The 55,670-nt window shown below is 58.3% G+C and carries 58 protein-coding genes (2 of these 58 cut by a window edge); 36 read left to right on the top strand and 22 right to left on the bottom strand.

All coding sequences use genetic code 11. The features are described from left to right. The 10 genes from cyoE to DK510_RS19055 form a co-directional block, all read left to right on the top strand. A protein-coding gene (gene cyoE / locus DK510_RS19095; protein ID WP_109313443.1) for a heme o synthase crosses the window boundary here: on the top strand, window positions 1–503 show its 3' portion. 454 nt of this gene lie to the left of the window's left edge; 503 of the gene's 957 nt are visible here — the last part of the coding sequence; the start codon falls outside the window, past its left edge; its stop codon occupies window positions 501–503. Continuing rightward, on the top strand, window positions 500–661 hold the full coding sequence (locus DK510_RS23030; RefSeq protein WP_170561014.1) for a hypothetical protein: 162 nt from the start codon (window positions 500–502) through the stop codon (window positions 659–661). Before cyoE ends, DK510_RS23030 begins: the two co-directional genes overlap by 4 nt. Beyond that, entirely contained in the window at window positions 661–1,236 is a 576-nt protein-coding gene (locus DK510_RS19090) for a cytochrome c oxidase assembly protein (RefSeq protein ID WP_109313442.1), read from the top strand. The genes DK510_RS23030 and DK510_RS19090 overlap by 1 nt, the downstream gene beginning before the upstream one ends. Window positions 1,237–1,258: 22 nt before the next feature. Further along, window positions 1,259–2,074 carry a cytochrome c oxidase subunit 3 gene (locus tag DK510_RS19085; RefSeq protein WP_058272267.1) on the top strand — a complete coding sequence of 272 codons (816 nt, stop codon included), beginning with the start codon at window positions 1,259–1,261 and terminating at the stop codon, window positions 2,072–2,074. A 170-nt stretch (window positions 2,075–2,244) separates the two neighbouring features. Continuing rightward, window positions 2,245–2,922 carry an SURF1 family protein gene (locus DK510_RS19080; RefSeq protein WP_109313441.1) on the top strand — a complete coding sequence of 226 codons (678 nt, stop codon included), beginning with the start codon at window positions 2,245–2,247 and terminating at the stop codon, window positions 2,920–2,922. After that, entirely contained in the window at window positions 2,919–4,307 is a 1,389-nt protein-coding gene (gene thrC, locus DK510_RS19075) for a threonine synthase (RefSeq protein WP_109313440.1), read from the top strand. Before DK510_RS19080 ends, thrC begins: the two co-directional genes overlap by 4 nt. Continuing rightward, window positions 4,304–5,566 (top strand): pitrilysin family protein, encoded by a 1,263-nt coding sequence (locus tag DK510_RS19070; protein WP_109313439.1) that lies wholly within the window; start codon window positions 4,304–4,306, stop codon window positions 5,564–5,566. Before thrC ends, DK510_RS19070 begins: the two co-directional genes overlap by 4 nt. Continuing rightward, entirely contained in the window at window positions 5,566–6,150 is a 585-nt protein-coding gene (locus DK510_RS19065; protein ID WP_109313438.1) for a GNAT family N-acetyltransferase, read from the top strand. Before DK510_RS19070 ends, DK510_RS19065 begins: the two co-directional genes overlap by 1 nt. 122 nt (window positions 6,151–6,272) lie before the next feature. Beyond that, entirely contained in the window at window positions 6,273–7,091 is an 819-nt protein-coding gene (locus DK510_RS19060; protein WP_200833261.1) for an MBL fold metallo-hydrolase, read from the top strand. Between the two features lie 38 nt (window positions 7,092–7,129). Continuing rightward, complete coding sequence (locus DK510_RS19055; protein ID WP_109313437.1) at window positions 7,130–8,545, top strand: FAD-binding oxidoreductase; 1,416 nt, start codon at window positions 7,130–7,132, stop codon at window positions 8,543–8,545. A 34-nt stretch (window positions 8,546–8,579) separates the two neighbouring features. On the opposite strand, the gene DK510_RS19050 is transcribed toward DK510_RS19055, so the two are convergent. Together DK510_RS19050 and DK510_RS19045 are read right to left on the bottom strand one after the other, a co-directional pair. After that, complete coding sequence (locus DK510_RS19050) at window positions 8,580–9,062, bottom strand: fasciclin domain-containing protein (protein ID WP_109313436.1); 483 nt, start codon at window positions 9,060–9,062, stop codon at window positions 8,580–8,582. Window positions 9,063–9,232: 170 nt separating this feature from the next. Continuing rightward, window positions 9,233–9,772, bottom strand: a complete 540-nt coding sequence (locus DK510_RS19045) for an adenine phosphoribosyltransferase (RefSeq protein WP_109313474.1) — start codon at window positions 9,770–9,772, stop codon at window positions 9,233–9,235. Window positions 9,773–10,071: 299 nt separating this feature from the next. Here DK510_RS19045 and DK510_RS19040 point away from each other — a divergent pair, with 299 nt between their 5' ends. Beyond that, window positions 10,072–10,254, top strand: coding sequence for a hypothetical protein (locus DK510_RS19040; RefSeq protein WP_058272259.1), 183 nt, complete (start codon window positions 10,072–10,074; stop codon window positions 10,252–10,254). A 4-nt stretch (window positions 10,255–10,258) separates the two neighbouring features. Here DK510_RS19040 and DK510_RS19035 read toward each other — a convergent pair whose 3' ends face one another. Both DK510_RS19035 and DK510_RS19030 read right to left on the bottom strand, forming a co-directional pair. After that, window positions 10,259–10,888, bottom strand: a complete 630-nt coding sequence (locus DK510_RS19035; RefSeq protein ID WP_109313435.1) for a LysE family translocator — start codon at window positions 10,886–10,888, stop codon at window positions 10,259–10,261. Between the two features lie 52 nt (window positions 10,889–10,940). Further along, window positions 10,941–11,957 carry a DUF418 domain-containing protein gene (locus DK510_RS19030; protein ID WP_109313473.1) on the bottom strand — a complete coding sequence of 339 codons (1,017 nt, stop codon included), beginning with the start codon at window positions 11,955–11,957 and terminating at the stop codon, window positions 10,941–10,943. A gap of 212 nt (window positions 11,958–12,169) precedes the next feature. Here DK510_RS19030 and DK510_RS19025 point away from each other — a divergent pair, with 212 nt between their 5' ends. Beyond that, window positions 12,170–13,036: an alpha/beta hydrolase gene (locus tag DK510_RS19025; protein WP_109313434.1), complete on the top strand. Its 867-nt coding sequence runs from the start codon at window positions 12,170–12,172 to the stop codon at window positions 13,034–13,036. Between the two features lie 9 nt (window positions 13,037–13,045). On the opposite strand, the gene DK510_RS19020 is transcribed toward DK510_RS19025, so the two are convergent. Then, the gene (locus DK510_RS19020; RefSeq protein WP_109313433.1) at window positions 13,046–13,918 is read right to left on the bottom strand and encodes an S-methyl-5'-thioadenosine phosphorylase; all 873 of its coding nucleotides are present in this window, start codon (window positions 13,916–13,918) and stop codon (window positions 13,046–13,048) included. 200 nt (window positions 13,919–14,118) lie between these two features. On the opposite strand from DK510_RS19020, the gene DK510_RS19015 reads away from it, so the two are divergent. After that, on the top strand, window positions 14,119–15,753 hold the full coding sequence (locus DK510_RS19015; protein WP_109313432.1) for a SulP family inorganic anion transporter: 1,635 nt from the start codon (window positions 14,119–14,121) through the stop codon (window positions 15,751–15,753). A gap of 29 nt (window positions 15,754–15,782) precedes the next feature. Here the strand turns inward: DK510_RS19015 and DK510_RS19010 are convergent, their stop codons facing one another. Together DK510_RS19010 and DK510_RS19005 are read right to left on the bottom strand one after the other, a co-directional pair. After that, window positions 15,783–16,424: a CatB-related O-acetyltransferase gene (locus tag DK510_RS19010; protein WP_109313431.1), complete on the bottom strand. Its 642-nt coding sequence runs from the start codon at window positions 16,422–16,424 to the stop codon at window positions 15,783–15,785. Then, complete coding sequence (locus DK510_RS19005; protein ID WP_058272253.1) at window positions 16,424–17,029, bottom strand: flavin reductase family protein; 606 nt, start codon at window positions 17,027–17,029, stop codon at window positions 16,424–16,426. Before DK510_RS19005 ends, DK510_RS19010 begins: the two co-directional genes overlap by 1 nt. A gap of 71 nt (window positions 17,030–17,100) precedes the next feature. Here DK510_RS19005 and DK510_RS19000 point away from each other — a divergent pair, with 71 nt between their 5' ends. From DK510_RS19000 to DK510_RS18980, 5 genes are all read left to right on the top strand, one after another. Next, complete coding sequence (locus DK510_RS19000; protein ID WP_109313430.1) at window positions 17,101–17,595, top strand: GNAT family N-acetyltransferase; 495 nt, start codon at window positions 17,101–17,103, stop codon at window positions 17,593–17,595. A 52-nt stretch (window positions 17,596–17,647) separates the two neighbouring features. Beyond that, window positions 17,648–18,391, top strand: a complete 744-nt coding sequence (locus DK510_RS18995) for an EcsC family protein (RefSeq protein ID WP_109313429.1) — start codon at window positions 17,648–17,650, stop codon at window positions 18,389–18,391. A 124-nt stretch (window positions 18,392–18,515) separates the two neighbouring features. Further along, complete coding sequence (locus DK510_RS18990; RefSeq protein ID WP_109313428.1) at window positions 18,516–18,980, top strand: NUDIX hydrolase; 465 nt, start codon at window positions 18,516–18,518, stop codon at window positions 18,978–18,980. 71 nt (window positions 18,981–19,051) lie between these two features. Continuing rightward, window positions 19,052–19,495: a DUF1178 family protein gene (locus DK510_RS18985; protein WP_109313427.1), complete on the top strand. Its 444-nt coding sequence runs from the start codon at window positions 19,052–19,054 to the stop codon at window positions 19,493–19,495. A gap of 3 nt (window positions 19,496–19,498) precedes the next feature. Continuing rightward, entirely contained in the window at window positions 19,499–20,137 is a 639-nt protein-coding gene (locus DK510_RS18980; RefSeq protein ID WP_109313426.1) for an SDR family NAD(P)-dependent oxidoreductase, read from the top strand. Here DK510_RS18980 and DK510_RS18975 read toward each other — a convergent pair. Beyond that, window positions 20,131–20,484: a hypothetical protein gene (locus tag DK510_RS18975; RefSeq protein WP_109313425.1), complete on the bottom strand. Its 354-nt coding sequence runs from the start codon at window positions 20,482–20,484 to the stop codon at window positions 20,131–20,133. The genes DK510_RS18980 and DK510_RS18975 overlap by 7 nt on opposite strands. A 165-nt stretch (window positions 20,485–20,649) precedes the next feature. Here DK510_RS18975 and DK510_RS18970 point away from each other — a divergent pair, with 165 nt between their 5' ends. The 6 genes from DK510_RS18970 to DK510_RS18945 all read left to right on the top strand — a co-directional run bounded on the left by DK510_RS18970 (window position 20,650) and on the right by DK510_RS18945 (window position 29,433). Then, window positions 20,650–21,888 carry an aspartate kinase gene (locus tag DK510_RS18970; RefSeq protein WP_058272246.1) on the top strand — a complete coding sequence of 413 codons (1,239 nt, stop codon included), beginning with the start codon at window positions 20,650–20,652 and terminating at the stop codon, window positions 21,886–21,888. A gap of 46 nt (window positions 21,889–21,934) precedes the next feature. Continuing rightward, window positions 21,935–24,178, top strand: a complete 2,244-nt coding sequence (ptsP, locus tag DK510_RS18965) for a phosphoenolpyruvate--protein phosphotransferase (RefSeq protein WP_109313424.1) — start codon at window positions 21,935–21,937, stop codon at window positions 24,176–24,178. A gap of 117 nt (window positions 24,179–24,295) precedes the next feature. Then, complete coding sequence (gene zwf / locus DK510_RS18960; protein WP_109313423.1) at window positions 24,296–25,741, top strand: glucose-6-phosphate dehydrogenase; 1,446 nt, start codon at window positions 24,296–24,298, stop codon at window positions 25,739–25,741. Between the two features lie 2 nt (window positions 25,742–25,743). Continuing rightward, on the top strand, window positions 25,744–27,549 hold the full coding sequence (gene edd, locus DK510_RS18955; RefSeq protein WP_234999152.1) for a phosphogluconate dehydratase: 1,806 nt from the start codon (window positions 25,744–25,746) through the stop codon (window positions 27,547–27,549). Between the two features lie 3 nt (window positions 27,550–27,552). After that, window positions 27,553–28,185: a bifunctional 4-hydroxy-2-oxoglutarate aldolase/2-dehydro-3-deoxy-phosphogluconate aldolase gene (gene eda, locus DK510_RS18950; RefSeq protein ID WP_109313421.1), complete on the top strand. Its 633-nt coding sequence runs from the start codon at window positions 27,553–27,555 to the stop codon at window positions 28,183–28,185. A 51-nt stretch (window positions 28,186–28,236) separates the two neighbouring features. After that, entirely contained in the window at window positions 28,237–29,433 is a 1,197-nt protein-coding gene (locus tag DK510_RS18945; protein ID WP_109313420.1) for an alanine--glyoxylate aminotransferase family protein, read from the top strand. Here the strand turns inward: DK510_RS18945 and DK510_RS18940 are convergent. After that, window positions 29,430–30,530: a pyridoxal phosphate-dependent aminotransferase gene (locus DK510_RS18940; protein ID WP_109313472.1), complete on the bottom strand. Its 1,101-nt coding sequence runs from the start codon at window positions 30,528–30,530 to the stop codon at window positions 29,430–29,432. The genes DK510_RS18945 and DK510_RS18940 overlap by 4 nt on opposite strands. Window positions 30,531–30,625: 95 nt before the next feature. Here DK510_RS18940 and DK510_RS18935 point away from each other — a divergent pair, with 95 nt between their 5' ends. The 3 genes from DK510_RS18935 to DK510_RS18925 all read left to right on the top strand — a co-directional run bounded on the left by DK510_RS18935 (window position 30,626) and on the right by DK510_RS18925 (window position 32,912). Next, complete coding sequence (locus DK510_RS18935) at window positions 30,626–31,696, top strand: SMP-30/gluconolactonase/LRE family protein (protein ID WP_109313419.1); 1,071 nt, start codon at window positions 30,626–30,628, stop codon at window positions 31,694–31,696. A gap of 65 nt (window positions 31,697–31,761) precedes the next feature. Then, window positions 31,762–32,544 carry a crotonase/enoyl-CoA hydratase family protein gene (locus DK510_RS18930; RefSeq protein WP_109313418.1) on the top strand — a complete coding sequence of 261 codons (783 nt, stop codon included), beginning with the start codon at window positions 31,762–31,764 and terminating at the stop codon, window positions 32,542–32,544. Beyond that, window positions 32,541–32,912 (top strand): VOC family protein, encoded by a 372-nt coding sequence (locus DK510_RS18925; protein WP_109313417.1) that lies wholly within the window; start codon window positions 32,541–32,543, stop codon window positions 32,910–32,912. The genes DK510_RS18930 and DK510_RS18925 overlap by 4 nt, the downstream gene beginning before the upstream one ends. Here DK510_RS18925 and DK510_RS18920 read toward each other — a convergent pair. The 4 genes from DK510_RS18920 to DK510_RS18905 form a co-directional block, all read right to left on the bottom strand. Continuing rightward, the gene (locus DK510_RS18920; protein WP_109313416.1) at window positions 32,909–33,241 is read right to left on the bottom strand and encodes a DUF1992 domain-containing protein; all 333 of its coding nucleotides are present in this window, start codon (window positions 33,239–33,241) and stop codon (window positions 32,909–32,911) included. The genes DK510_RS18925 and DK510_RS18920 overlap by 4 nt on opposite strands. 39 nt (window positions 33,242–33,280) lie before the next feature. Further along, window positions 33,281–34,444 (bottom strand): benzoate/H(+) symporter BenE family transporter, encoded by a 1,164-nt coding sequence (locus DK510_RS18915; protein WP_109313471.1) that lies wholly within the window; start codon window positions 34,442–34,444, stop codon window positions 33,281–33,283. Between the two features lie 137 nt (window positions 34,445–34,581). Further along, a complete protein-coding gene (locus DK510_RS18910) occupies window positions 34,582–37,737 on the bottom strand; it encodes a valine--tRNA ligase (protein ID WP_109313415.1) in 3,156 nt (1,051 codons plus the stop codon). After that, window positions 37,700–38,131: a hypothetical protein gene (locus tag DK510_RS18905; protein ID WP_109313414.1), complete on the bottom strand. Its 432-nt coding sequence runs from the start codon at window positions 38,129–38,131 to the stop codon at window positions 37,700–37,702. Before DK510_RS18905 ends, DK510_RS18910 begins: the two co-directional genes overlap by 38 nt. A gap of 108 nt (window positions 38,132–38,239) precedes the next feature. On the opposite strand from DK510_RS18905, the gene DK510_RS18900 reads away from it, so the two are divergent. Both DK510_RS18900 and DK510_RS18895 read left to right on the top strand, forming a co-directional pair. Beyond that, complete coding sequence (locus DK510_RS18900; RefSeq protein ID WP_109313413.1) at window positions 38,240–40,531, top strand: xanthine dehydrogenase family protein molybdopterin-binding subunit; 2,292 nt, start codon at window positions 38,240–38,242, stop codon at window positions 40,529–40,531. Next, complete coding sequence (locus tag DK510_RS18895; RefSeq protein WP_109313412.1) at window positions 40,509–41,585, top strand: DUF2235 domain-containing protein; 1,077 nt, start codon at window positions 40,509–40,511, stop codon at window positions 41,583–41,585. The genes DK510_RS18900 and DK510_RS18895 overlap by 23 nt, the downstream gene beginning before the upstream one ends. 3 nt (window positions 41,586–41,588) lie before the next feature. Here the strand turns inward: DK510_RS18895 and DK510_RS18890 are convergent, their stop codons facing one another. Next, complete coding sequence (locus tag DK510_RS18890) at window positions 41,589–42,299, bottom strand: hypothetical protein (protein WP_109313411.1); 711 nt, start codon at window positions 42,297–42,299, stop codon at window positions 41,589–41,591. 158 nt (window positions 42,300–42,457) lie between these two features. Further along, window positions 42,458–43,033 (bottom strand): GcrA family cell cycle regulator, encoded by a 576-nt coding sequence (locus tag DK510_RS18885; protein WP_058272305.1) that lies wholly within the window; start codon window positions 43,031–43,033, stop codon window positions 42,458–42,460. A 126-nt stretch (window positions 43,034–43,159) separates the two neighbouring features. Here DK510_RS18885 and DK510_RS18880 point away from each other — a divergent pair, with 126 nt between their 5' ends. Then, on the top strand, window positions 43,160–43,963 hold the full coding sequence (locus DK510_RS18880; protein ID WP_109313410.1) for an ABC transporter permease: 804 nt from the start codon (window positions 43,160–43,162) through the stop codon (window positions 43,961–43,963). On the opposite strand, the gene DK510_RS18875 is transcribed toward DK510_RS18880, so the two are convergent. Beyond that, window positions 43,960–45,195, bottom strand: a complete 1,236-nt coding sequence (locus DK510_RS18875; RefSeq protein ID WP_109313409.1) for an MFS transporter — start codon at window positions 45,193–45,195, stop codon at window positions 43,960–43,962. The two genes, DK510_RS18880 and DK510_RS18875, sit on opposite strands and share 4 nt — an antisense overlap. Before the next feature lie 112 nt (window positions 45,196–45,307). Continuing rightward, a complete protein-coding gene (locus DK510_RS18870) occupies window positions 45,308–46,192 on the bottom strand; it encodes a DMT family transporter (RefSeq protein ID WP_109313408.1) in 885 nt (294 codons plus the stop codon). A gap of 292 nt (window positions 46,193–46,484) precedes the next feature. Here DK510_RS18870 and DK510_RS18860 point away from each other — a divergent pair, with 292 nt between their 5' ends. The 3 genes from DK510_RS18860 to DK510_RS18850 are packed head-to-tail and all read left to right on the top strand — an operon-like array spanning window position 46,485 to window position 48,987. Then, window positions 46,485–47,687, top strand: coding sequence for an aspartate aminotransferase family protein (locus DK510_RS18860; protein ID WP_109313406.1), 1,203 nt, complete (start codon window positions 46,485–46,487; stop codon window positions 47,685–47,687). Window positions 47,688–47,700: 13 nt separating this feature from the next. Further along, complete coding sequence (argF, locus tag DK510_RS18855) at window positions 47,701–48,627, top strand: ornithine carbamoyltransferase (protein ID WP_058272227.1); 927 nt, start codon at window positions 47,701–47,703, stop codon at window positions 48,625–48,627. Between the two features lie 12 nt (window positions 48,628–48,639). Next, window positions 48,640–48,987: a 5-carboxymethyl-2-hydroxymuconate Delta-isomerase gene (locus DK510_RS18850; RefSeq protein WP_109313405.1), complete on the top strand. Its 348-nt coding sequence runs from the start codon at window positions 48,640–48,642 to the stop codon at window positions 48,985–48,987. A 32-nt stretch (window positions 48,988–49,019) separates the two neighbouring features. Here DK510_RS18850 and DK510_RS18845 read toward each other — a convergent pair whose 3' ends face one another. Together DK510_RS18845 and DK510_RS18840 are read right to left on the bottom strand one after the other, a co-directional pair. Then, complete coding sequence (locus DK510_RS18845) at window positions 49,020–49,577, bottom strand: ferric reductase-like transmembrane domain-containing protein (protein ID WP_109313404.1); 558 nt, start codon at window positions 49,575–49,577, stop codon at window positions 49,020–49,022. A gap of 47 nt (window positions 49,578–49,624) precedes the next feature. After that, complete coding sequence (locus DK510_RS18840) at window positions 49,625–50,113, bottom strand: twin-arginine translocation pathway signal (protein ID WP_109313403.1); 489 nt, start codon at window positions 50,111–50,113, stop codon at window positions 49,625–49,627. A 186-nt stretch (window positions 50,114–50,299) separates the two neighbouring features. Here DK510_RS18840 and DK510_RS18835 point away from each other — a divergent pair, with 186 nt between their 5' ends. From DK510_RS18835 to DK510_RS18825, 3 genes are all read left to right on the top strand, one after another. Then, entirely contained in the window at window positions 50,300–51,139 is an 840-nt protein-coding gene (locus tag DK510_RS18835) for a phytanoyl-CoA dioxygenase family protein (protein WP_109313402.1), read from the top strand. Between the two features lie 111 nt (window positions 51,140–51,250). Next, window positions 51,251–52,201 (top strand): pirin family protein, encoded by a 951-nt coding sequence (locus tag DK510_RS18830; protein ID WP_109313401.1) that lies wholly within the window; start codon window positions 51,251–51,253, stop codon window positions 52,199–52,201. Between the two features lie 67 nt (window positions 52,202–52,268). Further along, entirely contained in the window at window positions 52,269–53,243 is a 975-nt protein-coding gene (locus DK510_RS18825; protein ID WP_109313400.1) for a 2-dehydropantoate 2-reductase, read from the top strand. 10 nt (window positions 53,244–53,253) lie between these two features. On the opposite strand, the gene DK510_RS18820 is transcribed toward DK510_RS18825, so the two are convergent. The 3 genes from DK510_RS18820 to hrpB all read right to left on the bottom strand — a co-directional run. Further along, window positions 53,254–54,732 carry an inorganic phosphate transporter gene (locus tag DK510_RS18820; protein WP_109313399.1) on the bottom strand — a complete coding sequence of 493 codons (1,479 nt, stop codon included), beginning with the start codon at window positions 54,730–54,732 and terminating at the stop codon, window positions 53,254–53,256. 92 nt (window positions 54,733–54,824) lie between these two features. Further along, window positions 54,825–55,283, bottom strand: coding sequence for an NUDIX hydrolase (locus tag DK510_RS18815; protein WP_108861772.1), 459 nt, complete (start codon window positions 55,281–55,283; stop codon window positions 54,825–54,827). A 110-nt stretch (window positions 55,284–55,393) separates the two neighbouring features. Continuing rightward, window positions 55,394–55,670, bottom strand: partial view of an ATP-dependent helicase HrpB gene (hrpB, locus tag DK510_RS18810; protein WP_109313470.1) — the 3' portion only. The gene runs 2,159 nt beyond the window's last position; 277 of the gene's 2,436 nt are visible here — the last part of the coding sequence; its start codon lies beyond the right edge, outside the window; it ends in the stop codon at window positions 55,394–55,396.

The following is a 55,670-nucleotide window of genomic DNA, read 5'->3' as shown; positions in this document are numbered from 1 at the left end:
AAAACATTGTGATCGGTGGCGCGGCAGGGGCATTCCCGCCGGTCATCGGCTGGGTTGCCGCAACGGGGTCTATGTCCATTGAGCCGTGGTTGATGTTTGCCCTGACCTTCATGTGGACCCCACCGCATTTCTGGGCGCTGGCGCTGTTCATGCGCTCGGACTACGACGATGCGGGTGTTCCGATGCTGACCGTCACACATGGTCGCCGCGCCACGCGCTGGCACATTCTGGTCTATACCGGGCTGCTGGCCATGCTGGCTGTTGGAACCGCATTCTCGGGTATTGGCGGTCCGATCTACCTGACCGTCGCTGTGATCTTGAACGCGCTGTTCCTGCGCGGAGCGTGGCAGATTTCGCGCCGGAACGAGGATGACTCCGAGGCCGACAATTTCAAGGTCGAACGCGCGTTCTTCAAGCTGTCGCTGCTGTATCTGTTCCTGCATTTCGGTGCTATCTTGGTCGAAGCACTGCTGAAACCCTATGGGTTAGGAGGTTGGTCATGAGTCTGCGCAAGAGCCACGAACTGCACCAACGCCGGTTCAGTCGTAACCTAGGGGTCGGTCTGACGCTGGCTGCCTTCATCGTGATCATCTTCGGCCTGACAGTCGTAAAGGTTTCAGGGACAGATTTCAGCTTGGCGACGCAAGAGGTACAGAACTGATGGCGCTGACAGGTCCTCAGAAAACTGTTGCGCAGACAGTCGGCGTGGTTGTCCTGATGGGCAGCTTGGCGTGGGCATCAGTCCCGTTTTACGATTGGTTCTGCCGCGTCACCGGTTTTGGTGGCACCACCGGGGTTGCTGCGACTGCGCCCGAGGATATTCTGGATCGCAAGGTTACCGTCCGCTTTGACGCCTCGAAGGCAAAAGGCATGGCATGGGAATTCAAGCCGGTCGCTCGCGAGATGGAAGTGCGTATCGGTGAAACCGGACTGGCCTTCTATGAAGCTTACAACCCGACCGACCGCCCCATCGCGGGACAGGCGTCTTATAACGTGACTCCGTATTCAGCCGGCGGGTATTTCCAGAAAATTGCCTGTTTCTGCTTTGAAGAGCAGGTGCTGCAACCCGGTGAACGTGTTGAGATGCCGGTCACCTTTTTCGTCGACCCTGAAATGGTCGAAGATCTTGAAGCTAAGTATGTTCATACGATCACACTGTCGTATACATTCTACGAAATTGACCTGCCCGAGGGCGTTGCCGCCCTTGAGACGCAGGCTGATATAACAACGAACTAACGCCTGTAGGTGAGGGACGCTGATGGCACACGCAAAAAACCATGATTATCACATTCTGGCCCCGTCGATCTGGCCTCTGATCGGCGCGATCGGCGGCTTTGTGATGCTGTTCGGAGCCGTCCTGTGGATGCACGGGGTTACCTCGTGGATGTTCTGGGCCGGTCTGGTGGCCGTTCTTTACACCATGTTCGCATGGTGGTCCGAGGTTGTGGTCGAAAGCCGCCAGGGCGATCACACACCAGTTGTCCGCATTGGCCTGCGCTATGGCTTCATCCTGTTCGTTATGTCCGAGGTGATGTTCTTCTTTGCCTGGTTCTGGTCGTTCTTCAAACATCGCATGTACCCGATGTACGACTATGCCGGCACCGAATACATCCAACCTGACATTCATGCTGTTGACCCGTTCCACCTGCCGCTGATCAACACACTGGTCCTGCTGCTGTCGGGCTGTGCAATCACCTGGGCGCACCACGCGCTGGTGCACGGCAATGATCGCAAGGCGCTGGTGCAAGGGCTGGCCATCGGTATCGCTCTGGGCGTCGCATTCACCGGTCTGCAGGCATTTGAATACTATGAGCTGCTGGCGCATGAAGGCTGGAAATTCGGCGGTGATCAGTTCTATTCGAACTTCTTCATGGCAACCGGCTTTCACGGTTTCCACGTTCTTATCGGTACCATCTTCCTGTCAGTGTGCTTAATCCGGGCGCTCAAGGGTGACTTCACGCCTGAGAAACACGTCGGGTTTGAGGCGGCTGCCTGGTACTGGCACTTCGTCGACGTTGTCTGGCTGTTCCTGTTCTTCGCAGTATACATCTGGGGTCAAGCGCCGCTGATGTAACGCCAGACGGGCGAACAAATTGCAAAAGCCGCCCTTTCGGGGCGGCTTTTTCTCTATTCTGGGCGCAAGATTGCGCCCCATACAATTGCAAGGTTGCCTTTCTGCGGCTGCAGCCCTTAACAAGACGCCGGCTCTTGTAGAGCCTTCGAACAACACAACCTGGTCCTGACATGCGCCGCATTCTTTTTCTGATGATCTTTGGCATTGCCGGTCTGGCTTTCCTTGTGTCGCTGGGTGTCTGGCAAATGCAGCGGTTGGCGTGGAAACAAGGCGTTTTAGCCGAAATCGAAAATCGGATTTCAGCCGATCCGGTTGATTTGCCTGACACCTTGTCGCCGGATGCTGATAAGTATCTACCGGTTACGATTACAGGCGAGATCGAGCCGGGCGAGATCCACGTTCTTGTCTCGGTCAAACAGGTTGGGGCGGGCTACCGCATTATCCAGGCTTTCAGCACCGACGACCGGACCATTCTGGTGGACCGGGGCTTTGTTCCTGTGACCGCGAAGAAGGATCAAAGGTTGAACGGCCCGATGGAGGTCACTGGAAATCTGCACTGGCCGGACGAAATTGACAGCTACACGCCTGAGCCGGATATTGACGACAATATATGGTTTGCCCGCGATGTACCGATCCTGGCCGCTGCACTTGGGACTGAGCCAGTTCTGCTAATCGCGCGGTCGCAAACCGACCCCGACATAACACCCTTGCCCGTTTCGGCGACGGGTATCCCGAATGATCACTTGCAATATGCAATAACATGGTTTGGCCTGGCCCTGGTCTGGGCCGCGATGACCGGATATTTTCTGTGGCGCAGCCGCGCCCCTTCTGAGAGTGACGCGACATGAAATACATCTCGACCCGCGGGCAGGCGCCCGAACTGACGTTTGAAGAGGCGATGCTGACCGGGCTGGCCCGTGATGGTGGCCTGTACCTGCCTGCTGAAATCCCGGTGATGACGCAGGATGAGATCGCAGCACTGGCCGGACTGCCCTTTGGGGAAATCGCGTTCCGAGTGATGTGGCCCTATGTCAGCGGATCTTTCGGTGAGGGTGAGTTCAAAGAGATCATCGGCCGCGCCTACGAAAGCTTTGGCCATGACGCCCGCGCGCCATTGAAGCAGTTGAACGAAAACCACTTCCTGTTGGAGCTGTTCCACGGGCCGACCTTGGCCTTCAAAGACTTCGCCATGCAGCTGATCGGTCAGCTGTTCCAGGTGGCGCTGAAGCGGCGCGGAGATCGTGTGACCATCGTGGGTGCGACAAGCGGCGATACCGGATCAGCAGCGATCGAAGCGTTCCGGGGGCTAGACGCCGTGGACGTGTTCATCCTGTTCCCGCATGGCCGAGTTTCGGAAGTGCAGCGTCGGCAGATGACGACACCTGCGGACAGCAACGTGCATGCGTTGGCCGTGGACGGCGATTTTGACGATTGTCAGGCCGCGCTAAAGGACATGTTCAACGATTTCGACTTCCGCGACGGCGTGAAGCTGGCTGGCGTGAATTCGATCAACTTTGCCCGTGTTCTGGCGCAAATCGTCTACTACTTCTCCGCTGCTGTCAGCCTCGGCGCACCGCATCGCAGGGTCAGCTTTACGGTGCCGACCGGCAATTTCGGCGACATCTTCGCGGGCTACCTTGCCAAGCGCATGGGCCTGCCAATTGATCGTCTGGTTGTCGCAACCAACCAGAACGACATTCTGCACCGTTGCCTGTCGGGCAAGGGGTACTTCAAGGGCGACACCATCCCCTCGATCAGCCCGTCGATGGATATTCAGGTCAGCTCAAATTTTGAACGCGCGCTGTACTATGCGTATGGCGAAGATGGCGGCGCTGTCGCGCAGTTGATGGATGAATTGAAGACCGGCGGCTTTAACGTCAGCCAGGGCGCAATGGAAGCGCTGCGCGAAAGCTTTGACTCGGGCCGTGTATCTGAGGATGAGACCCTGGCGACAATCAAGTCCACTCTGACCCACAGTGCGGAACTGGTTTGCCCGCATACCGCCGTGGGCATCAAAGTTGCAGAAGCACATCGCGCAGCCGACGTTCCGATGATCACACTGGCCACCGCGCACCCCGCAAAATTTCCGGCAGCGGTCGAGAAGGCAAGCGGCACGCATCCGCCTCTTCCATCCCGCATGTCTGATCTATATGAACGTCCGGAACGGGTGACCCGCATCGCCAACGATCTGGGCGCTCTCGAGGATCATATCAGAAGGCATATCGCTGAGTGACTGTCAGACAAGACCAACTGAAGAACGGATTTCGTATCGTCAGTGAACATATGCCGGGGTTGCAATCGGCGGCCATCGGCATCTGGGTGACCGCCGGCGGGCGGCACGAGCGGATTGAACAGAACGGTATCGCGCATTTCCTTGAGCATATGGCTTTCAAGGGAACCCAGCGCCGTTCAGCTTTGCAAATCGCCGAGGCGATTGAGGACGTGGGCGGGTATATCAACGCCTACACGTCGCGCGAAGTGACGGCTTATTACGCGCGTGTTCTCAAAGACGATGTGGCGCTGGCGATGGATGTCATCGGTGACATCGTTCTGAACCCGATCTTCGACCCGCGTGAGATCGAAGTTGAACGCGGTGTGATCCTACAGGAAATCGGTCAGGCCTATGACACGCCCGACGATGTGATCTTTGATTGGTTGCAAGAGCAGAGCTATCACGATCAACCGCTGGGTCGAACCATTCTGGGTCCGACCGAACGAGTCAGTGCGTTTTCGCGCGAAGATCTGTCTGGGTTTGTGGCTGAACACTATGGACCCGAGCAGATGATCCTGTCTGCTGCTGGTGCCGTTGATCATGATGCGCTGATGAAAACGGCTGAGGCGTTGTTTGGCTATCTTAAACCCTGCAAGGGGCTGATCCCGGAAACCGCCCGTTTCACTGGCGGCGAGGCGCGGCAGGAGAAAGAGCTGGAGCAGGCGCATTTCGCACTGGCGCTGGAAAGCCCCGGCTATCGCGACGATGCGATCTATACCGCACAGATTTATTCGACGGCGCTTGGCGGCGGCATGTCCTCTCGCCTGTTCCAGGAAGTCCGCGAAACACGCGGGTTGTGCTACACGATCTTTGCGCAGACCGGAGCTTATGCCGATACCGGCACGACGACGATTTACGCCGGAACGTCGGCGGATCAGGTCGCGGAGCTGGCTAGCATAACGATTGATGAGATGAAGCGCGCAGCCGAAGACATGAGCGCCGAAGAGGTCGCTCGCGCCCGCGCGCAGATGAAAGCCGGTATGCTGATGGGGCTGGAAAGCCCGTCGAACCGGGCGGAACGTCTGGCGCGTCTGGTGCAGATCTGGGACCGGGTTCCGTCGCTTGAGGATGCCGTGGCCAAGATCGACGCCGTCAGCACCGAAGATGTGCGTGCCTTCGCCGAGCAGATGGCAGTGCAGGCCCCTGCTGCGCTGGCGCTTTACGGTCCTGTCTCGGGCGCACCCACGCTGGCGCAATTGCAGGAGAGGCGTGCGGCGTGATGCTGTTGGGCAGACGCAAGCTGAAACTTGAAACCGAGCGCCTGAGCTTGCGCCCGCCCGCGCATTCCGACTTTAACGACTGGGCGGCGCTGAGGCGCGCGTCGCAGCAATACCTGACCCCGTGGGAGCCGGTTTGGGCCAAGGATCACCTGAGCCGTAAATCCTTTACCAACAGGGTTTATTGGGCGCAGCGCTCCGTGGCCGGTGGGACGGCGATCCCACTGTTTTTGTTCCGTCGCACGGATGATGTGCTTTTGGGGGCCATCACGCTGGACAATATCCGTCGCGGCCCGGCGCAGGCAGGAACCTTGGGATATTGGACGGGCCAGTCTTTTGCCCGTCAGGGTTACATGCGCGAGGCCATTGGTGCGATCGTTCATCACGCCTTTACCCGACTGGACCTGAGCCGGATCGAGGCCGCCTGTCTGCCCGAAAACAAGCCGTCGCGTGGGTTGCTGGAAAGTTCAGGGTTTAAATACGAGGGCGTGGCGCAGTCGTACCTGCAGATCAACGGGCGTTGGCGGACACATGTGCTGTATGCCAGTTTGCGCTCGGACCGGCGCGGAAAGACGGACGCGGGGTAGGCGCCGTTGCGGTTTCATTGGGGGCTCTGCCCCCGTCGCGGCACACCGCGTCTTCCCCGGGGTATTTTTAGCCAGATGAACAAGGGGCATGACTTAGCGAGCGCTTGCGCTACAATCCGGGCATGCGGTGGATTGTTGTAGGGCTGATGATGATTGCGGGCGGGGCTGTGGCGCAGGAGCGGCGGCCGAGCCATTGCCTTGCCATCGCGGATGCCGCACCGGGGATTGAATACGTTCATAAAGCAGCCTGGCAGGATCCGGTGCCGGAGTTTTCGGTTCGGATCAGCTATATTGCTCATGCGTCGTTTATGATCCAGACGCAGGGCGGGTTGAACGCGGTAACGGACTTCACCGGTTTCATCGGCAGCGCGGATTTGATCCCGGACGTGGTGACGATGAATCACGCCCACGGCACCCATTGGACCGCCCATCCAGATCCTGCCATCCCGAATGTGTTGCCGGGGTGGGGCGAGTTCGGGCAGGGGATCGAACACTATCTTGATTTGGGAGAGATGCTGATTCGCAATGTCTCGACCGATATCCGATCCTCTTATGGCGGTGTGGAAGAGCGCGGAAATTCTATCTTTGTGTTTGAGGTTGAAGGGTTGTGCATTGGCCATCTGGGTCACTTGCACCACGTGCCGTCGGATGAACAATTTGCCGCCCTGGGGCGTTTGGATGTTGTGATGGCTGCTGTGGATGGCGGTACGACGATGCCGTTGCCGGAAATGATCACCGTTTTGAAGCGACTGAAGAGTTCGATCATCATTCCGATGCATTGGTTTTCCAGCTTTTCACTGGACCGGTTTTTGGTCGATATCCGCGAAGACTTTCCGGTTGAGCGCAAAGGCGTTTCCGAGATCACCGTGTCTCTTCGCACGTTACCTGATCGTCCGACGGTTGTGGTGCTTGAGCCGCAATACCTAATCGAACTGGAATAAGGCTTGTCGGGGCGTCACGACTTGGGCAAGGAAAGGGTATGAAACTAAACCCTGCCGATGGCAATTTTGCCCAATCAATCCGCACTGCGCTGGGCGATGGTATTCTGCACCCTGTCGAGGAACGATACCTGGAAGAGCCGCGCCGCAGGTTCGCAGGCCATGTCGGCGTTTTGGCGCTGCCGAAGTCGGTAGAACAGGTTTCGAGGCTCGTTCGGCTCGCCTCGGATGCTTCGGTTCCCGTCGTGCCTTACGGCGGCGGCACCGGATTGGTCGGCGGGCAGGTGATGACCGACGGCCCGGCCCCGTTGCTTATTTCACTGGAGCGGATGTCAGCCATTCGGGCGGTTTATCCGACGGAGAACATTCTTATCGCCGAGGCCGGTGCCATTCTGGCCGATGTTCAGACTGCTGCGGAAGAATCTGATCGATTGTTCCCGTTGGCATTGGCGGCGCAAGGGTCTTGCCGGATAGGTGGAAATCTTGCGACGAATGCGGGTGGTGTCAATGTATTGCGCTACGGCAATGCGCGTGACCTGTGTCTTGGGTTGGAAGCAGTTCTTCCAAATGGTGAAATCTGGCACGGCCTCAGCCGATTGCGCAAGGACAACACTGGGTACGATCTGCGCAACCTTCTGATCGGGGCGGAAGGCACGCTGGGGATCATCACAGCTGCGTCGTTGAAGCTGTACCCGCGTCCGGCCGAGACCGGCACCGCGATGTTCCAGGTGGCCTCTCCGGATGCTGCCATTGAATTGCTGGCGCTGGCACGCGATCAGGTGGGCGAAGGGGTCAGCACCTTTGAGCTGATCCACAAGCAGGGCCTGCAATTCTTGTCCGAGGTTTTGCCCGATATCCGCCAGCCCTTTGACGTCCAGCCTGAATGGATGGTGCTTATTGAATTGGGTCTTTCTGGCGGTGCGTCACCGTCAAATGCGCTGGAGGCGCTGTTCGAAACAGCGGAGGCGCGCGGGCTTGTAGGTGACGCGGTCATAGCCCAAAGCGAAGCGCAAAGATTGGAGCTTTGGGCCGTACGTGAGCAGATTCCCGAAGCCAACCGGTTGATCGGTTCGGTCTCGAGCCATGACATCTCGGTCCCGATCTCGCAAATCCCCGAATTCATCCTGCGAGGGTCCGAAATTGTACGCGGGTTGGGGGATTTCCGGATTAACTGTTTTGGGCATCTTGGTGACGGCAACCTTCACTACAACGTGTTCCCGCCGCAGGGGCATAGCCGTTCAGAGTATGACGCACAGCGGCAAACGGTAAAACGCTTGGTGCATGATTTGGTGCATGAGTTCGGTGGTTCGATTAGCGCAGAACACGGCATAGGGCGATTGAAAACGGATGATCTATGTCGCTATGGCGATCCGGTAAAGCTGTCGGCGATGCGCTCGATCAAGGCCGCGCTTGATCCAAAAGGAATCATGAATCCGGGTGCCGTTCTAAGGGCTTAGGCGCGGCCCATTTAGTACAGGCCGCGCGCTGGATTCACGATGCGGGCAGGATGACTTTGTCAATCACGTGGATGACACCGTTCGATGTCTCGATGTCTGCCTGAACAACGTTCGCGTCGTTGACCATTACGCCGTTATCAAGGTCAATCGTGACTTCACCGCCTTGTACGGTTGCGGCTGTCATGTCATCGGACAGATCGCCTGACATCACTTTGCCGGGCACCACGTGGTAGGTCAGGATGGCAACCAGTTGATCCTTGTTCTCGGGCTTCAGAAGGGTTTCAACTGTGCCTTCGGGCAGAGCGGCAAACGCCTCATCCGTGGGGGCGAAAACGGTGAAGGGGCCTTCGCCTTTCAGCGTATCAACCAACTCGGCAGCCTGAACAGCTGCGACAAGAGTCTCAAAGCTGCCTGCGCCGGCGGCGGTGTCGACGATATCTTTGGAATGGCCATCAGCATAAGCCGTAGTTGAAACGAAAAGGCTTGCGACGCCGGCAATTGCGAGTTTGCGAAACATGGTATGATTTCCCTGGTTGGAATGCCCTTGGTGGCATCAATCGGGGTACGCTGCATCACTGAAAAGAGATCACTGTTTGTGCCGATAAGTTCGGGTTGATCCAATAAAAAACCGCGCTAAGCCAGCGCGGTCTCAGATTTCCACTCACGAATTTGTGATTGCACGCGCCGTCAAAGGCCTTCGAATTCGCACAAGACTTGGACATCCATACCCATATCCTCCAATGCCTTGCGTCCGCCTAACTCTGGCAGGTCGATAATGAACGAGCATGAGACGATCTCGCCCCCCAACCGTTCGATCAGTTTGATGCCTGCGGCAGCGGTGCCACCTGTCGCCAGCAGATCATCGACGACGAGGATTTTTTCACCCGGTTGGATGGCGTCGTCGTGGATTTCGACAATCGCCTCGCCGTATTCAAGCTTGTAGTCTTGACTGATCGTGGTTCCCGGCAGCTTGCCCTTTTTGCGGATGGGCACGAATCCGACGCTTAGCTGGTGCGCGATTGCGCCGCCTAGGATAAAGCCACGCGCCTCGAGGCCAACGACCTTGTCGATGCGCTCACCGGCATAGGGGTGCAGCATTTGATCGATCGCCATGCGGAAACCGCGCGGATCAGCGAACAGGGTCGTTACGTCCCGGAACATGATCCCCTCATGTGGGAAATCAACGATGGTCCGAATGTAATCTTTGACCGACTTGTTTCTGGACATGGCCATCCCCTCTGGCGTCAAAACACGCTGGGCTGTTTGGCCCATTGGTGTGAGTCATGCAAGGAAAGATTGCCACCCCAGACGTCCGGCGGTTCGACTGGCGGTAGTCGCGATACAGTGTATCGACCGGCCGCGTCAGATATGGTTTGTGCCCCTTGCCCTGATCTTTTGAAAAAATCGCCTGAGCGACATGAAGGTTCGTTGCCATAACTTTCTTTTGTTGTTAGGTGCTCGTGAATTACAAAATATATGCGAAGTATATACAAAGCCTATCTTACAGGCCTGGGAATTTGATGGGAATGGGACGCGTGGGAACGAAAGACAGTAAGATTTCAACGAAGAAAAACAGTCAGTTGGTCCTGCGGCTGGATAAGGATGAACGGGACGAGTTTGTTCAGCTATGCAAAGAGTTGGACACGTCGGCCGCGCGAGAAATCCGGCGGTTCATTCGCGGTTTCATGAAGGAACACGCTGAGGGCTGAGCCCTCAGGCCGGGCGGCGCAGGACAGCCGTGGCCACACCCATCCCGATTAATGCCAGCCCTCCGAACCGGGTCATAGCGGTGATGACGCCTGAACGGCCGATCATCTTGCGTAGGTGGTCCGCCAAAAGGGCGTATGCCAGCGAATTCAGCCATGCCAGCCCCACAAAGGTTGCGATCAGGATAGCAAATTGCGGTCCGAGCGGGTCAGCCGGGCGCAGAAACTGAGGAACGAAAGCGATAAAAAACGCGATAGATTTCGGGTTCAACGCGGTGACGGCGGCAGCATGGCCAAAAACGCTGTGTGCGGTGACATTGCGCCCGGTGTCCACAGTCTCAAGCCTGCCTGATGGCGCGCTGCGCAACAGTTTGATCCCCAGCCAGACCAAATAGGCGGCACCGACCCATTTGAGGGCCGTGAATAGGGCAGCCGAGGCCAGGACCAGCGCACCAAGCCCCAAAAGAGAGGCCGTCATAGCCACCAGATCTCCAACAGCTACACCCGTCGCCGAGGCGACAGCCACGCTGCGCCCCTTGGATAGGGCATAGCTGAGCACCAGCAAGACCGTCGGGCCTGGGATCAATAGTAAGGCGGTAGATGCAGCGACAAAGGCGAGCCAAAGGTCAAGGGACATCGGAAATCCTGTGAATACGTTTCCCGCAGCAAGCCCGGACCAGCGCGCAAGGTCAAGCCCTGCGTGGTTGCGTTGTCAGACGCATCAGCGCCTCAAGCGGACCGCGTTTGAATTTGCGGGACCACAATAGGGCAAAGATCGAGGACGCGGCGCAGAACGCAACAGCGTAACCCGCGATCTGCGGGGCGTTCAGTGACCCGTTCAGCAACCCGGCCTCCTCCAGTATGCCCATGCCGATCAGGATGTGCACCACATAGAGCGTCAGGCTCTGCCGACCGGGCGCGGTCAGGGCTGGGCCGATGCGCAACTTTTCGATCTTGGGCCACAGCTTCAACAGCAATCCGATCACCACGCAAGCCGAGCCGGTTCCGGCAATAATGTAGAATGGTCCCGGTGGGATGGACGCGGTTCCCAGATAGATCACCAGATCAGGGTCCGAGGCCAACATTTGCGGAAACAGGGCAAATATGGTAGCTCCGAACCCCCACATGATCAGCCTGTGTTGAATGCAGATCGTGTGCAGTTCGGATCGTCCAATAGCCATTCCGATCAACAGGAACGCCGCCCAGGGAAGGACCGGGTGCCAGCCGTTGAAAAACAGGTTACGCAAAAAACCGGGCAGGGTCCAAAGGTCGGTGTATGTCAGCGTTTCCCAGTCCCAGCCAAGGTCGTAGTTGAAAATCATGACAGCGAGGACAGCCAGCGCCACCACCCCAACTGAACCCAACCACAATGCACGGGTTGGTGCCGTCAGGAAAGCAGCGCCAACAACGAAGTACACGGCGTAGAAATGCAGGATATCGGCGTCAAATACGGTCATGTTGATCAGACCGAGAGCGAACAGAAACACCGCGCGCCGCAGCAGCACCGACGCTGAAACAGAGGATATCCCAATTCCGATGCCGGCCAGGATGACGAACAAAGCGGCCGCGCGGCCTTCAAGCAAATCGATCAGGGTCGAGGCCCAGTCATCGCCGGGGGCGACCTGAGCGGCAATGCGGAAATTCACCAGAACCATTCCGCAAAACGCCAGAAACCGGGCCGCGTCCAATGCCTCAAGTCGCTTCATGCTATCCCTCTGTTTCGCCAGCGTTTTGACGGTGCCGTGCGAAACACACATCGGTGCAGTACAGAGGATATTTCAAGATGAAGGGCAAAAAAGAGCCGGGGCCGTGCAACGCTGCAACAAGTTTTAAGATTGGATTAAGTGTAGCCCGCGCGGCTTGAAACGGTTCCTTGGGCCACCGACCTTGGATCGGACGCAACACTTCGGAGAGGCCGATGGTTCAAACAGATCAAACACGCGCGAACGCGGCACCTGAAACCAGCCACTCGCGGCTTGCCCACGTAAAGGGCGCGCTGATCCTTTTGGTTCCGGTCCTCGCGGTGATCTATGCGGGCATCGTGGGGTACATGTATGTGAACCAGCAATCGTTGTTGTTCAAACCGGACGGAGAATTACCAGCGCCCAACACGGTAGGATTGGCTGATGTGGAGTCCGTTTCCTTCACAATGTCCGATGGCGTTACGCTGACCGCGTGGTCCGCCCCGCCCGCGACCGATGATGCGCCGACAGTTTTGTTCTTTCATGGCCAATCGGGCAACCTGGGCGACCGCGCCGATCGGATGAGAGAGATCCTCAACAGTGGCTTCGGCCTGCTGGCCCCCAGCTATCGTGGATATCCGGGCAGCGAGGGCGAACCGTCCGAGATGGCGCTAATTTCCGACGGCATCCAGATGTATGACCAGCTGGATCGCCAAGGTGCGGAAGTTGTGTTGCACGGCCAAAGTCTTGGAACAGCCGTTGCGACCGCCGTAGCTGAACAGCGCCCAAATGCACAGCTGCTGGTGCTTGAGGCACCCTTTACGGCCACGGTGGACGTCGCGGCGGAAAGATATCCCTGGCTACCGGTGCATGCCCTGATGCGGGATCAGTTCGCGACCCGTGATTTGATCGGGAACGTCACCGTTCCGACTTTGATATTCCACGGGACCGAGGATGAAACGGTTCCACTGTATCACGGCGAAGCTTTGGCCGCGATGGCCGGGGAGACGGCGCAGATCTATATCATCCCGGACGGCACACACAACGACCTCTGGTCGCACGGATTGTGGGATCAGGTTCAACAGTCTTTGCCAGCCAACTAAAGTTGCCGGTCAGAGAATCCGACCAGCAACAGCATCCAGTTTTGCCAACACGGTCGGATCACGCTTTTCCGGCGCGGTCAGGATGGCATATTCCAACGCCCGGTCGCAGCCATGAGGGCAGGGCGCGCGATCAGCGCCCAGTAGATCGGGCAGACCTTTGACAAGCGCACGGCCTTTCTCGGCATTGCCGGTCAGCGTAGCGATGATGGCGGTGACGTCCACCTCGCCGTGGTCCGGGTGCCAGCTGTCGTAATCGGTGACCATGGCGATCGAGGCATAGCAAAGCTCGGCCTCGCGGGCGAGTTTGGCCTCGGGCATGTTTGTCATACCGATTACGTCGCAGCCCCAGTGTTCACGATACATCTTGGATTCCGCCAGCGTAGAGAACTGCGGCCCTTCCATCGCCAGATAGGTGCCGCCGCGATGAATGGTGATGCCTGCTGCCTTGCCGGCAGTTTCACAGGCATCCGACAGGCGCGGGCAGGTGGGGTGCGCAACGCTGACATGGGCCACGCAGCCAGTGCCAAAAAAGCTCTTCTCGCGCGCAAACGTCCGGTCGATGAACTGATCGACGATCACGAAATCGCCCGGTGCCATATGCTCGCGGAACGACCCGCAGGCCGAAACTGAGATCACATCCGTCACACCCAGTCGCTTCAGCGCGTCGATATTGGCGCGGTAAGGCACTTCAGTAGGGGAATGCACGTGGCCGCGCCCGTGACGAGGCAGAAAGGCCATCTCAACGCCATTCAGTGATCCGGTCAGGATCTGATCCGAAGGATCGCCCCATGGGGTTTCGACCGTGACCCATTCCGCATTTTCCAAACCGTCGATCTCGTAAATGCCTGATCCGCCGATGATGGCGATTTTGGTCTGGGTCATGGCTGCGCTCCGTGAAAAACTGTTTAAAGAGTTCTGCGTGGCAGCCGCGGGTTTGGCAAGTGGGTTCAAGGGTTTGTGTAACTTGCTTGCTAGCTATGCGATTTACGCATATCAGGGTCCCGCTGGGTGCAGTATCTAATGTCAGATATGACAGGTAAAAGGCATCTTTCGCGCGAACAAACAACCCCACAGGACGTCTCATGCCCCGAGCCATGCTGGCAAGCTTTGCCAATCGTATAGCCAAACCTGATCTCCGCTGGATGCCGGATGAGGGGCTGACCGTCTCGCGCCTGCGGATTGAGCTGTTGTCTGGTCTGACCGTTGCGCTGGCGCTGGTCCCCGAGGCGGTGGCGTTTGCCTTTGTCGCAGGTGTCCACCCGTTGGTCGGACTGTATGCCGCGTTTATGGTGGGCTTGATTACGGCGCTGATCGGTGGTCGACCGGGTATGATCTCCGGCGCAACCGGCGCTCTGGCTGTTGTGATGGTGGCGTTGGTGGCTGAACACGGGGTGGAATACCTGTTCGCCACCGTGGTTTTGATGGGTATTTTGCAGGTCATTGCAGGCGCGATGCATTGGGGCCGGTTCATCCGACTGGTGCCGCATCCGGTGATGCTGGGGTTTGTGAATGGTCTGGCCATCGTGATTTTTCTGGCCCAGATGGGGCAGTTCAAGGTTCCGGGCACCATGGAAAACACCGGCCACGGCCTAAGCGGTGGTGAATGGCTGTCGGGCCTGCAGCTTTACACGATGTTGGGTCTGGTTGCCCTGACGATGGCCGTGATCTGGGTCATGCCGCGCATCACGCGTATCGTGCCCGCACCATTGGCCGGGATTGTTGTTGTGGCTGCGCTGGTGATTGGGTTCGGACTTGATGTGCCGCGCGTTGGTGATCTGGCCTCAATTGAGGGCGGCCTGCCGGCGTTTCACATCCCGATGGTGCCGCTGAACTGGGAAACCTTTGAGATCATCTTGCCCTACGCTGTCATTCTGGCCGCCATCGGCTTGATTGAATCCCTGCTGACCCTGAACCTCGTTGGTGAAATCACCGGCAAGCGCGGAGGGGCCTCGCAAGAGTGCATTGCACAGGGCGTGTCCAATGTAGCGACTGGATTCTTCGGCGGCATGGGCGGTTGTGCGATGATCGGTCAGTCGATGATCAACGTGAAGTCTGGTGGTCGTACCCGTATCGCCGGGATTGCTGCGGCCCTATTCCTGCTGGTGTTCATCTTGTTCGCTTCACCGCTGATTGAGCAGATTCCGCTGGCCGCGTTGGTTGGTGTGATGTTCATGGTGGTGATCGGGACCTTTGCCTGGAACTCGTTCAAGATCATGCGCAAGGTGCCCCTGATGGATGCGTTCGTCATTGTTCTGGTGACTGTTGTGACCGTGATGGAAGACCTTGCGGTTGCCGTTGTTGTAGGTGTGATCGTCTCAGCTCTTGCCTATGCTTGGAACAATGCGAAACGCATCCATGCGGTCACACGGGACTCGGAGACGGAAGAAGGCGCAAAGGTCTATGAGATTCAGGGACCTTTGTTCTTTGGTTCGTCCGACGGATTCATTGAACTGTTTGATATTCAGAACGACCCTGACACTGTAATCGTGGACTTTGCCGAAAGCCGCGTCGTGGATCAATCCGCGCTGCAAGCCATCGAGAACATCGCTGGAAAATACGAGGCTGCGGGCAAACGCGTCATGCTGCGCCACCTCAGCCGGGATTGCCATAAACTGCTGAACAAGGCCGGCCACCTTATGGTCGATAGCGACGATGACCCGGACTACGAACTGGCCGTCGATTACTCGGTCCGCACGGGTGTGCTGGGCGGGCATTGATTGCAAAAGGCGGCCACTTCGGCCGCCTTTTACTTTGGAGCAATCCGTTCCAATTCTTCAATATTACCAGACAGAAGCGCCTCTTCGGCTTCGGCGATCTTCTCGGCGGGCCAATCCCACCAGTTCAATGCTAAAAGCCGGTCGATGGTGTCCTTTTCGAACCGGAACCGCCGCACTTCGGCAGGGTTCCCGGTAATGATCGCATAGGGCGGTACGTTTCCGCGAACAACAGACCCGGCACCAATAATTGCCCCCGAACCGATCTGCGCACCGGGCAGGATCATCGCGCCATAGCCAATCCAGACATCGTGGCCGATGAGAGTGTCGCGCGTGTCCGGCTGAAACCCGGTCATTCCGTCCGGGTCAAACACTGGAAACGGAAAGCACGTCAATCCATCCATTGAATGATTGGCCGATGATGTGATGAAACGTACACCATGGGCGATCTGACAGAACTTCCCCAGCACCAGCCTTTCTTGCGAAAACGGAAACAGGTAGGGGGCAAGTCGTTGCGCCCATTCGTCTGACGGCTCAAAATCCGATGCGTAGCTGTATTCTCCGGCCTGAAACCTGGGATGGTCAATCGCTTCAGACAGGAAAACTGTGCCCTTGTGATCAGAGCCATCAGGGAGCGTGATCGGGTATCTGCGTAAGGGGTCAGGAAGCGGCATCAGTCATCCGGTCGTGAAAGGCTGAACAGTTCGGTGACCACTGAATAGTCCCGGTACCCAAGCCTTGCCAGCGGTTGGAATGTTGTGACGTCGAACATGCCGTCTTTCAGGCAATCGTCGCGCAGATGTACGCCGGTTACTTCTCCGAACACCACCCGATTGGCCTCGCCCGGAAGGGACACGATCTGGGTTAGCTTGCATTCCAGCGCTGCCGGAGCCCCATCGATCCGGGCGCATGGGATGGTTTCGCATTCCAAGGGTGTCAGGCCTGCATGGCCAAATTCGTCGACATGTTTCGGCAAGCCTGCTGAGCTGGCATTCATTGCGTCGCGATGTGCGTGGGCCACGACGTTTACACAAAACACCCCCGTTGCCTTGATATTGGCAAGGCTGTCTTTCGTGCCGTCTTGATCGTGTTTGGTTCCGGTTGAAGCAAACATCACCTGCGGCGGGGTGTAAGCAACGCCGTTGAAAAACGAATACGGAGCCAGATTGTTGATCCCATCTGTGTCACGCGTGGAAATCCAGCCGATCGGTCGTGGCGTGATAATGGCGTTGAACGGATTGTGTGGCAGGCCGTGGCCGTCTTCGGGGCGATAGAACATAAGATCTCCAAGCGTTTGCCCAAGGCGTACCGAAGTGCTAGGGCGATTGCCAGCTAGGAAAAGAGGGCAGGGTGCAGCAGTTCGTGATCAGGCCGGAGGAGCCGGATGATTGGTGGGAGGTCGAGGCACTTTATGACCTGTGCTTTGCGCCGGGGCGTGAGGCGCTGTCCTCGTATCGTCTGCGCGATGATGTTCCACCCGTGTCGGGCCTTTCGCTTGTTGCGCGCGACGGGCAGGGCATTCTGGCCGGGGCGATCCGTTTCTGGCCCGTGCATGTGGGCGATCACGACGCTTTGTTGCTGGGCCCCGTGGCGGTGCACCCGACCCATCAAGGCGAAGGTCTGGGAGGATTCCTGATCCATCAGGGGCTTGAGGCTGGTCGCGAAATAGGCTGGCAAAGGGCGATGCTGGTGGGCGATGCGCCTTATTATGCGCGTTTCGGGTTCACACGACTTTCCGGTGTGGAAATGCCCCCGCCAACAAACCCAGACCGGGTCTTAGGCGTGGAATTGAGCCCCGGTGAATGGTTGAATGTGCGTGGCGAGGTGACCCGCTGGACGCGCTGAGCTATTGAAACCACGCCATTTAGCCCCGATGTTTAACGTCAGGAGGGCTTATATGCAGGACGTGCTTCTAGTCGAAAAGCTGGATACCGATGCTGAATTGGATCGGTTGGCCAAGTATTACAGAACCGCCGGAGGTCCCGGTGTTAAACTGTTGAACAGTTTGGGGGGGTCGGCGGAATCGCTACTGGAACAACTTCCTGTATCTGTGCGGGAGGGGCTGACAGGGGCCACCGAACAGGCGCTTTGGCTAGCGATGCACGCAGCCGAGGGTTCGCGTCGCGCCGTTCCTGATCAAAAGCCGTGGGTCAACACCGCTGTCGCAACGGCGATGGGGGCTGCTGGCGGCATGGGTGGCGTGTCGACTGCCCTGATGGAATTGCCTGCTACGACCGCCATGCTATTGCGTGCCATTCAGGGTGCGGCGTTCCGCGAAGGGTTCGATCCGTCCGAGGAAGGCGTCAAATTTGATTGCGTTCGGGTCCTATCTGCAGCCGGACCTCTGTCTTTTGACGATGGCGCAGATCTGGGCTTCTTTTCGGTCCGCCTGACGTTGACTGGCCCAGCGATGCAGAAGCTAATTTCAGCGGTAGCGCCGAGACTGTCCATTGTACTGGGCCAGAAGCTGGCAGCGCAATCGATACCGGTCCTGGGTGCGATCGCAGGTGGTGGTACGAACTATGTCTACACCCGATATTATCAACAGGTGGCGCGCGTTCACTTCGGGTTGCGGCGACTGGCAATCGATGCCGATATCCCGCATGAAGATCTGGTTCAGAAACTGGCTGCCCGCGTTTGAAATCTGCCTAAAAGCTTGGAAGAAACCGCACCATATGGTATGCTGACCCCATCCGACCGCTAAATGTATAAGAACCTCAAAGGTCGGCGATTGAGGATGAAAGCAGTTTGAAAGGTGGTGCGGCGTGATCGGTGCGAGGCAACCGACGTGTCTGCAGGGAAGCGAACAGCACCTGCGACTAAAGCATCAATCGGCAGCCCTATGCTATCGCATCAAACACGGAAAGCTCAGGGTTTTGCTGATCACAACGCGCAAATCCAAGCGCTGGATCATACCGAAGGGCTGGCTGATCGAGGATATGACACCGTCGCAAGCCGCCAGACGAGAAGCTTGGGAAGAGGCTGGGGTTAAAGGCGATTGTGCAAACAAGCCCATGGGCCGTTTCACATACCTGAAATCCCGTTCGAGTATGAGCCCCATGGTGTGTCTGGTGGATGTCTTTCCCCTCTGTGTTAGGTCGATTGCGCCTGAATTTCCTGAACGGGCCCAACGAAAGCGAAAGTGGGTTTCGCCTAAAAAAGCGGCCTCTCTGGTGAAATCGCGTGAACTGTCCCTTTTGTTACGCCGTCTTGGCCCGATTCTACACTGACTCGCCTTGCGAAGGGCTTGATCTTGCCATGTCTGTCGGTATCTATTTGCCTACCGGAAAATGGACGGACCATGATTCAATATTCGCTGAAATGCAGCCGCGACCATACATTTGACAGTTGGTTTCAATCGGCCACCGCTTACGACAAACTCGCCTCCGCAGGTATGGTGACCTGCGTTGTGTGTGGTGACGCGCAAGTAGATAAGGCTATCATGACCCCTCGCGTTCGTCCGGCCCGCAATGCCCAGACAACTGAACCACAAAGCAAACAAGTGGATGTCGCAACCCCGTCGCCAGATATCGAGAAGGTGCTGGCCGATCTGCGCCGCAAGGTCGAGGAAAACTCGGACTATGTCGGTAAGGATTTTGCCAAAGAAGCGCGTAAGATCCATTTGGGCGATGCGCCCGAACGCGCGATTTATGGCGAGGCCAAGCCCGATGAAGCCAAAGCGCTGATCGAAGACGGTGTGCCGGTTTCGCCGCTTCCATTTCTTCCCACCCGTAAAACGAACTGACCCATGCATATCGTTATCACCGGGGCTAATCGCGGAATTGGGCAAGCTCTGGCAGATCGTTATCGCGCGCAGGGCCATGACGTTACCGGAACCGCACGGGATTCCAGTGCGCAGCTTGTACTGGATGTGACTGATCCGAAACAGCAAGCCGCCATGGCACAAGGGCTTGCGGGTCGTCCGGTTGATCTGTTGATCTGCAACGCCGGGGTCTATCTGGACAAAGGCCACGGGATAGACGGCTATCCGGCCGACATGTGGGCGCAGAGTTTTGCAACCAATGTGACAGGTGTGTTTCTGACCGTGCAGGCGCTTTTGCCCAATCTTCAGGGCGCGAAAGGCAAAGTTGCGATCCTGTCGTCCCAGATGGCGTCGCATACGCGCGCGCCCGGTGGCAGCTATATCTATCGCGCGTCCAAAGCGGCGGCCCTGAATCTGGGGCGCAATCTGGCGACGGATCTGCGCGCGGATGGCGTCGCCGTGGGTATCTATCATCCGGGTTGGGTGCAGACGGATATGGGGGGCACTCAGGCTGCGATCACTGTTGATCAGGCTGCCGACGGGCTTCTTGACCGCTTTGGGGCATTGTCACTCGCCACTACCGGGTGTTTTGAAACCTGGGACGGTCAGCCGCACGCTTATTGACGTTTCAAAGCCGCCGTGGGGATTTCGTAAACTTCATCCGGATCGATGAAGACCACCGTCAAGTCTCCCCGCGTTTCATGGCTGATCCGGGCAGGTGAGCTGCTAGAGGTCGGGATGCCATCCGTGAAATAGATGCTGCGCACTTCGGCGCCGCCCAGTCCCACTGCCAGGGTCGTGGTCCCGTCGTCATGGTGTCGCAGTTCGGCGTGGCAGCTGCTTAGCGCCGCACCGGCCTTGGCACAGGGCACCGTGCCCAAAGCATTCTTGCCGTCGGTTGCAGCCAGCGTAGAGACCTGCGCAACGGCGGATGAAGACAAAAGGGCGAGGGCTGCGGCAACGCGGAACATGTAAAACCTCTGGGAATAATTTCGGGATGCAGGCTGACAGCCTCTGTGTCGGTTGTAAAGCGGTCAGATGCGGCCATCCGACCGGTTTTGAACTCTTGCCCTTGCGGCCCCCCTCGCATAAGACGCACGAGACCAGAAATCCAAGGCGCGGAGACACTTGCCCCCATGCCCTTACTCGTGATGAAATTTGGCGGCACTTCGGTTGCCAACCTTGACCGTATCCGCCGCGCAGCCAAGCGCATCGGCGTCGAAGTGGCGAAGGGCTATGACGTGATCGTCATCGTCTCGGCCATGTCCGGCAAGACAAACGAGCTTGTGGGCTGGGTCGATGAAACATCACCGTTGTACGATGCGCGGGAATATGATGCCGTCGTGTCCTCGGGTGAGAATATTACCGCTGGCCTGATGGCGTTGACGTTGCAGGAAATGGATGTCCCGGCCCGAAGCTGGCAGGGCTGGCAGGTTCCGCTGATGACCACCAGCGCCCACAGCCAGGCCCGGATCGAAGAAATTCCGACCGATAACCTGAACCAGAAGTTTGGCGAGGGCATGAAGGTTGCCGTCGTCGCCGGGTTTCAGGGCATCAGCCCAGAAGGCCGTATCACGACCTTGGGCCGGGGTGGGTCAGACACCACCGCCGTCGCGTTTGCCGCCGCCTTCGGTGCCGAGCGGTGCGACATCTACACGGACGTTGATGGTGTCTATACCACGGACCCGCGCATCTGCGAGAAGGCACGCAAGCTGGACCGCATTTCGTTCGAGGAAATGCTGGAATTGGCCTCGCTGGGGGCAAAGGTGCTGCAGACCCGCTCAGTCGAATTGGCGATGCGCTACAAGGTAAAACTGCGCGTTCTTTCAAGCTTTGAGGAACAATCCGACGAGGCCGGTACCCTGGTCTGCGATGAGGAGGATATCATGGAATCCAATGTTGTGGCCGGTGTGGCCTATTCCCGCGACGAAGCCAAGATGACTGTTGTCTCGGTGGCTGACCGCCCGGGCATCGCGTCGATCATCTTTACCGCGCTCAGCGACGCGGGCGTGAATGTCGATATGATCGTGCAGAACATCTCGGACGAAGGGCGCACGGACATGACCTTTTCCTGCCCCACCGATCAGGTGGCCCGCGCCGAACAGGCATTGCTGGCAATCAAGGATGCGGGTGAGCTGAATTATGCCGAACTGGTCGCGGACCAGGATGTCTGCAAGGTCTCGGTCGTGGGGATCGGCATGCGCTCGCAGTCGGGCGTGGCGGCCAAGATGTTCAAGATACTCTCGGATGAGGGGATCAACATCAAGGTCATTACAACCTCTGAGATCAAAATTTCCGTCCTAGTCGACAGGAAATACATGGAACTTGCTGTTCAGGCACTGCATGATGCCTTTGAATTGGACAAGGCGGCCTGAGCATTTCAGCCAAAGGTCTCGCCTGATTCCGTAATTTGGGTGGGATATGGCGGAAGGCACCGAAACTGAATCCCGCAAGCTGCTGGGGCGGCTGCGCGAAGAGATGGCGAGCGAAGCCGCCGGTCAGGAACGTCTTGACCGGATAACGCATCTGATCGCGGATAGTATCCGGGCCGAGGTGTGCTCGATCTACCTGTTCCGGGATGCCGACACCCTTGAGCTTTGCGCGACTGAAGGGTTGTCGCCAGAGGCGGTTCACAAAACACGTATGCGGTTGGGTGAAGGGCTTGTTGGTCATGTTGCGCAATCAGGCAAGGTCGTGAACACCGCAGACGCGCCTTCGACCAAAGGGTTTCGGTATATGCCGGAAACTGGTGAAGAAAGATTCTCGTCTTTTATTGGGGTGCCGATCCAGCGTTTGGGTGAAAAGCTGGGCGTATTGGTCGTTCAATCTCGTGACGCGCGTTTGTATTCTGCTGACGAGGTCTACGCGCTGGAAGTGGTCGCCATGGTCTTGGCCGAAATGACCGAGCTTGGCGCCTTTGTGGGCGAGGGCGCTGCCCTTTCACCCCGGCACCAGCAATCGGTGCAATTTGAGGGAGGCCCGGCACAGGAAGGAGCTGCCGAAGGGCATGTCTGGTTGCATGAACCCCGTGTTGTCGTCACCAACCCGATTGCCGACGATCCCCACCGCGAACGCGAACGTCTGAATGAGGCTGTGGATGAGCTGCGCGTGGGCGTCGACAAGATGCTTGAGATTTCGCAGGGCGGTGACAAGGAGCAATTGCAGGTACTGGAAGCATACCGGATGTTCGCCAATTCCAAGGGCTGGATGCGCCGGATGGAAGAGGACATTGCCCTGGGCCTTAGCGCCGAAGCGGCGGTTGAGAAAGAACAATCGCAAGCCCGCGCCCGGATGGGGCAGGTCACCGACCCCTATCTGCGTGAACGGCTGGCAGATCTGGATGACCTCAGCAACCGGCTGCTGCGCATCTTGACCGGGCAGGGGGGTACCAACGGGGCCGACCTGCCACCCGATCCGATCCTGGTTGCCCGAAATATCGGGCCTGGGGATCTGTTGGAATATGGCCGCTCGTTGAAAGGGATCGTTCTTGAAGAAGGCTCAGTCGGTAGCCACGCAACGATTGTGGCCCGTGCCCTGGCAATTCCACTGGTGGTTCACGTTGGGCACATCACCACAGAGGCATTGAACGGAGATCATATTCTGGTCGATGGCGATCAGGGAATGGTCCAACTGCGCCCGGAAGATACGGTTGTCTCCGCGTTTCGCGATAAAATCGCAATGCAGGCCAAAGCGCAGGAACGCTATGCCTCGATCCGCGATACTCCGACAGTGACGCGCGATGGTGAGCGGATCAATCTGGTTATGAACGCGGGCCTGATGGCCGATCTGCCGTCGCTGGGCAATTCCGGGGCCGAGGGTGTGGGCCTGTTCCGCACCGAGCTTCAGTTCCTGATCCGCAATCAGATGCCCAAGCGGTCCGAGCTTGTGACACAATATCAGCGCGTGATGGATGCTGCTGGCGACATGCGCGTGGTGTTCCGCACACTGGATATCGGGTCGGACAAAGTTCTGCCCTACATGAAGCACGTCGAAGAGCCGAACCCGGCTTTGGGCTGGCGCGCTATTCGCGTTGGTCTGGATAAACGCGGCGTTATGCGGATGCAGTTGCAGGCGTTGATGCGTGCAGCCAATGGGCGGCCTTTAACAATCATGTTCCCGTTTGTGGCGCAGGCCGAAGAATACCGTGAGGCACGTTGGGAAGTGAACAAGACCATCGAACGCGAAAAGCGCCTTGGTCATGTGCTGCCAGAATCGATCGAAGTTGGCGCAATGCTGGAAACGCCGTCTCTCGCCTTTGCCCCGCAGAAGTTCTTTGACGAGGTCGATTTCGTCTCGATCGGGGGCAACGACCTGAAACAGTTCTTTTTTGCCGCTGACCGCGAAAACGAGCTGGTGCGCCGACGCTATGACACGCTGAATGTCAGCTTCCTGACCTTCATCGAACGGATTGTCGAACGCTGCAATATCTCGAACACGCCGTTGTCTTTCTGTGGCGAGGATGCCGGGCGACCGGTTGAAGCGCTTTGTCTGGCAGCCATGGGTATTCGGACCCTGTCTATGCGCCCTGCGTCGATAGGCCCGGTCAAAAGCGTGCTGTTGCGCGCCGATCTGCAGTCACTGCGTAAGATCATCGCTGACGCCCGCCATCGTGGAGACCAATCGGTTCGATCCTCGGTAATGGAGTGGTTGCGGAATCAGGGTTGATTTTCTAGTTGCGCTTCCCTATTCAGTGCCTGAATGTTAGCGGTAACAGCGCTTGCAACACAAGGACCAGTGATAACTGCGCCTGAGTGATGCCAGCAGATTTGAAGGAGCCCATAGATGGTTTCACGCGTAATCCCGGTAGACCCGTTCGATCTGGTGCTATTCGGCGCGACCGGCGATCTGGCGCAGCGCAAGATCTTGCCCGGGCTCTATCATCGGTTCGAAGTTGGCCAGATGCCCGAAGACGCAAAGATCATTGGCACGGCGCGGTCTGACATGGACAGCGACGGGTTCCGCGAGCAAATCCGCACCTCGATGAAAGAGTTTGCGCCCAGCTTCAAAAAAGACGTTTTGGATCAGTTTCTGAGCCATGTTGAATATGTTCCCGTTGACGCACTGGGAGACTCCGGTTGGAAAGAACTTGCCAATACCTTGCGCCCTGACGTTGTACGCGCATTCTACCTGTCAGTTGGCCCCAGCCTTTTCTCGGGTATCGCAAAACGGCTGAGCGATCATAGCATGGCGACGCCCGACAGCCGTATCGTGGTCGAAAAACCCTTTGGCCACGACCTCGCCTCGGCCAAGGCGCTGAACTCCGGGCTGCGAGCCTGCTTTGAAGAGCATCAGATATATCGGATCGACCACTATTTGGGAAAGGAAACGGTGCAGAACCTGATGGCGCTGCGCTTTGCCAATTCCCTGTTCGAACCTCTCTGGAACGCGACACATGTCGATCATGTTCAAATCACCGTGGCCGAGACTGTTGGCGTCGAAGGGCGCGGAGCCTATTACGATCAGTCCGGTGCGATGCGGGACATGGTGCAGAACCACCTTGTTCAACTTCTGTGCCTGACTGCGATGGAACCTCCGTCCAAATTTTCGCCCAACGCCGTGCGTGACGAGAAGGTCAAGGTGATTGAAGCGCTGGAGCCCGTTGCGCCGTCTGACATCGCACGCGGCCAATATCGTTCGAGCAAAGGTGGCGACGGTTATTTGGATCATGTGGGCAACCCCGCGAGCCGCACCGAAAGCTACATCGCTCTTAAGGCCCATATCGGCAACTGGCGCTGGGCCAGTGTGCCGTTCTATTTGCGAACTGGAAAACGCCTGCGTGCCCGCGAATCCGAAATCGCGGTGTTTTTCCGGGATCCGCCGCATACGATCTTCCCCAATGTCGGCCCGCTGCACGGCAACGTGCTGGTGATCCGCCTGCAACCGGACGAAGGTATTACCCTGCGCACGACGATCAAAGAACCGGGGCAGGGCGGGTTCCGCCTGTCAGATGTTGCGCTGGACATGAGTTTTGCCGAGGCGCTTGGGGACGAAGCGCAATCGCCAGATGCATATGAACGTCTGGTTATGGATGTCATTCGCGGCGACCAAACCCTGTTCATGCGCGGGGACGAGGCCGAAGCCGCCTGGGCCTGGGTTGATCCCATTATTCACAGTTGGGAAGAGCGTGGAGATCGCCCCGCAAAATATGATCAGGGCAGTTCCGGCCCAGAAGAAGCGCTGATGCTGATGCATCGCGATGGGCGCCGCTGGCGTCAGATCGGAGGGTAATCATGGTACATTCAGTCATCACCGACGTCACTCAACGCATCATCGACCGCAGCGCCGAACTGCGCGGCCCGCATATTGAGCGTATGGAACATGCCCGATCCAAGGGACCGGCGCGCGCGCATTTGTCTTGCAGCGGTCAAGCCCATGCCTATGCCGGTGCGGGTGAGGATCAGCAAGCGATGGCCACTGATACGGCCGGTAATCTGGGCATCGTCACCGCCTATAACGACATGCTTTCCGCCCACCAGCCGTTCGAGCGTTATCCCGGCCTGATCCGCGATGCGATCCGAGCCGCAGGTGGCACTGCACAAGTTGCGGGTGGCGTGCCAGCCATGTGTGACGGCGTCACCCAAGGCGAGGCGGGGATGGAGTTGTCTCTGTTTTCCCGCGACGTGATTGCCCTGGCGACCGGAGTGGCGCTGAGCCATAACACCTACGACGCGGCCGTTTTCCTGGGCGTCTGTGACAAGATCGTTCCCGGTTTGATCATCGGCGCACAGGCGTTCGGCCACCTGCCCGCTGTGTTCCTGCCAGCCGGACCGATGACCAGCGGTTTGCCCAACGATGAAAAAGCAAAGATTCGCCAGAAATTTGCCGCAGGAGAGATCGGCCGTGACGAGCTTATGGCCGCTGAAATGGCCGCGTATCACGGACCGGGCACTTGTACTTTTTATGGCACCGCGAACACCAATCAGATGCTGATGGAATTCATGGGCCTGCACCTGCCAGGCTCCAGCTTTGTGAATCCCAACACGCCTCTGCGGGATGCGCTGACCGAGGAAGGCGCGCGCCGCGCCCTGTCGCTGAGTGCGCTGGGCAACCACTATACACCAGTCTATCAGGTACTGGATGAGCGGGCGTTTGTGAACGGCATCGTGGGTCTGATGGCCACGGGTGGGTCGACCAACCTGCTGATCCATTTGATCGCAATGGCGCGCGCGGGTGGTATAGTACTGGATTGGCAGGATTTTTCTGACATTTCCGCCGTGGTGCCTCTGGTTGCGCGGGTTTACCCGAACGGTCTGGCAGACGTGAACCACTTCCACGCAGCGGGTGGTCTTGCGTACTGCATTGGAACGCTACTGGAAGATGGGCTTCTGCACCCTGACACTCTGACCGTCGCGGGGCAGGGTCTACGGAGTTACACCAAAGAACCGAAGCTGAAGAACGGTGAGCTGGTTTGGGAAGACGGCGCTGGCCACAGCCTGAACGAAAAAATCGTCCGCCCGGTGAAAGACCCGTTCCAACCCACTGGTGGGTTGTCGCGCCTGACTGGCAATTTGGGCACGGGCGTGATGAAGGTTTCGGCCGTCGCCCCGGAACATCAGGTTGTCGAGGCGCCTGTACGCGTGTTCCATGATCAGGATGAGGCGAAAGCCGCGTTTAAGGCCGGAGAGTTCACCGGCGACGTCATCGTTGTTGTCCGGTTCCAGGGACCCAAAGCAAATGGCATGCCCGAGCTACACTCGCTGACGCCGATCCTGTCGATCTTGCAGGGCCGTGGGCAAAAGGTGGCGCTTGTTACCGATGGTCGTATGTCCGGCGCGTCCGGCAAAGTCCCTGCGGCGATCCATGTCTGCCCCGAGGCGCTGGATGGCGGGCCGATCGCTTACCTGCAGGATGGCGACATCTTGCGCGTCGATGCGGTGAAGGGTGAGTTGGAGATTCTGACCCCCGGGGTTCTGGACCGTACACCTGCCGCCGCTGATCTGTCGGCCAACCAACACGGCGTGGGGCGAGACCTTTTCGCTACCTTCCGCCAAAATGTCGGATCAGCAGACACCGGCGCCAGTATATTCGGAGTTTGACCCATGTCCAAAACCCAACGCACGCGTGAAATCTGCGCACTTGCGCCCATTGTTCCTGTCCTTGTCGTCGATGAAGCGGCTCAGGCGCGCCCATTGGCCGAGGCGCTTGTCGCAGGTGGCCTGCCCGCGCTTGAGGTCACTCTACGCACCCCCGCCGCGCTGGATGCGATCCGCGCTATGGCGGATGTGCCGGGCGGCGTTGTCGGCGCGGGAACTTTGGTGACGCCCGAAGATGTGCGCGCCGCGAAAGAAGCAGGCGCGCGATTCGGCGTCTCGCCCGGTGCCACCGACATTCTGATCGCGGCCTGCGAGGCCGAGGGTCTGCCCTTGTTGCCCGGCGCCGCCACAGCCAGTGAGGCGATGCGTCTGTTGGAAAAGGGCTATGACATGCTCAAGTTCTTCCCGGCCGAGGCATCGGGTGGTGCACCGGCGTTGAAGGCGATCGGCGCGCCGTTGCCGCAAATCAAGTTTTGCCCGACCGGTGGTGTGTCCCCCGAAAATGCAAAGAATTACCTGTCCTTGTCCAATGTGGTTTGCGCGGGCGGAAGCTGGGTTGCGCCGAAAAAGATGGTCATTGATGGGGATTGGGCCGGTATCGAAAACCTTGCGCGCGCGGCCTCCAAGCTGATGGATTGACGCCGCTTAAAGCTGCGCTAGGGTGGGCGTCAATTCATACAGGTTGATCCCATGACAAACTCCATTTTCCTGGCGCGAGGGCGCGAATATCTGGCGATTCCAGGACCTTCGGTCATCCCTGATGCGGTTTTGCAGGCCATGCACCGCCCGTCGCCGAATATTTACGAAGGCGAGCTGATCGAGATGATGCCATCACTGACCCGCGATCTGTGTCGCGTGGCCCGGACCGAGCATAGCGTTGCTATCTATATCTCTAACGGCCACGGAACGTGGGAAGCCGCGCTATCCAACGTCATCGCGCCCGGTGAAACGGTTCTAGCCCCCGCATCTGGCCGATTTACCCATGGCTGGGCCGAGATGGCCGAGGGTATCGGCGCCAACGTTCAATTGATCGACTTCGGCTCGTCCTCGGCGTGGGATTTTGACCGTATTGCCGAGGCATTGCGTGACGACAAAGCCCACATGATCAAGGCGTTACTGGCCGTTCATGTGGACACCTCAAGTTCAATCCGAAACGACATTCCAGCACTACGCGCCTTGTTGGACGATCTGGGCCACCCGGCGCTTTTGATGGCGGATTGCATTGCCTCGCTGGGGTGTGACCGGTTCGAAATGGATGCCTGGGGCGTCGATGTTACGGTTACGGCCTGTCAGAAGGGGCTGATGACACCCGCTGGCACCGGCTTTGTCTTCTTCAATGACAAAGCACAGGCCAAACGTGCCGCTATGCCGCGTGTATCGCAATACTGGGACTGGCAGCCGCGGGCGAACCCTGAGCTGTTTTATCAGTATTTCAACGGCACTGCGCCGACCCATCACCTCTACGGTTTGCGCGCAGCCTTAGACATGACCCATGCCGAGGGGATGGAACAGGTTTGGGCGCGTCACGAGCGCCTTGCCACGGCGATCTGGGAAGCGTGTGAAATTTGGGCGCAAGGTGGCGCGCTGCATCTAAATGTTGCCGATCGTCAACACCGCAGCCACGCTGTCACCGCCTTGCGACTGACCGAGGGACGCGGCACGCCATTGCGCAAGTTCACTGAAAACCAACTGGGCTTGACCCTTGGTATTGGTCTGGGGATGGACGACTGGGACGGATGCTTCCGCCTTGGCCATATGGGTCACGTCAACGGCCAGATGGTTATGGCTACGTTGGGCGGTGTGGAAACAGCCATGGCCGCACTGGATATCCCTCGCGGTAAAGGCGCGTTAGAAGCTGCAGCTGCGGTGCTTGCGTCGACGGCCTAGCGCCGCGCCTCGGCAAGCGCTTTTGGCAATGCTGTGGCAAAAGCATCCAGATCGGCTGCCTCGCCACAGCTGACGCGGATGCAGCGATTTTGCGGGGCGGCAAAGGGCATACGCACGAAAATGCCCTGCGCAACCAGCGAGTCCAGAACCGCCTTGGCAAAGGCCCCATCCTTCCCGCAATCAATGGCAACGAAGTTGGTGGCCGACGGCAAGGGCGCTAAACCATTCTCTCGTGCAATATGGCCAATCCGGTCACGCGCTTCGGTAATCTTGGTCTGAACATGATTTAGCCACTCGGCATCATTCAGTGCGGCCAGCGCACCGACCTGCGCGGCTCGGTTCATTCCGAAATGGTTGCGCACCTTATTGAAGGCTGAAATCAGGCCGGGTGCGCCTATGGCATAGCCAACACGCGCGCCCGCCATGCCGTACACCTTTGAAAAAGTTCGCATCCGGATCACCCGCGGATCGTCTGCTGCCACTGGGGCGGCGGTGCCTTCAGGCGCACATTCCACATAGGCCTCGTCCAATACAAGCAGACTCCCGTCGGGCAGATCGTCCAGCGCCGCCACGATATCCGCTCCGGAGTGCCAGCTACCCATCGGGTTGTCAGGATTGGCCAGATACACCAGCTTGGCATCCACTTCACCCGCCTTGGCAAACAGCGCCGCCGGATCCTCGTGGTCGTCGCGATACGGCACTTTGTGGAGCGTTCCGCCGAACCCCGTCACATGGTAGTTGAAGGTCGGGTATGCCCCATCTGAGGTGACAACCGCGTCTCCGGATCCGACCAGTAGCCGCACCAGGTAACCCAACAGCCCGTCGATGCCTTCGCCAACCACGATGTTTTCGGGCCCGATTCCATGGTGATCCGCCAATGCAGCGCGCAGATCGTGGTTTTCCGGATCGCCATACATCCAGATCCCCGTTTCTGCCATTGCCGCTATGGCGTGCGGAGAGGGTCCAAACACGCTTTCATTTGCGCCCAGCCGCGCCACAAATGGCGCGCCACGCTGGCGTTCCTGCGTTTCGGGGCCAACAAACGGCACGGTTGCAGGCAGGGATTGGGCAAGCGGGGTATAGCGTGGCTCTGTCATGGGGGCAGATAAACGTAAGGTCATACGACAGGCAAGCTTGCGTTGCAGGATGCTGCTCCGCATTGTTCGCGTAACGATTAAAGGGAGGAGCGCGCATGCGCATTGTTTTGGGCTTGTTGATTGTCGGCCTCGCCTATCTGGTTTTCTGGCCGGTCCCGGTTCAACCGGTGGCATGGACCCCACCCGAAGCACCGGGTTTCACTGGTGACTTCGCGGAGAACAATGCGTTGGACCAACTGGAGCTGATCTCGTTGCCTGACGATGAGAAAGGCCCCGAAGACATTGCCATCATGCCCGACGGGTCCGTGTACACGACCAGCTTGTCCGGGGCTCTGTACCGAATAGACGACGAGGCCCCGGTGAAAGTTGACGACCTCGGCGGTCGGCCCTTGGGCCTGACGGTCGGTCCGGATGGGGTGCTTTACATCGCCGACAGCTTCCGAGGCATCATGCGCTGGACCGGCCCCGGTACGCTGCAGCCAGTCGTGTCTGAGATAAACGGCGCGCCGGTGATCTATGCAAATCAATTGGACGTGGCGAAGGACGGGACGATCTATTTCTCAAACTCGTCCGATCGGTTCGATCCCGAAACGATGGGCGGGACCAAACCGACTTCGGTACTGACCATCTGGGAGCAATCGGACACAGGTTACGTTGCCCGCCACGCGCCCGATGGCACGACCGAGAAACTGGCCGAAGGCTTTGTCTACACAAACGGCGTCGCGTTGTCGCCAGGTGAGGATTTTCTGCTGATCGCCGAAACCGGGCGCGCCCGGGTGCACAAGCTTTGGTTGACCGGCCCGAAGGCCGGGCAGCAAGAGGTCCTGATGGACAATCTCCCAGGCTATCCCGACAACATCGAGGCACAGGGTGATGGTACGTATTGGATGGCTTTTGCCAGCCCGCGCGTGCCAAGCGAGGCACTGATGCCATACCCGTTCCTGCGCAAGGTGATCTGGCGACTGGGGCCGACGGTGCGGCCTGCGCCGATCCATCGCGGGATGATGGTGCAGTTTGACGGCGACGGGAACATCCTGCAGACCTTGCAAGACCCCGGGGGTCGGCTGGGCATCACCACGGGTGGCAAGTTGGCCGGGGGACATTTCTACGTCATGACATTGGATTCGCCCTGGTTCGGGCGCATGCCTGCGTCAAATCTGCCCTAACGTTGAGGTGGAACTGCCTGATCCATCGGGGCATTGTACCCCTAACCGGAATTGAGAGGCCTGAGATGTCACGAGTATCCGTCGAATACAAAAATCACATCGCGCACGTAACTCTGACGCGCGGCGACAAGATGAATGCGCTGGATGATGCGATGATAAAGGCCATCATTTCTGCGGGGCAGGAGGTCGCTGCCTCGGATGCCCGTGCGGTGGTGCTATCGGGTGAAGGCAAAAGCTTTTGCGCGGGTCTGGACATGGCCAGCTTTGCGAGCATGGCGCAAACGGACCCGACCGAATGGTTGATGACCCGCAGCCACAAGGACGCCAATGAAGTGCAGGAAGTTGCCTTGGTTTGGCAACGCGTGCCCGTTCCCGTCATTTGTGCCATTCAGGGTGTTGCTTATGGCGGCGGTTTGCAACTTGCGCTGGGCGCTGACATCCGGATAGCACATCCCGAGGCTAAACTCGCCGTGATGGAGATGAAGTGGGGTCTGATCCCCGACATGGGCGGGATGGTTCTGCTGCCCAAGCTGGTCCGGTCGGACGTTTTACGCCTGTTGACCTATTCGGCCCGCCCCATCGGTGCCGCGCAGGCGGCGGACTGGGGGCTGGTTACCAAACTGTCGGATGACCCACTGACCGAGGCATTGGCCTTGGCCGAAGACATCGCTGGTCAAAGCCCTTCGGCCATCCGCGCGGCCAAGCGCCTGATAGAGGTTGCGGAAGCCAAGCCTCGCACAGAGGTGCTGCTGGAGGAGTCATCAGAGCAGGCGGAGCTGATCGGCAAACCGGATCAGATGGAGGTCATTGCGGCGAATTTGCAAGGTCGCAAGCCAGAGTTCAAATGATCTCGGCGCCTGTCACACGATTGATCCTGTACACCAAGGATATCGACAAGATGGTGCATTTCTATGAGACGCATTTTGGTTATGCTGCCCGCCAACTCGAAGGGGACCGGATTGTAGAGCTTGTGCCGGACGAAAACGGCTTGCGCTTGTTGTTGCATCCGGCCAGCAAGGCCGCCCGGCAGGGGCAAGCAGCGGTCAAAATTGTTTTTGATGTCGTGGACGTTGCTGGGTTTTGCAGACAAGCCGCGCAGCACGGGCTGAAATTTGGTCCGATCCACAAGGCGGATGGCTACAGTTTCGCGAATGCCAAGGATCCGTCGGGAAACTCGATTTCCGTGTCAAGCAGGGCATTTGCGCCCGGCAATTAACGCATAAATGCCCGTCGTGCATCACGGGCCATATTGTATCGCATCTCAAGCTCAGCGATCTTAGCCATAGACACCTTACGCTCGTCAGCATCGGACTGCGACGCATAGGTTTTGCGCGCGGCATCCAACTCTTTCTTGATGCTGAACTCTTCGGGAAGAACGCCTGCTTGCGCCATGATCCGATGACCGGCGGCGACGGCCGGATCGGTCTGAGCCTCGGACGAACGGTCAGGCAGCGGCTGGCCTTCGCCTTCCAGCCCCTCTAGCTGACCTTCGGCTTGCGCCTTTTTGATCTGGCGTTCGACCAGTTTTCCGAGCGATCCAAGCATAGGTTCATAGTACCCGACCAGCACAGCGGGGGAAAGCTGTCATCTGGATCGGTTGGTAACCAGATAGGCGATACCACCTGCGGCCAAACCCCAGACTGCAGCGCCCAGGCCGAAGACGGTGATTCCTGATGCCGTTATGGCGAATGTCAGAATCGCCGCTTCGCGTTCGGCGGGAACCTCTAATGCAGCAAAGGTCGCATTTGCCATCACACCAATCAGGGCAATGCCGGTCAGAGTGCCCATGAGCAATGGGTCGGCGTGGGCCGCGAACCCGGTGATTGCCACGGCAAAGACGCCAAAGACGCAGTAAAACAGGCCTGCCATAACCGCTGACCAGTAACGCTGGTTCGGGTCCGGGTAGCTGTCTTCGTTCGAACACATCGCAGCGGTAATCGCGGCAAGGCACGTGGCCGGAGCGCCAAAGGGGGCAGACAGAATACTGGCACCTCCGACGGCTGAGAACAGCTTGCCAGCAATTGGCGCATACCCAAAGCTGCGCATGACGGCGATGCCGGGGATGTTTTGCGTAGCCATGGTGACGATGAACAGGGGGATGCCGATCCCGATCGCCGATGCGATCGAGAATGTCGGCATGGTCCAGACAGGGGCAGCGACCAGATGCTCGGGTCGGACCGAACCGTCACCGGCGTTCAGAACAACGACAATTGCCGCGGCGACCACCGCGGCAGGAACTGCGATCAACCGATTGATCCGCCCGGCGATAAACCACGTCAAAATGACCGGCAGCGCTTGCCAGGGCAGCTCAACTGCCGCCTTGAACGGAATGATGCACAAGGGCAGCAAAACCCCGCCCAGCATGGCCTGTGCAAGTGTTGTCGGGATAGCGGCCGCAAGCCGTCCAAGCGGACGCCACATTCCGGCAACAACAGTCAGGGCTCCGGCGCAAAGAAATGCCCCAACTGCATCAGAAAATCCGACCAATGGGGTCGCCGAGACCGCCAGCAGGGCGGCTCCGGGTGTTGACCATGCCACGCTGATCGGCTGCCGGTACCAAAGGCTGACCACAATCGCCGTCACCCCCATTGCAACCGCGGCCATCATCAAACCCGAGGCCGCCTCAGCCTCCGAGGCGCCCATTGCAATAAGGCCCTGCAGCACGATCGGAAAAGAGCTGAAAAACCCTACGACCGCTACCACAAGCCCGGTCGAAATTGTCTGCACAGGAGGGAAAGGGCGCACCATGACTTCCTCGGAATTGTCTGCAGAGATTGCTAACAATCGCAAGCGGATAGAAACAAGGTGAAATACGTCACCGAACAAAAAAACCCGCCGGGTGAGCGGCGGGTGTTAGATTTTGAGTATTTGCGAAATTCTGAAGATCAGGCGATTTCGGCCAAACGGGCGAGGGCCTCGTTCAGTTTCGCCTCTTCTTCTTCGCGGGCGGCAAGGTTGGCTTTGGCTTCCGCGACAACCTCTTCCGGGGCCGACGCCACGAATTTGGGGTTGTTCAGACGTCCGCGCAGGCCGCCCAGTTCTTTGGCCAGCTTGCCCTTGGCTTTCTCCAGCCGTTCCTTTTCCGCTCCGATATCGATGATATCCGCCAGCGGTAGGCCGAAGGATGCACCGGGGGCGGCGATCGAGATCGTACCTTTGGGCAACTCATCCGCCTTGGTCAGGCTGTCGATCCGTGTCAGGCGTTTGATCAGCGCTTCGTTGCGGTCCCATGCGGCTTGCCCATTCGCGTCGATCTCGGTCACCAGCATCGGCACGTAAAGACCGGCCGGAACCCGCATCTGTGCACGAGCCGAGCGGGTGTTTTCGATCACCGAGATCACCCAGTTCATCTCACGATCCGCTTCAGCGTCGATCAATTCGGCGCCTGCGTAAGTCGGCCAGTCAGCATGGACAACCATTTTAGCGCGATCGCCGGTCAAGCCCCACAGCTCTTCAGTGATGAACGGCATGATCGGGTGCAGCAGGACCATGCACTGATCCAGAACCCAACGCATCGTGGCGCGGGTCTCGGCCTGCGCCTCGGCATCGTCCCCTTGCAGCAGTGGCTTGGACAGCTCTACGTACCAGTCGCAAACCTTACCCCAGACAAAGGCATAAAGCCCGTTGGCCGCGTCGTTGAAACGGTAGCTTTCCAGCGCCGCGTCGACCTCTTCCCGCACGCGGGCGGTTTCGCCGATTATCCAGCGGTTCACCGCAGCTTTGGGCTTCAGGTCAGCCACGTCCAGTTGAGGAACGGCGTCGGTAAAGACCTCGTTCATCTCGGCAAATCGGACCGCGTTCCACAGCTTGGTGCCAAAGTTTCGATAACCGGTGATGCGCTCGCGGGACAATTTCAGCACGCCACCAATCGCCGCCATCGAAGCGTTGGTAAAGCGCAGCGCGTCGGCGCCGAATTCGTCCACGATTTCCAGCGGGTCGATGACGTTGCCGGTGGTCTTGGACATCTTCTTGCCCTTCTCGTCGCGAACGAGTTGATGCAGGTAGACGGTATGGAAAGGGATCTCGTTCACCACGGCCAGTTGCATCATCATCATCCGGGCGACCCAGAAGAACAGGATATCTGCGCCGGTGATGAGCACATCAGTTGGGAAATAGCGCTCCATCTCTTCGGTCTGTTCGGGCCATCCCAGCGTGCCGATCGGCCAGAGGCCGGAGGAGAACCAGGTGTCGAGGACGTCGGGGTCGCGCCAGACCGGATAGATCAGTTTTGTTGGGTCTTGTTCGACCGCATACTGGGCGAGACTTTCAGCAAACCGATGGATCGCCTCATGTTTGTCTGCAACTTCCACAACGGTTGCGTGGCTCAGCGGGCTGGGAATGTTGGCGTTGTCGTCCAGAAACTTCTCAGTGACTGTATCCAAGCTGGTTGCGCATTCCATGACATTGCCACGGTGCAGCATGCCACCTTCATTCAGCAGACGACCCAATTCGACCAAATCAAGGTCTCCGTCGTTCTCGTCATCGATGAAGTCTTCCGCAGACAGATCGAGACCATACCAAACCGGAATCTGGTGCCCCCACCAAAGCTGACGCGAAATGCACCAGGGCTCGATGTTTTCCAGCCAGTGGTAATAGGTCTTTTCGCCCGAATCAGGGATGATCTTGACCGTGCCGTCCTTCACCGCATCCAGCGCGGGGCCGACGATCTTTTCGGCATCCACGAACCACTGATCGGTGAACATTGGCTCGATCACAACTTTCGAGCGGTCGCCAAACGGTTGCATGATCGGTTTGCTCTCGACCAGTGGCACCAGTGCTGCGGGATCATCATCCTCGCCCAGCTTGGTACCCAGAACCGGATCATCTGCACGGGTCATCACGGCCAGACCGTCAGCGTTGATCTCTTCTACCACTTTCGCGCGCGCCTCGAACCGGTCGAGACCTCGCAGATGGTCGGGAACGAGGTTAATCGCGTCGATCTCGTTCTCGGTGAACGCGCGACCACGTGCGTATTCCTGCGCCTTGCCCGCCTCTTCGGCGTAGGGCGCGCCATCGGCCCGCATAGCACCCTTGGTGTCCATAAGGCGGTACATCGGAATGCCACCGCGCTTGGCGACCATGTTGTCGTTAAAGTCATGCGCGCCTGTGATCTTCACCGCGCCCGAGCCGAAATTGGGATCGGGGTAGTCATCGGTGATGATCGGGATCTGACGGCGATGCTCTTTCGGACCAACCGGGATTTCGCAGAGTTTCCCAACGATTGGCGCATACCGTTCATCCGACGGATGAACCGCAACCGCGCCGTCACCCAGCATGGTTTCGGGGCGGGTGGTGGCAATCGAAATGTAATCCCGCTCTTCACGGAAGGTTACATTCCCATCTTCATCTTTTTCCAAATACTCATATGTCTCGCCGCCCGCCAGCGGGTACTTGAAGTGCCACATATGCCCGGCGACTTCGATGTTCTCGACCTCAAGATCCGAGATCGCGGTCTCGAAATGGGGGTCCCAATTGACCAGCCGCTTGCCGCGATAGATCAGGCCCTTTTCGTACATGTCGACGAAGACCTTGATGACCGCGTCATGGAAATTGGCCGAGTTCTCGTGCCCGGTCCGCGGATCACGCGGCGCGCCAGCCATGGTGAAGGCATTGCGCGACCAGTCGCAGCTTGATCCCAGACGCTTCAGCTGCTCGATAATCGTGCCGCCGTATTCGCCTTTCCATTCCCAGACCTTGTCCAGAAACGCCTCACGTCCCAGCTCGTTTCGGCTGGGCTGTTGGGTGGCGGCCAGCATCTTTTCGACCTGCATCTGGGTGGCGATACCGGCATGGTCCTGACCGGGCTGCCAAAGCGTGTCGAAGCCGCGCATCCGGTGCCAGCGGGTCAGGATATCCTGCAAGGTGTTGTTGAAGGCGTGGCCCACGTGCAACGCGCCCGTCACGTTGGGAGGCGGGATCATGATGGTAAAGCTTTCGTCGCGCGATCTGTTCGCGCCTGCCTTGAAGGCCCCGGCCTGTTCCCAGGCCTCATAAATGCGGGCCTCAGCCTCGGCCGCGTTGAATGTCTTTTCCATCGCCATTGGATGCGTCCTGCGTCAACAAATTCGGGTCAGCGCCTGCAATAGCGAATGCGTAAGGGAAGGGGAAGGGTTGTATGCTATTCGGCCTGGGCAAAGCGCGCGCGAAAATAGTCCTGAACACGCTGGTAGGCCGGTTGATGAAAATCCAGAGTCGGCAATGAGTGGTCGTTACCGTCAATTCCACCGTCTCAAGATGATCACCGAAAGCATCCTTCAGGGCGCCCATATGCCGTTCTGAGGCAAGTTTGTCATCGGCGTAGCGCATGACGAGGCCGGGGCCCTTCCGTGCCATGCCCGCGCGGGCGTCGCCACCGACATACACGTCGTGGGCGGCTTCGCTACCGCTGGTCAGCAGGGCGGTGAACGGAAATACGCTTTCATGTGCCCATGTCATGACCTGTAGGTTAACCAAAAAATGACCGGCAAGACACGGGGAAGCTGTCTGTTCGACTGGACATCGCCTTGGGCTGGGCTACGGTCGCCATCGCAGGAGGATCATCGAATGGAAAAGTTCGGCAAAAGCCAGCCCGTCAAACGGACAGAAGATCAGCGGTTTCTGACCGGGCACGGACGATACATGGACGATGATGTGCCCGAAGGCGCTCTGTTCGCGGCCTTTTTTCGCAGCCCGGTTGCCCATGGTCGGATCACGGCGCTGGATCTGGATGTCGCGCGTGAGGCGGAAGGGGTGCGCCTTGTCATGACGCTGGATGATCTCACGGCGGCGGGGATCGACACTGTGATGAATGCAGCAACTGTGCAGAACCGCGATAGCTCTCAGGCCCTTGCGCCCGACAGGCATATGCTGGCCCAAGATCGCGTCCGGTTTGTTGGCGAACCTGTGGCTGTCGTGATCGCAGACACGCTGTTGCAGGCGCGAGATGCTGTTGAGATGATCTGGATGGACACAGATGATCTGCCCGCGAAACTGGATGTCGAAGCCGGTGGCGAACCACTGCATGATCAGGTCGCCGACAATCGTGCTTTTGATTGGGGGTTGGGCGATGAAGCAGCAACCGATGCCGCCTTTCAGGCCGCCGCGTATACCGTTTCGCTGGATGTGGCCGACAACCGCGTGATCATCACCTCAATCGAGCCACGGGGATGTCAGGCCAATTGGGTCGATGGACGGTTGCACTTTGCCTATGGTGGGCAAGGCGTCTGGGCGATGCGGGGGCAGTTGGCGCAAAAGCTAAAACTGGAACCCGAGGCGATCCGTGTCACCACCCCGGATGTGGGTGGCGGATTCGGCATGAAGGTCATGCCGTACCCTGAGTATTTTTGCGTCTCAGTTGCTGCGATGAAACTCGGGCAGCCAGTTCATTGGATGTCTGACCGATCCGAGGCGATGCTGTCGGATCATCACGGTCGCGACCTGACCTCATTGGCTGAGCTCGCCTTTGACGAGGACCTGAAAATCACGGCCTACCGTGTGCACAGCAAGGTAAATCTGGGTGCCTATAGCAGTCATTTCGGGCAAGCGATCCAGACCAGTCTTTTTAGCAAGGTGTTGATGGGGGTTTACGACGTTCAAACGACGTATCTGCGGGTTGAGGGGTTCTATACCAACACCACGCAAGTCGACGCCTATCGGGGGGCAGGGCGGCCCGAGGCGATCTATGTTCTGGAACGTGTCATGGATCGCGCCGCGCGCCAACTGGGCGTCGATCCCTGGGAGTTGCGCCGCAGGAATTTCATCCTGCCGGAAAACTTCCCCTACAAAACCGCGACCGGCGAAATCTATGACGTAGGTGATTTCGATATGGTCCTGTCCCGTGCTTATGCCCAGACCCATGGATTCACGACGCGAAAAACTGCAGATGCGGAACGTGGCCTGATCCGGGGGCGGGGCTTGTGTTACTATATCGAAAGCATTTTGGGTGACCCTTCGGAAAACGCGAAAGTCGAGTTCTGCGAGGATGGCACGGTGAACCTTTATGTCGGCACCCAATCGAACGGGCAGGGGCATGAGACGGTCTATGCGCAATTCCTGTCAGACCAAACCGGAGTTCCGATGGACCAGATCAAAGTGGTCCAGGGTGACAGCGATCAGTTGCCACATGGTGGCGGGACTGGCGGGTCACGTTCAGTCACGGTGCAAAGTACGGCCACGCTGGCGACAATTGACGTCATGATCGCCGCATTCACGCCGTATCTGGCGGATAAGATGGGGGTGGAGGAAAGTGATGTGCGTTTCGACCATGAAACCTTCCGCGCACCGGGGTCAAACCTGACGCCGACGCTCACCGAGGCTGCGGAGATGGCCCGCGCCGATGGGCGCGCCGACCTGCTAAGTCACGAGGCCAGCGCCAATCTGGATGCGCGGAGTTATCCCAATGGCGCACATGTTGCCGAAGTCGTGATTGATTCTTACACCGGTGAAACCTGGGTGGATCGCTATACTGTCGTCGACGACTTCGGTAATCTTATCAACCCGATGTTGGCCGAAGGGCAGGTGCATGGCGGGGTGGCACAAGGTATCGGTCAGGCATTGACGGAGCGTGTTGTGCATGATGCGCAGGGGCAACTGCTCACGGCTTCGTTGATGGATTACGCCTTGCCCCGCGCGGCCGAGATACCCATGATTAAGTTTACCTCGGCGCCGGTTCCGTCAACTTCCAACCCGATGGGGATGAAAGGATGCGGAGAGGCCGGCACCGTGGGCGCGCTGGCCGCGGTGGCAAACGCGGTTCAGGATGCGCTCTGGGATTACGGGGTGCGGCAGGCGGACATGCCTTTCACACCTCATAAAGTATGGGAATTGTTGACGTATGGTTCTGTCGCGGCTGAGTAGAAAGGTACTGGGATGGCTCGGACGGCCCTTACGGTCCGAGCATTCCGCCGAGGCGCTTCACCGCGAGCCCGTCAGCCATGTGATTATCCTAGACGGCACCATGTCGACGTTGGAGCCGGGCTACGAAACCCATGCGGGCCAGACCCTGCGACTATGCCGCGAAATGGGCAGTAAAGTGTCCGTCTTTTACGAATCTGGTGTGCAATGGGAAAACTGGAAGTCCTCGCTAGACGTGATGATGGGGCGGGGCATCAACCGCCAGATCCGCCGCGCATATGGCTATCTCGCTTCACGCTACAAACCCGGCGACCGTATCTATTTCATCGGCTATTCACGCGGCGCTTACGGTGTGCGCAGCTTGGCTGGTGTGATTGACATGATCGGTCTGCTCAAGGCCGAACATGCCACTGTGCGCAACATCAAACAGGCCTACCGGCACTATGAATGCAATGCCAGCGGGTCGGCTGCGGCCGAGTTCCGGAGGCAATTCTGCCACGAAGATGTGGCGATTGAGATGGTTGGCGTCTGGGATACGGTCAAAGCGCTGGGCATGCGTCTGCCGCTGCTGTGGCGCTGGGCCGAAGAGCGTCACGCCTTTCACTCCCACCAGCTTGGACCGGCGACGCGCCACGGGTACCACGCAATGGCACTGGACGAGACTCGCGAAGTGTTTGAGCCGGTCTTGTGGAAATGTACGCCCGAATTCAAAGGTCATGTCGAGCAGGTCTGGTTCCGTGGCACTCACGGCGATGTGGGTGGCCAGTTGAACGGCTTTGAAGAGGCCCGTCCCCTCAGCAACATTTCTCTGGTCTGGATGCTGGATAAGGCAGAACTGCATGGTCTTCCGCTACCTGAGGGTTGGCGTGATAGGTTCCCGACGGATACCTCCGCCCGTTCTGTCGGAACCTGGCGTGGCTGGGGTAAAATTTTTCTGCTGCGGAAGCACCGCAAGGTGGGCCGCGACCGGTCAGAGAAGCTCCATGTCTCAGTCTCACCGGATGAATTACCACGCTGGGTACCGATGCCGGATTTGCCGTCGCACCCTGCGCAGTAGAACTTACTTAGCAACGCAGACGTTTCTGACTGGTTCGATCAGTGCATCCGGGCGTTCTACAAGATCGAAACGCCGATGTCTTGGAGACCAATTGTAAACCCTTTGATCGTCCGGATGATCTACGATCATCAAACCGTGAAAGTACCATTCAGACGTCGATTTGTACCCGGTTTTTGTTGTGTAGAATGAGAATCCACGTAACTCGTGCAGGGCTTCGATCGGAGAATTCTCTGAATGCTCGGCGATGCAATAGGGTGAACCGTCCGCGATCAACCGTGCTTGAAACAAGAGCATCGGAATCGTCAGCAGCGACCAGAGCGCGATCAGAGTCGAGATCGATATCCCGATTTTCGCAGTCCGTGATGGATTTGGCTTCCCATCACGACCCGACCAAATGAGAAAGCTCGATGCAATCGCGATCGTTAAGCTGATCCCATGCAGTAGCTGAGTGTCCGAAAATAAGGCGAGCACGCCGGATGCCAGTGTCAGCAGTAGTCCAATCACAACTGACGAGATCGCCAGAAATACTGCTAGAAGACGCGAGATTGGACACATCCCCAGCAAGGCAAGTCCACCAATGCACATGGGTGCGGCTGGGATGAGCCAAACGAGCAGAAACAAGCCTTGAATGAACAATAAGAGGGCTTTTCTGTCCGTGTTTGGTTCGAACAATTGCGGATCTAACGGCTGCATGTAGGCAATAAAGATCAGCACAGAATAGGCGAAGAATAGGACTTTGTATCTCAATCTTGGTGGAATAGCAGAATCTCTCTGGTCAAAAAATGACTGACCACCCGCCTTTCGATGGGTGGTCAGTTAAGAAAACAAGTCGCCCGTGTCACACCAAGAGACCAGCGCGCACGCCTAAGAGTTTACCGCCGCCGGTCGCGACGCGAGCTCATTGGCTGGAAGGCTACGCCAACATGCGCTTCGCAATAAGGTTTACCCGCTTCAACCGGCAGGCCGCAGAACCAGAAATCCTCGGTCGCGGGGTCGCCAACGGGCCATTTGCAGGTCTTCTCGGTCAGTTCCATCAGCGTCAGCTTCTTGGCCTTCTTCTCGATCTCGTTGACCTTGGCCAGCGCCTCGGGGCTGATTTCGTTGGCCGAAGGTTGCGGCGGCAGTGGCTGACCCGCCGGGATGATCTGGCGGCGCGCCGGAACGGCCGGTTTTGTCTCGGCTGCAGGTGCCGGCGTTGGGCGCGCCGGTTCGGTCTTGGGCGCGGGCCTTGGCTTGGCCTCGGCCTTGGGCGCGGGGGCCGGTTTGTCTTTAGGTTCGGATTTGGCCGGCGAGGCACCGGTCGCGCGGTTCGACAGGCCCAGACGGTGCACCTTGCCGATCACAGCATTGCGGGTTACGCCGCCCAGTTCCTTGGCGATCTGGCTGGCCGACTGGCCCTCGCCCCACATTTTTTTCAGCAGTTCTACACGCTCGTCAGTCCAGGACATCATTTGCCTTTCAAAAGCGGAAAGCGGCCCCGGATTCGGGCCGCCTTGGGAATTCGTCTCAGCCCCCTATTTTAATCACTGCGAGCCGAGTTACAAGCGGTTCTCGAATCAGGATGAGGGCAAGCGATGCAGATTTCCGCAGATCAGAGCGAACGGCGTTTCGGAACAGTAAACTGGATGGGGCTTTACACGTTGGCCCAACGCGAAACATTGCGGTTTTTGGCGGTCTGGACTCAAACCCTGTTGGCGCCGCTTGTGACTGCGGGGCTGTTCCTGCTGATCTTCAATATCGCCATCGGTCCGGGGCGTCCGGATGTGATGGGGGTGCCGTTCCTGACCTTTCTGGCGCCCGGCATTATGATGATGACCGTGATCCAGAATGCGTTCGCCAACACTTCTTCGTCGATGGTGATCGCCAAAGTGCAGGGAAACATCGTCGATACGTTGATGCCGCCTTTGTCCCCGCTTGAGATCCTGCTGGGCTATCTGGCCGGTGGCGTCGCACGCGGCGTTCTGATCGCTTGTGTTGTTGCGGTCGCACTTGCGCTGGTTTTGGGCATATACCCGCAAAACCCGTTATTTGCCCTGATTTTCGTAGTTCTGGGTGGCGCATTCATGGGGGCCTTAGGTCTGTTCGCCGGTATTTTTGCCAACAAGTTTGATCAGATGGCGGCCATCACGAACTTCATCGTGACACCATTGGCTTTCCTGTCGGGTACGTTTTACTCGGTCCAGGCGCTGCCTCCTATCCTGAACCGGGTGAGCCATGTGAACCCGGTTTTCTATCTGATAGACGGCCTGCGCTATGGGATGATCGGCGTGTCCGACAGCTCACCCTGGTTGGGTATTGCGGTATGCACCGGTGCCACGCTGCTGGTCGGCGCGCTGACCTGGCAGATGTTGCGGACGGGGTATCGCCTTAAGGCTTAACTTGTCTCGGCCAGTGAACCGGGTTGAAAAGTCATTCTGGGCTTTCCCAATCGTGGGTGCAGATTTGCTGCCACGGCCCAGGCCCCGAACAGGGCCAAGCCTCCGACTGCGAATACGCCGGCGACCGGTGAGATCAGAAGGACCAGTGATGCAACTCCGGGTGTCAGTATGCCGGAGACGTCGCGGTAACTGGAGTAGATCGCTGACATTTCAGTGCGTTCGGACGGTTTCACTGCCATGAGGAAAGGCAGGCCGGCGCAAATGTCCAGAACGATCAGCCAGATGGACCCAAGAACCAGCGCCGCAACTGCCGCGACCGGCCAACCTGCGATTGCCCCAGCGGTGACAAAGCAGGTTCCGCAGGCAGCAAAACCCACGCGGACTGCTGTGCGAATCGAACGCCCCTGCACCCAACGTAGAATAAGCGGAGCTGCGAACAGCATCGCATTGGTGGTGGACAAAAGGATGCCGCCCAGTTGCTCACCCAGCCCGTTTTGAATGGCGAAAATGGGTAGATACACTACGTAGATCCACCAGCCGCAGGATCGGATCATGGCGAAAAGGTACCCGGCCACCAACCGCGGCTGGGCAAAGAAGCGCGGCAGAAAGGCCAGCGGGTTGTTTGCGGTGCCCCGCGCCTTGGTGATCAACTTGCCATTGCCCAATCGCATGCGCCAGAACTGGATCAGCATGACCGCGCCTGCCAAGGCGCTGATGACAAAGGGGGCAGGGGCCCAAACCTCCAGCAGTAAGACGCCGGCCATCGGTCCGCCTGCCCAGCCCAGCGCGCTATAAAACATGCGGCTGGTCTCACATTTGCCCAGCTCGATTTTGCTGATGTAATCCAAGACATAAGCATTGAAGCAAATGAATGTGACCACAGTCGCGACCGTGTTCAGGGCAAGGGCACCGACCACTGCCGCCGGGCTGCCCTCAATCGCCAGAAGGGCACCGCCGATGAACATGAGGCAACCAACAGTATACGCCCATCTGCGCGGTATGAAGCGGATCAGGAACGGCACCATCAGCCCCGCAATCAACGAGATAACGCCGACCAGAAAATACAGGAATGATACCGAAGACGCATCACCCAATGCTCGGTACATGGCCAGTGGAAAGACCGATATCAGAATGCCGCGGACAATCGCCTCGAATCCGGCCAGGATGCCGAAATCGCGGACTGAAGGTGCTGGGGCATGGCGCACCCATTCGGGGATACGGCGTTCGTGCATGGGTAAACTCTCAAATCAACTGAGGTTACATTGCGCCGTATCAATCCGCGTTCTTCCGGGTTTGCGACATACAGGTCGCCCCCGGGCCATGTCAGGAGATCTTTTTAGAGTTTCAGGCTTGCCGCGCCCGCGCTTCACGCCAGACGAGAATAAGTCCGCCGGTCAGAATTATGGCTGAGCCAATCATACTGATCCTGTCCGGAATCACGCCGAATATCGCGAAATCGTAGAAAGCGGCGAAAATCAGCGTCGCATAGCTGATTGGGGCAACAAATGAGGCGTCTGCCCGGGCCATGCCGTTCACAAAACACGCCTGCGCGCAGGCCATCAGCGCGCCGATACCCGCCAGCGCTGCCCATTGTTCTAGAGTTGGCATCTGAAAAACAAAGCTCACCGCGACAGAGGCAATCGTCAGGCCCATTGCGTTGTTGATCAGCAAGATCTGGATCGGGATTTCTCGACCCGAGAGTTTCTTGATGAATATCAGCTCCATCCCGATGACTGCGGCTGCAGTCAGTGCCAACAGGGCTGCTGGCTGAAAGCTGTCGGGTGTCGGGCGCAACAGTATCAGCGCCCCAGCCAGCGCCACCGCTGCCGCCAGCCACCGCCAAGGGCCGACGCCTTCTTTCAGCAGCGGGATTGCCAACACCATTGCAAAGACCGGGTTCAGAAAGGAAATCGCCGTCGCGTCCGCGATCGGAATGAACGCGACCGAGGCGAACATCAGCGTAATGCCGACCCAGCCGAAACTTGTTCGCCCAATATGCAGCCCCCAATGCGGACGCTGCAGGCGCGGCCGCATCACGCCGACGGCGGTGAGGATCACGATAAAGGCAAACAGAAACCGCCCATGGCTGATCTGCATTGGATGCAGCGCGGGACCCAACGTGTCCGTCCCCAAGGCTTTGGCCAGCAGGGTGGTCCCGGCCAGCAATGCACTGGCGGCGGTGATCAGCACGGCCGCAAGAGGCGGATTGTGGGCTTTGGCGACAAACATATGTCAGCGGTGCGTCAGCGCATGTCAAATGGCAAGCGGCAAATGTGTCGCGCCAAGTATTTTCGCTGGTTGCCAATTTCAGGGTTTTCAGATGCTTCGGGCAGCGCTATACGGCGACTTATGATCAAAAACGCACATATCCTGCGACTCCGACGCCGACGCTTCGCCGCGTAACCGGCCTCTTTGATCTATTTGCGCTGTTCAAATCGGCGCAATTTCCACCAAATCAGTTGACGAACACAGGCCGAGTGTATCACTCACAAGGCTCAAACTACCTGAAAAGGATGATCCCATGATCCCGTCCGTTCTGCCGACCTATAACCGCGCGCCCCTGACTTTCGTGAAGGGTGAAGGCGCCTGGCTGACCGAGGCGGATGGCCGACGTTTTCTGGACCTGGGCGCTGGGATCGCCGTGAATGCGCTGGGCCATGCCCATCCCGCACTGGTCAATGCCCTGACCGAGCAGGCGCACGCGCTGTGGCATGTTTCAAACCTCTACCACATCCCACAGCAGCAAGCCCTGGCAGACAAACTGGTCGAGCACACCTTTGCTGATACAGTTTTCTTTACAAACTCGGGCACCGAGTCTTGCGAACTGGCGGTCAAGATGGCCCGTAAGTATTTCTATGACAAGGATCAGCCTGAACGGGTCGAGATCATCACCTTTGATGGCTCGTTCCACGGCCGGTCGTCGGCTGGTATTGCCGCTGCCGGGTCTGAGAAGATGACCAAGGGCTTCGGTCCACTGCTGCCGGGCTTTGTTCATGTCACGTTTGGCGACCTCGATGGCGTCACCAATGCGATCACCGATAAAACCGCCGCGATCATGATCGAACCCGTGCAGGGCGAGGGCGGCATCCGTCCCGTCCCAGACGCGGAACTCAAAGCCTTGCGCCAGATTTGCGATGACAACGGCCTGCTTTTGATCCTCGATGAGGTGCAATGTGGAGTAGGTCGTACCGGCAAGCTGTTCGCCCATGAATGGGCTGGAATTACCCCTGATATCATGATGGTTGCCAAAGGCATCGGCGGCGGCTTCCCTCTGGGTGCTGTTCTGGCCACGGAAGACGCCGCCAGCGGTATGACGGCAGGCACGCATGGCTCTACCTATGGCGGCAACCCGCTGGGCTGTGCCGTGGGCTGCGCCGTTATTGATCAGGTGGCAACGCCTGCATTCCTAGAGGGCGTCAACCGCAAGGCCGGGATGCTGCGCCAGAAGCTCGAAGGGCTAATCGCCGAGCACCCGGAGGTCTTCGAAGAAGTGCGCGGAACAGGACTGATGCTGGGCCTGAAGTGCAAAGCGCTCAATATCGACATGGTCAACGCCGGCTATGATAATGAGGTCATTACCGTCCCCGCAGCCGATAACGTGATCCGCCTGCTTCCGCCGCTGACATTGACCGAGGATGACATCGCCCAAGCCGTGATCCGCCTCGACAAAGCCGCTGCGCAGGTCGAAGAGTCAATGGCCTCGGCCCAAGACACACCCGAATGAAAAGTGAACTGAAATGAACCATTTCCTCGATATCCATAAAACCGACGCGGGCGATCTGCGGACCATGATTGATCAGGCGGGCGCTATGAAACAGGCGCGCTTGGGCCGCCCAAAGGCAGCACTTGATGACGAACAGCCTCTTAAAGACCGTATGGTCGCGCTGATCTTCGAAAAACCGTCTACCAGAACGCGCGTGTCCTTTGACGTGGGCGTGCGTCAGATGGGCGGGCAGACCATGGTGCTGTCGGGCAAGGACATGCAACTGGGCCACGGTGAAACCATCGCTGACACCGCCCGCGTCCTGTCGCGCTATGTCGACATGATCATGATCCGGACCTTCGATGAGACCATTCTGACCGAGATGTCTGAATACTCGGACGTGCCAGTCATTAACGGGCTGACTGACCGCACCCATCCCTGCCAGATCATGGCGGATGTGCTGACGTTTGAGGAACACCGCGGTCCGATTGCGGGCAAGAAAGTAGTCTGGACCGGCGACGGCAACAATGTTTGCGCCTCGTTCCTACATGCTGCGGGTCAGTTCGGGTTTGATTTCACTTTCACCGGCCCGGCCCAGCTTGATCCGGAAGAAGAGTTTATGGGGCTTGCCCGTCAAAAGGGCTCGAAAATCGTGGTCGAACGAGACCCGTATAAAGCGGTTGAGGGTGCCGATCTGGTGGTCGCCGATACCTGGGTTTCAATGCACGATTCCCAGTCCGCCAAGGAACGTCGCCACAACATGCTGCGCCCCTATCAGGTCAACGCCGAGCTGATGTCACACGCAAAACCGGACGCGCTGTTCATGCACTGCTTGCCTGCCCACCGCGAAGAAGAGGCGACATCCGAGGTGATGGACGGCCCCAACTCGGTCATCTTCGACGAGGCCGAAAACCGTCTGCATGCGCAAAAGGCCGTGATGCGCTGGTGTCTGGGCGTCTGAACGGAGTCCACCATGCCTCATGTCACACTGGAGTTTTCGAAAGGCATAGAGCAGGTCCATGATATTCAGAAAATTTGCGATCAGCTTTTTGCCGTTCTGGCCGAACATCCTGAATTCGACGCAGAAACGATAAAAATTCGCGCGAAACCGGTAGAATACTACCGATTAGGCACTGATCCCCAGAGCTTTGTCCACGCCACGCTTCTGCTGATGCAGGGTCGTGACGAGGCGACGCGCTCTGAGCTTACCGTGGCCATACTGGAGGTTCTGTCGGCGGCCTTGCCCGAGGTTGGCAGTATCACAGTGCAAGACGTTCAGATGAACCGCGCTTCCTACGCGAAACGGGTGGCCGGGCCATAGCCAGTGTCCGGTTGTCACAGATCCTGTGTTGCTCAGGTGGGTCGCCTGATATCCCAAATCCGCAATTTGGCGAGCGTCGCGACGCTCGCCAACACGACCAGACCGCACAATACCCACTTGGTCATGACCTCCATGGTACCTTCAATCATCAGGGCATGTACGACGCTGCCAATAATGGTGATGATCGCAAGGCTCGCATGCCCCAACCTCCAGACGCGAAACCTTAAGCCAAGGCGCTTGCGAGAAAGACCTAGAAACGCGGCTCCGAACGCGGCCCACATCGCAATCACACCCCAAGCCGAAAACGGTGTCGGTGAAACAAATAACAGAGCGTCAATAACGTCGGGCGGGCTGGTGATCCACAAACCACCGACATGGATCAGAATGGCTGCAACTAATGCTAGCCCACACCACCTATGCCAATGGCGGCTGGCAACCGGGGTCAGCCCCGGCAACAAACGGCCCGCAAGTAGCGGCTGCATCAACAGCAGACACATTGAAATAACACCGGCAAACCCGGCGGTGATGTAGATCGGTTCACGCCATGCCAGCTGAGGGCTCGCCGCAGCCGCGATAATCGGTACGGCCATGGCAAGGATCACAAAGGTCCAGATTACTAGGCTTCGACGCACTGTGGTTAGGCAGGCTGCAGAACGAAATGCGCGGCCAAGGTTTTGTCCTTGGAACTGCTCATGATTGGGCGCAAGAACACGGTCTCGAACTCACCACTGTCATAAGCTAGATGGCCGTGTGGCTGGCCAAAGGCGGGTACGATTTGCGGCATCTCCAGTCGGAACTCTCCATTGGCATCGGTCAGAGTTGCGCCGTGGCTCTGCGGATCGCGTTCGTGGCCTTCTGTCGTATGCGCCCAGATCTGGATGCGCTGACCGGGCAGGGGGGCACCGTCCCCGGCGCGTCGCACTGTTCCGGTCATCCAGAACCCGCCGCTGCCAATCCGGTCAACGATGGGCGCGCCGGGACGGTAATTGTTGGACCCTCCGCGCATGGATGCGGTGGGGGCCACGCCACTTGCGCGCGCTGGCGCCAAAAAGCCTGTCGCACCCGTTGCCAGAACAGCCCCAGACGCCAAAACCAAAGAACGACGAGAGAACGTAAGACCAGGCATGCAAACCTCTCTTTTCAAGTGTTTCACCACGCCTCGACGATGCCGGGCATTCTTTCAGCGGAAAGATAGCACGATTGTTTCAGTTTCCGAGGGGGCGCGCGGCGGGGTGACAAATTGTGAATTCCTTTGACCGTGCCCCCGCGCAGGTGCCATCCTGAAATCCGTCAGTTCGGGGAGTCCTGCACTATGGTTGTCGAAGACGTTGTCTCAGACGAAGAAATCAAGGCGTTCAAGCGCGACGGTGCGGTTGTGCTGCGCTCCAGGTTCTCCGAGGATTGGCTGGCACTTTTGCGAGACGGCATCGACGCGGATTTGGCCCGCCCAACCGATAATTTCACCCGCCATACCAAGGACCCTCGCGCACCTGCCTATTTCGAGGACTACTGGGCTTGGAATAAAATCCCGCAATTCACGCAATTCGTTCACAATTCACCTTGTGCTCCGCTTGCCGCACAGTTGCTGGGCGCACCATCGATCAATCTTGTCATGGACAACTGGTTCCTGCGCGAGGCTGGATCAACTTCGCGTCCTCCGTTTCATCAGGACCTGTCCTATTTCGACTTCGAAGGCACGATGTGCGTCCTGTGGTTGCCGCTTGAGCCGGTTACCAAAGAAAACGGTATCGCCTTCGTCAAAGGCTCGCATCTGTGGGACAAGCTGTTCATGCGGGTCAGGTTCGCCGACGGGCATCCCAGCTACGAACCCACCGAGGTTGCAGGGTTGACCTATCACCCGCCGCCTGACGTCAATGCCGATCCGGGTGCATTCGATCTTTTACAATGGGATATGAATCTGGGCGACTGCATCTTCTTCGACATGCGCACCTTGCACGGTGGGCTGTCATCAGTCACCCCAACGGAAACGGTACGCCGGTTTACGCTGCGGATGACCGCTCCGGATGGCAGGATCCGGTATCGGGGGGATTGGGCCAAGGATGAACGGGCGCAGTTCGAAGCCGAAGGATATCGCGAAGGTGATCGAATTGATGGGGCGTTTTTCCCGCAGCTTTGGCCGCGCCGTGCCTGATGTATGGTCCGGGTCCGCACCCGTTCTGTGCGTTTCTGCAAATTGAAAGGCGAGTATGTCAGACCTAACCTACATCAGTGAACTGAATGAACTGATCGCGGGAGAGCAGGCATGAGTTGGAATCCTACCCAAAACCCCAAGAATTCGCCTCTGGAGACACTGATCATCCCTCGTGCCCGTGATCTGGGCGGTTTCGAAGTGCGGCGCGCGTTGCCCTCGCTCAAACGGCAACTGGTTGGCCCTTTCATCTTTTTCGATCAGGTGGGCCCCGCCGAGTTCATCACCGACGGTGGCATCGACGTGCGGCCGCACCCTCATATCGGCTTGGGTACAGTGACCTACCTGTATCAGGGCGAGTTTGAGCATCGCGACAGCCTTGGCACCCATCAGATGATCTATCCAGGTGAAGTGAACTGGATGGTGGCTGGCCGCGGCGTGACCCATTCGGAACGTACCAGTGAAGAAACGCGGGCTAAGCGGCACAGCCTGTTCGGTGTTCAGACCTGGATTGCACTGCCTGAGGTGTACGAGGACATGGCCCCGGATTTTGAGCACCACAAGCAGGGCGCGCTGCCGCATATCAAGGACAATGGCGTCAGTGCCCGGCTAATCCTTGGTTCGGCTTATGGCGAAACCAGCCCGGTGACGATGCTGTCGGAAACCTTCTATCTGGATGTGCAGCTTGAACCCGGCGCCGCCTTTCCATTGCCCGACGACCACGAAGATCGCGGGGTTTATGTCATTCAGGGATCGGTTGAGATTGCGGGCGACACGTTCGAGCAAGGTCGCATGATGGTGTTCCGCCCGGGCGATCGCCTTTCGGTCAAGGCGGGTCCGTTTGGCGCGCGGTTGATGCTGCTGGGCGGAGCCACATTGAATGAGGATCGCTATATCTGGTGGAATTTCGTGTCCTCTTCGAAGGAAAAAATCGAAAACGCCACTCGCGAATGGAAAGCCGCGGATTGGGCCAACGGTGCCTTCCACCTGCCCCCCGGCGATGATCAGGAGTTCATTCCGATTTCCGACGAGTTGGAGCGCACAAGCCCAAGACGGGCACGTTAACCAGACGTCAGGGGGCCTTGTCCGAACTTGCGATACCGGCAATCCTCGCCTCAACGGGAGGGTTGCCATGAAGATCATAATCGCAGGCGCGGGCAGCATTGGATGTTATTGCGGAGCCTTTTTGGCTGATGCCGGTCACTCGGTCACGCTGTTGGGTCGCCCACGCATTCTGGACCCAATCCGTGAGGAGGGCCTGACCGTCACTGATTTTTCCGGCCTGCACGTTCATGTGGCGGCTGAGACGCTGACGATGTCCGAAACCCCGGATTGCCTGAAAGACGCCGAGTTGGTGATCCTGGCCGTCAAGGCCGCGGCCACGGCGGATATGGCAGAACAGATCGCGCGGTTCGCGCCGGCCTCTGCGCCGGTGTTGTCCTGGCAGAACGGGATGGAAAACGCCCGGGTGCTGCGGGCGGCGCTTCCGGATCATGACGTTCGCGCGGGAATGGTGCCCTTCAACGTCGTGCCGCCCCGGCCCGCGAGCTTTCACTGCGCCACTTCCGGCGATATCGTGATCCAGTCCGGCCCGGGCGGTTTGGGGCAGGCACTTAGCTCACCTAACCTGCCGGTGATCGAAAGCGACTACATCGATGCTGTGCAATGGGGCAAATTGGTTATCAACCTGAACAACGCACTGAACGCGTTGTCGGGGCTGACGTTGAAGGATCAATTGCTGGATCGCAAGTGGCGTCGCCTGATGGCCGACCAGATGGCTGAGGCTTTGAGGGTACTTCAGGCCGCAGGCCACCCTGTCGCATCAACCACGCCTTTGCCCGCTTGGATGACGCCGCATATCCTTCGACTTCCTACGCCACTGTTCACCCGGATCGCCGCGCGCATGCTGACCATCGACCCAAGCGCGCGCACGTCGATGGCCTATGACCTCGCGGCGGGGCGCGTGACGGAAATCGACAGTCTGCAAGGTGAGATTGTCCGACTGGGCAAGCAATATGGGCGGCCTACACCGATTTGCGCTAGGGTACAGGCTCTGATCGAACAGAAGCCGGATGTAAGTCTGTCACCTGATCAGATCATCCCGTGACGTGATTACATCAGGTGAACGCCGTCAGAATCCAGAAGATAACGGCCGACATTGTAGCCGCCGCTGGGACGGTAATCACCCACGCGGCAATAATGGTCATGAAATGCGACCGACGCACGAGCTTGCGCCGCCGCTGCTCTTCACGGGCCAGCCGCAACTCGGGCGGGCGGCGATCATTACTTTGCTTGCGTCGGCGATCCTGATTCCATTCACGGTAAAATCCGACGCCGAACACCGCACCCACCGCGATGTGGGTCGAGCTGACCGGCAGCCCAAGCCAGCTTGCAACAATCACTGTAATCGCCGCCGACAAAGCGACGCAGAATGCGCGCATCGGGTTCAGTTTGGTGATCTGGCTACCCACCATCCGGATCAGCTTGGGGCCAAACAGGAACAGGCCGAACGAAATCCCAAAGGCCCCGATCACCATTACCCATGTCGGTATCGTGACTTTCGAGGCAAAGTCGCCAAATTCAGCGGCGTGCACAATTGCGGCCAGCGGACCGACAGCATTGGCGACGTCGTTGGCACCATGTGCAAAGCTCAGAAAACCGGCTGAGATGACCAGAGGCAACCCAAACAAAACTTTCAGAGATTTGGTGCGGTTTTCCAGCCCTTCGGATTTGCGGCGAACCCAAGGCACGGTCACGGCCCAAGCCAGAATGCCCGAGGTCAGACCGATCAGTAGCGCGATTTCCAGATCGATTTTCACGATCCGCTTCAGGCCTTTGACAGAGAGATAGGTGGCAAATGCACCAGCCATCACAGCCACCAGAATAGGCACCCAGCGACGGGCTGCGGCAATTTTGTCGTCTTGATACTGAATTTTCGCCTTGATCAGCGCCAGAAATCCGGCAGCAATCGCGCCGCCCAGAACCGGAGAGATCACCCAGCTGGCGGCAATCGCGCTCATCGTGCCCCAGCTAACCGCGCTGAGACCTGCTGCTGCGACGCCAGCCCCCATCACACCGCCCACGACCGAGTGCGTGGTGGAAACAGGCGCGCCGACCCATGTGGCTAAGTTGACCCACAGCGCTGACGAAATCAGTGCTGCCATCATCGCCCAGATAAAGACCGAGCTATTCTGGACTGAGGCAGGGTCGATGATGCCCTTGGAGATGGTCGAGACCACGTCTCCGCCCGCCAGCAGAGCCCCCGCGCTTTCCGCGACTGCGGCGATGGCAATTGCCCCACCCATGGTCAGGGCGTTGGCACCGACCGCAGGGCCCATGTTGTTGGCAACGTCGTTGGCGCCGATGTTGATTGCCATGTAGGCACCAAAACCAGCAGCCGCGATGACGATCAGCCCACCGTCTGCCCGACCGAATAGTATCGCAGCAATCAATCCGGCAATAACTATGAAGGCCAGCGCGATGCCCGGCGCAAGCAGCGGCCGCGCCACGTGCACGTTCGCATGCTCAAGGCGGGAAATTCGGTGCAGATCGCTGTCCAGGGCTTGCCAGCGGTTTTTATTGTTCGTGTTCGACATCGGTTTTCTGTGGGTGATACGGTTTAACCGGCGCGGTTAACGGTTGCCCGGTCTTGTGGCAACCGGCCTCACAGAAGTTTGTTGCGAAAGCGTTACATTTGCCGCAGCATTTCGCGCAGTTCCGGCTCTTGCACCAGCTCCGCGGCCTCTTTCGGCGAGAACCAGCGCCGTTCACGCTCGCTGACCTCGGGGAATTCCTCGGCCAGATCTTTGACATCTATGCGATACACATTGGTGCGCACGGGTTGGGCCGTTCCGTCATCCAGGATCTTGTCATAGGTGAAATGGCCCACCGCCTTGCGGCCCAGGTGTTTCACTTTTACGCCGGCTTCTTCCCATGCTTCTTCTTTGGCAGTCTCGGCCCCGTCCATGCCGTCAATCGGCCATCCCTTTGGGATGACCCAGCGACCTGTGCCACGGCTGGTGATCAATAAAACTTTTTTGTCGTCGCCAGTTCCGCGCACGCACAAGGCTGCAAACTGTACCCTGTGTGGGCGTTGGAAGAAGGGTTTGCCAACTTCTTCCCAGATATTGTTCAGCCAAGATGCCATCGATTAAGTGCCAGTACTTTTCTTAGGTTCAAGGAAAAGTGACATAACAACTATAAACCGGGGCTTCAATGCATCTATTGAGCGAACGCATTTTCTGAAGCAAACGAACGTCAGGTCCGCCGCTTGGCCCGCAAGGTTGGATCGGCCTGGGTCGGATCCTCGGGCCAGGGGTGTTTGGGATATTGCGCGCGCATGTCCTTGCGCACATCGGCGTAAGATCCAGCCCAAAATCCCGGCAGATCGCGCGTGATCTGGATTGGTCGCCGCGCAGGGGACAGCAGAGTGATCTTGAGCGCCTCGCCCCCGATAACCGGATGCCGGGTGACACCGAACAGTTCCTGCAGGCGGACCGAAATCTCGGGCACCGCTCCCCCGTAATCAATCGGC

Origin of the sequence: Ruegeria sp. AU67 (assembly GCF_900312795.1) — a bacterium.
GTDB lineage: Bacteria > Pseudomonadota > Alphaproteobacteria > Rhodobacterales > Rhodobacteraceae > Ruegeria > Ruegeria atlantica.
This window is presented reverse-complemented; position numbering and strand designations above follow the sequence as displayed.

Bases quoted from the DNA above. Each gene is read 5' to 3' on its own strand.
- DK510_RS23030 (WP_170561014.1), top strand. From the start codon at position 500: ATGAGTCTGCGCAAGAGCCACGAACTGCACCAACGCCGGTTCAGTCGT.
- DK510_RS19090 (WP_109313442.1), top strand. From the start codon at position 661: ATGGCGCTGACAGGTCCTCAGAAAACTGTTGCGCAGACAGTCGGCGTG.
- DK510_RS19085 (WP_058272267.1), top strand. From the start codon at position 1,259: ATGGCACACGCAAAAAACCATGATTATCACATTCTGGCCCCGTCGATC.
- DK510_RS19080 (WP_109313441.1), top strand. From the start codon at position 2,245: ATGCGCCGCATTCTTTTTCTGATGATCTTTGGCATTGCCGGTCTGGCT.
- thrC (WP_109313440.1), top strand. From the start codon at position 2,919: ATGAAATACATCTCGACCCGCGGGCAGGCGCCCGAACTGACGTTTGAA.
- DK510_RS19065 (WP_109313438.1), top strand. From the start codon at position 5,566: ATGCTGTTGGGCAGACGCAAGCTGAAACTTGAAACCGAGCGCCTGAGC.
- DK510_RS19060 (WP_200833261.1), top strand. From the start codon at position 6,273: ATGCGGTGGATTGTTGTAGGGCTGATGATGATTGCGGGCGGGGCTGTG.
- DK510_RS19055 (WP_109313437.1), top strand. From the start codon at position 7,130: ATGAAACTAAACCCTGCCGATGGCAATTTTGCCCAATCAATCCGCACT.
- DK510_RS19050 (WP_109313436.1), bottom strand. From the start codon at position 9,062: ATGTTTCGCAAACTCGCAATTGCCGGCGTCGCAAGCCTTTTCGTTTCA.
- DK510_RS19045 (WP_109313474.1), bottom strand. From the start codon at position 9,772: ATGTCCAGAAACAAGTCGGTCAAAGATTACATTCGGACCATCGTTGAT.
- DK510_RS19040 (WP_058272259.1), top strand. From the start codon at position 10,072: ATGGGACGCGTGGGAACGAAAGACAGTAAGATTTCAACGAAGAAAAAC.
- DK510_RS19035 (WP_109313435.1), bottom strand. From the start codon at position 10,888: ATGTCCCTTGACCTTTGGCTCGCCTTTGTCGCTGCATCTACCGCCTTA.
- DK510_RS19030 (WP_109313473.1), bottom strand. From the start codon at position 11,957: ATGAAGCGACTTGAGGCATTGGACGCGGCCCGGTTTCTGGCGTTTTGC.
- DK510_RS19025 (WP_109313434.1), top strand. From the start codon at position 12,170: ATGGTTCAAACAGATCAAACACGCGCGAACGCGGCACCTGAAACCAGC.
- DK510_RS19020 (WP_109313433.1), bottom strand. From the start codon at position 13,918: ATGACCCAGACCAAAATCGCCATCATCGGCGGATCAGGCATTTACGAG.
- DK510_RS19015 (WP_109313432.1), top strand. From the start codon at position 14,119: ATGCCCCGAGCCATGCTGGCAAGCTTTGCCAATCGTATAGCCAAACCT.
- DK510_RS19010 (WP_109313431.1), bottom strand. From the start codon at position 16,424: ATGCCGCTTCCTGACCCCTTACGCAGATACCCGATCACGCTCCCTGAT.
- DK510_RS19005 (WP_058272253.1), bottom strand. From the start codon at position 17,029: ATGTTCTATCGCCCCGAAGACGGCCACGGCCTGCCACACAATCCGTTC.
- DK510_RS18995 (WP_109313429.1), top strand. From the start codon at position 17,648: ATGCAGGACGTGCTTCTAGTCGAAAAGCTGGATACCGATGCTGAATTG.
- DK510_RS18985 (WP_109313427.1), top strand. From the start codon at position 19,052: ATGATTCAATATTCGCTGAAATGCAGCCGCGACCATACATTTGACAGT.
- DK510_RS18980 (WP_109313426.1), top strand. From the start codon at position 19,499: ATGCATATCGTTATCACCGGGGCTAATCGCGGAATTGGGCAAGCTCTG.
- DK510_RS18975 (WP_109313425.1), bottom strand. From the start codon at position 20,484: ATGTTCCGCGTTGCCGCAGCCCTCGCCCTTTTGTCTTCATCCGCCGTT.
- DK510_RS18970 (WP_058272246.1), top strand. From the start codon at position 20,650: ATGCCCTTACTCGTGATGAAATTTGGCGGCACTTCGGTTGCCAACCTT.
- ptsP (WP_109313424.1), top strand. From the start codon at position 21,935: ATGGCGGAAGGCACCGAAACTGAATCCCGCAAGCTGCTGGGGCGGCTG.
- zwf (WP_109313423.1), top strand. From the start codon at position 24,296: ATGGTTTCACGCGTAATCCCGGTAGACCCGTTCGATCTGGTGCTATTC.
- edd (WP_234999152.1), top strand. From the start codon at position 25,744: ATGGTACATTCAGTCATCACCGACGTCACTCAACGCATCATCGACCGC.
- eda (WP_109313421.1), top strand. From the start codon at position 27,553: ATGTCCAAAACCCAACGCACGCGTGAAATCTGCGCACTTGCGCCCATT.
- DK510_RS18945 (WP_109313420.1), top strand. From the start codon at position 28,237: ATGACAAACTCCATTTTCCTGGCGCGAGGGCGCGAATATCTGGCGATT.
- DK510_RS18940 (WP_109313472.1), bottom strand. From the start codon at position 30,530: ATGACAGAGCCACGCTATACCCCGCTTGCCCAATCCCTGCCTGCAACC.
- DK510_RS18935 (WP_109313419.1), top strand. From the start codon at position 30,626: ATGCGCATTGTTTTGGGCTTGTTGATTGTCGGCCTCGCCTATCTGGTT.
- DK510_RS18930 (WP_109313418.1), top strand. From the start codon at position 31,762: ATGTCACGAGTATCCGTCGAATACAAAAATCACATCGCGCACGTAACT.
- DK510_RS18925 (WP_109313417.1), top strand. From the start codon at position 32,541: ATGATCTCGGCGCCTGTCACACGATTGATCCTGTACACCAAGGATATC.
- DK510_RS18920 (WP_109313416.1), bottom strand. From the start codon at position 33,241: ATGCTTGGATCGCTCGGAAAACTGGTCGAACGCCAGATCAAAAAGGCG.
- DK510_RS18915 (WP_109313471.1), bottom strand. From the start codon at position 34,444: ATGGTGCGCCCTTTCCCTCCTGTGCAGACAATTTCGACCGGGCTTGTG.
- DK510_RS18910 (WP_109313415.1), bottom strand. From the start codon at position 37,737: ATGGCGATGGAAAAGACATTCAACGCGGCCGAGGCTGAGGCCCGCATT.
- DK510_RS18905 (WP_109313414.1), bottom strand. From the start codon at position 38,131: ATGACATGGGCACATGAAAGCGTATTTCCGTTCACCGCCCTGCTGACC.
- DK510_RS18900 (WP_109313413.1), top strand. From the start codon at position 38,240: ATGGAAAAGTTCGGCAAAAGCCAGCCCGTCAAACGGACAGAAGATCAG.
- DK510_RS18895 (WP_109313412.1), top strand. From the start codon at position 40,509: ATGGTTCTGTCGCGGCTGAGTAGAAAGGTACTGGGATGGCTCGGACGG.
- DK510_RS18885 (WP_058272305.1), bottom strand. From the start codon at position 43,033: ATGTCCTGGACTGACGAGCGTGTAGAACTGCTGAAAAAAATGTGGGGC.
- DK510_RS18880 (WP_109313410.1), top strand. From the start codon at position 43,160: ATGCAGATTTCCGCAGATCAGAGCGAACGGCGTTTCGGAACAGTAAAC.
- DK510_RS18875 (WP_109313409.1), bottom strand. From the start codon at position 45,195: ATGCACGAACGCCGTATCCCCGAATGGGTGCGCCATGCCCCAGCACCT.
- DK510_RS18870 (WP_109313408.1), bottom strand. From the start codon at position 46,192: ATGTTTGTCGCCAAAGCCCACAATCCGCCTCTTGCGGCCGTGCTGATC.
- DK510_RS18860 (WP_109313406.1), top strand. From the start codon at position 46,485: ATGATCCCGTCCGTTCTGCCGACCTATAACCGCGCGCCCCTGACTTTC.
- argF (WP_058272227.1), top strand. From the start codon at position 47,701: ATGAACCATTTCCTCGATATCCATAAAACCGACGCGGGCGATCTGCGG.
- DK510_RS18850 (WP_109313405.1), top strand. From the start codon at position 48,640: ATGCCTCATGTCACACTGGAGTTTTCGAAAGGCATAGAGCAGGTCCAT.
- DK510_RS18845 (WP_109313404.1), bottom strand. From the start codon at position 49,577: ATGGCCGTACCGATTATCGCGGCTGCGGCGAGCCCTCAGCTGGCATGG.
- DK510_RS18840 (WP_109313403.1), bottom strand. From the start codon at position 50,113: ATGCCTGGTCTTACGTTCTCTCGTCGTTCTTTGGTTTTGGCGTCTGGG.
- DK510_RS18835 (WP_109313402.1), top strand. From the start codon at position 50,300: ATGGTTGTCGAAGACGTTGTCTCAGACGAAGAAATCAAGGCGTTCAAG.
- DK510_RS18830 (WP_109313401.1), top strand. From the start codon at position 51,251: ATGAGTTGGAATCCTACCCAAAACCCCAAGAATTCGCCTCTGGAGACA.
- DK510_RS18825 (WP_109313400.1), top strand. From the start codon at position 52,269: ATGAAGATCATAATCGCAGGCGCGGGCAGCATTGGATGTTATTGCGGA.
- DK510_RS18820 (WP_109313399.1), bottom strand. From the start codon at position 54,732: ATGTCGAACACGAACAATAAAAACCGCTGGCAAGCCCTGGACAGCGAT.
- DK510_RS18815 (WP_108861772.1), bottom strand. From the start codon at position 55,283: ATGGCATCTTGGCTGAACAATATCTGGGAAGAAGTTGGCAAACCCTTC.